The 57671-nt window shown below is 60.4% G+C and carries 49 protein-coding genes and 1 riboswitch (1 of these 50 running past the window's edge); of the genes, 24 read left to right on the forward strand and 25 right to left on the reverse strand.

Translation table 11 applies throughout. The features are described 5' to 3' along the window. Window positions 1-103: 103 nt before the first annotated feature. Together QO005_RS21625 and QO005_RS21630 are read right to left on the reverse strand one after the other, a co-directional pair. Window positions 104-694 (reverse strand): regulatory protein RecX, encoded by a 591-nt coding sequence (locus QO005_RS21625; protein WP_370878133.1) that lies wholly within the window; start codon window positions 692-694, stop codon window positions 104-106. 146 nt (window positions 695-840) lie between these two features. Further along, on the reverse strand, window positions 841-1698 hold the full coding sequence (locus tag QO005_RS21630) for a helix-turn-helix transcriptional regulator (RefSeq protein WP_307160096.1): 858 nt from the start codon (window positions 1696-1698) through the stop codon (window positions 841-843). A gap of 562 nt (window positions 1699-2260) precedes the next feature. Further along, window positions 2261-2369, forward strand: a riboswitch (guanidine-I (ykkC/yxkD leader). Window positions 2370-2438: 69 nt separating this feature from the next. On the opposite strand from QO005_RS21630, the gene QO005_RS21635 reads away from it, so the two are divergent. The 8 genes from QO005_RS21635 (at window position 2439) to QO005_RS21670 (ending at window position 13548) form a co-directional block, all read left to right on the forward strand. Continuing rightward, window positions 2439-3509, forward strand: coding sequence for a putative urea ABC transporter substrate-binding protein (locus QO005_RS21635; protein ID WP_307160097.1), 1071 nt, complete (start codon window positions 2439-2441; stop codon window positions 3507-3509). Between the two features lie 66 nt (window positions 3510-3575). Then, window positions 3576-4391 (forward strand): ABC transporter permease, encoded by an 816-nt coding sequence (locus tag QO005_RS21640; protein ID WP_307160098.1) that lies wholly within the window; start codon window positions 3576-3578, stop codon window positions 4389-4391. Next, the gene (locus QO005_RS21645; RefSeq protein ID WP_307160099.1) at window positions 4391-5206 is read left to right on the forward strand and encodes an ABC transporter ATP-binding protein; all 816 of its coding nucleotides are present in this window, start codon (window positions 4391-4393) and stop codon (window positions 5204-5206) included. The genes QO005_RS21640 and QO005_RS21645 overlap by 1 nt, the downstream gene beginning before the upstream one ends. 9 nt (window positions 5207-5215) lie before the next feature. Then, on the forward strand, window positions 5216-6043 hold the full coding sequence (locus tag QO005_RS21650; RefSeq protein ID WP_307160100.1) for an urea amidolyase associated protein UAAP1: 828 nt from the start codon (window positions 5216-5218) through the stop codon (window positions 6041-6043). A gap of 12 nt (window positions 6044-6055) precedes the next feature. Beyond that, window positions 6056-6706: an urea amidolyase associated protein UAAP2 gene (locus QO005_RS21655; RefSeq protein ID WP_307160101.1), complete on the forward strand. Its 651-nt coding sequence runs from the start codon at window positions 6056-6058 to the stop codon at window positions 6704-6706. Window positions 6707-6709: 3 nt separating this feature from the next. Further along, window positions 6710-10240: an urea carboxylase gene (gene uca / locus QO005_RS21660; RefSeq protein WP_307160102.1), complete on the forward strand. Its 3531-nt coding sequence runs from the start codon at window positions 6710-6712 to the stop codon at window positions 10238-10240. Further along, window positions 10240-12045, forward strand: coding sequence for an allophanate hydrolase (gene atzF, locus QO005_RS21665; protein WP_307160103.1), 1806 nt, complete (start codon window positions 10240-10242; stop codon window positions 12043-12045). Before uca ends, atzF begins: the two co-directional genes overlap by 1 nt. Before the next feature lie 222 nt (window positions 12046-12267). Next, window positions 12268-13548: a polysaccharide pyruvyl transferase family protein gene (locus tag QO005_RS21670; RefSeq protein WP_307160104.1), complete on the forward strand. Its 1281-nt coding sequence runs from the start codon at window positions 12268-12270 to the stop codon at window positions 13546-13548. 100 nt (window positions 13549-13648) lie between these two features. On the opposite strand, the gene QO005_RS21675 is transcribed toward QO005_RS21670, so the two are convergent. The 5 genes from QO005_RS21675 to QO005_RS21695 form a co-directional block, all read right to left on the reverse strand. Continuing rightward, on the reverse strand, window positions 13649-15112 hold the full coding sequence (locus tag QO005_RS21675; RefSeq protein WP_307160105.1) for a lipopolysaccharide biosynthesis protein: 1464 nt from the start codon (window positions 15110-15112) through the stop codon (window positions 13649-13651). After that, window positions 15099-16247: a glycosyltransferase gene (locus tag QO005_RS21680; protein ID WP_307160106.1), complete on the reverse strand. Its 1149-nt coding sequence runs from the start codon at window positions 16245-16247 to the stop codon at window positions 15099-15101. Before QO005_RS21680 ends, QO005_RS21675 begins: the two co-directional genes overlap by 14 nt. A 119-nt stretch (window positions 16248-16366) precedes the next feature. Continuing rightward, on the reverse strand, window positions 16367-17464 hold the full coding sequence (locus QO005_RS21685) for a glycosyltransferase (protein WP_307160107.1): 1098 nt from the start codon (window positions 17462-17464) through the stop codon (window positions 16367-16369). Between the two features lie 173 nt (window positions 17465-17637). Next, the gene (locus tag QO005_RS21690; protein ID WP_307160108.1) at window positions 17638-18969 is read right to left on the reverse strand and encodes a UDP-glucose dehydrogenase family protein; all 1332 of its coding nucleotides are present in this window, start codon (window positions 18967-18969) and stop codon (window positions 17638-17640) included. Window positions 18970-19273: 304 nt separating this feature from the next. Continuing rightward, the gene (locus tag QO005_RS21695; RefSeq protein WP_307160157.1) at window positions 19274-20794 is read right to left on the reverse strand and encodes a gamma-glutamyltransferase family protein; all 1521 of its coding nucleotides are present in this window, start codon (window positions 20792-20794) and stop codon (window positions 19274-19276) included. A gap of 175 nt (window positions 20795-20969) precedes the next feature. On the opposite strand from QO005_RS21695, the gene QO005_RS21700 reads away from it, so the two are divergent. Next, a complete protein-coding gene (locus tag QO005_RS21700) occupies window positions 20970-21680 on the forward strand; it encodes a GntR family transcriptional regulator (protein ID WP_307160109.1) in 711 nt (236 codons plus the stop codon). A gap of 96 nt (window positions 21681-21776) precedes the next feature. Here QO005_RS21700 and QO005_RS21705 read toward each other — a convergent pair whose 3' ends face one another. After that, the gene (locus QO005_RS21705) at window positions 21777-22178 is read right to left on the reverse strand and encodes a nuclear transport factor 2-like protein (RefSeq protein ID WP_307160110.1); all 402 of its coding nucleotides are present in this window, start codon (window positions 22176-22178) and stop codon (window positions 21777-21779) included. 72 nt (window positions 22179-22250) lie between these two features. Here QO005_RS21705 and QO005_RS21710 point away from each other — a divergent pair, with 72 nt between their 5' ends. Beyond that, complete coding sequence (locus QO005_RS21710; protein WP_307160111.1) at window positions 22251-23492, forward strand: amidohydrolase family protein; 1242 nt, start codon at window positions 22251-22253, stop codon at window positions 23490-23492. Between the two features lie 171 nt (window positions 23493-23663). Here QO005_RS21710 and QO005_RS21715 read toward each other — a convergent pair whose 3' ends face one another. Together QO005_RS21715 and QO005_RS21720 are read right to left on the reverse strand one after the other, a co-directional pair. Next, the gene (locus tag QO005_RS21715) at window positions 23664-24938 is read right to left on the reverse strand and encodes an NAD(P)/FAD-dependent oxidoreductase (protein WP_307160112.1); all 1275 of its coding nucleotides are present in this window, start codon (window positions 24936-24938) and stop codon (window positions 23664-23666) included. A gap of 52 nt (window positions 24939-24990) precedes the next feature. Further along, window positions 24991-25659, reverse strand: a complete 669-nt coding sequence (locus QO005_RS21720; RefSeq protein ID WP_307160113.1) for a haloacid dehalogenase type II — start codon at window positions 25657-25659, stop codon at window positions 24991-24993. Between the two features lie 334 nt (window positions 25660-25993). Between QO005_RS21720 and QO005_RS21725 the strand changes: the two genes are divergently transcribed. The 9 genes from QO005_RS21725 (at window position 25994) to QO005_RS21765 (ending at window position 36078) form a co-directional block, all read left to right on the forward strand. After that, the gene (locus QO005_RS21725) at window positions 25994-26827 is read left to right on the forward strand and encodes a GNAT family N-acetyltransferase (RefSeq protein WP_307160114.1); all 834 of its coding nucleotides are present in this window, start codon (window positions 25994-25996) and stop codon (window positions 26825-26827) included. Window positions 26828-27000: 173 nt separating this feature from the next. Next, a complete protein-coding gene (locus tag QO005_RS21730) occupies window positions 27001-28374 on the forward strand; it encodes an aspartate aminotransferase family protein (RefSeq protein WP_307160115.1) in 1374 nt (457 codons plus the stop codon). A 62-nt stretch (window positions 28375-28436) separates the two neighbouring features. Further along, complete coding sequence (locus QO005_RS21735) at window positions 28437-29366, forward strand: ArsR/SmtB family transcription factor (protein WP_307160116.1); 930 nt, start codon at window positions 28437-28439, stop codon at window positions 29364-29366. Window positions 29367-29560: 194 nt separating this feature from the next. After that, the gene (gene arfA, locus QO005_RS21740) at window positions 29561-31072 is read left to right on the forward strand and encodes an arabinosylfuranosidase ArfA (RefSeq protein WP_307160117.1); all 1512 of its coding nucleotides are present in this window, start codon (window positions 29561-29563) and stop codon (window positions 31070-31072) included. 41 nt (window positions 31073-31113) lie between these two features. Then, window positions 31114-32217, forward strand: a complete 1104-nt coding sequence (locus QO005_RS21745; RefSeq protein ID WP_307160119.1) for an ABC transporter ATP-binding protein — start codon at window positions 31114-31116, stop codon at window positions 32215-32217. Then, on the forward strand, window positions 32210-33109 hold the full coding sequence (locus QO005_RS21750; RefSeq protein WP_307160120.1) for a carbohydrate ABC transporter permease: 900 nt from the start codon (window positions 32210-32212) through the stop codon (window positions 33107-33109). The genes QO005_RS21745 and QO005_RS21750 overlap by 8 nt, the downstream gene beginning before the upstream one ends. A gap of 2 nt (window positions 33110-33111) precedes the next feature. Further along, on the forward strand, window positions 33112-33963 hold the full coding sequence (locus QO005_RS21755; RefSeq protein ID WP_307160121.1) for a carbohydrate ABC transporter permease: 852 nt from the start codon (window positions 33112-33114) through the stop codon (window positions 33961-33963). Between the two features lie 56 nt (window positions 33964-34019). Then, the gene (locus tag QO005_RS21760; protein WP_307160122.1) at window positions 34020-35345 is read left to right on the forward strand and encodes an extracellular solute-binding protein; all 1326 of its coding nucleotides are present in this window, start codon (window positions 34020-34022) and stop codon (window positions 35343-35345) included. A gap of 217 nt (window positions 35346-35562) precedes the next feature. Beyond that, window positions 35563-36078: a ferritin-like domain-containing protein gene (locus QO005_RS21765; RefSeq protein ID WP_307160123.1), complete on the forward strand. Its 516-nt coding sequence runs from the start codon at window positions 35563-35565 to the stop codon at window positions 36076-36078. Between the two features lie 44 nt (window positions 36079-36122). On the opposite strand, the gene QO005_RS21770 is transcribed toward QO005_RS21765, so the two are convergent. The 12 genes from QO005_RS21770 to QO005_RS21825 all read right to left on the reverse strand — a co-directional run bounded on the left by QO005_RS21770 (window position 36123) and on the right by QO005_RS21825 (window position 48422). Then, the gene (locus tag QO005_RS21770) at window positions 36123-37481 is read right to left on the reverse strand and encodes an amidase (RefSeq protein ID WP_307160124.1); all 1359 of its coding nucleotides are present in this window, start codon (window positions 37479-37481) and stop codon (window positions 36123-36125) included. A 48-nt stretch (window positions 37482-37529) separates the two neighbouring features. Beyond that, a complete protein-coding gene (locus tag QO005_RS21775; RefSeq protein WP_307160125.1) occupies window positions 37530-38750 on the reverse strand; it encodes an ABC transporter substrate-binding protein in 1221 nt (406 codons plus the stop codon). A 36-nt stretch (window positions 38751-38786) separates the two neighbouring features. Continuing rightward, the gene (locus QO005_RS21780; RefSeq protein WP_307160126.1) at window positions 38787-39812 is read right to left on the reverse strand and encodes a CobW family GTP-binding protein; all 1026 of its coding nucleotides are present in this window, start codon (window positions 39810-39812) and stop codon (window positions 38787-38789) included. Then, window positions 39805-40137 carry a hypothetical protein gene (locus tag QO005_RS21785; protein ID WP_307160127.1) on the reverse strand — a complete coding sequence of 111 codons (333 nt, stop codon included), beginning with the start codon at window positions 40135-40137 and terminating at the stop codon, window positions 39805-39807. Before QO005_RS21785 ends, QO005_RS21780 begins: the two co-directional genes overlap by 8 nt. 179 nt (window positions 40138-40316) lie before the next feature. Next, entirely contained in the window at window positions 40317-41198 is an 882-nt protein-coding gene (locus QO005_RS21790) for a polysaccharide deacetylase family protein (protein ID WP_307160128.1), read from the reverse strand. Between the two features lie 113 nt (window positions 41199-41311). Further along, window positions 41312-42397 carry an ABC transporter ATP-binding protein gene (locus QO005_RS21795; protein ID WP_307160129.1) on the reverse strand — a complete coding sequence of 362 codons (1086 nt, stop codon included), beginning with the start codon at window positions 42395-42397 and terminating at the stop codon, window positions 41312-41314. A gap of 208 nt (window positions 42398-42605) precedes the next feature. Then, a complete protein-coding gene (locus QO005_RS21800) occupies window positions 42606-43832 on the reverse strand; it encodes an ABC transporter substrate-binding protein (RefSeq protein ID WP_307160130.1) in 1227 nt (408 codons plus the stop codon). A gap of 216 nt (window positions 43833-44048) precedes the next feature. Continuing rightward, window positions 44049-44813 carry an SDR family NAD(P)-dependent oxidoreductase gene (locus QO005_RS21805; RefSeq protein ID WP_307160131.1) on the reverse strand — a complete coding sequence of 255 codons (765 nt, stop codon included), beginning with the start codon at window positions 44811-44813 and terminating at the stop codon, window positions 44049-44051. Window positions 44814-44824: 11 nt separating this feature from the next. Further along, window positions 44825-45571, reverse strand: a complete 747-nt coding sequence (locus QO005_RS21810) for an SDR family NAD(P)-dependent oxidoreductase (protein ID WP_370878134.1) — start codon at window positions 45569-45571, stop codon at window positions 44825-44827. After that, window positions 45568-46413 carry an ABC transporter permease gene (locus tag QO005_RS21815; protein WP_307160132.1) on the reverse strand — a complete coding sequence of 282 codons (846 nt, stop codon included), beginning with the start codon at window positions 46411-46413 and terminating at the stop codon, window positions 45568-45570. Before QO005_RS21815 ends, QO005_RS21810 begins: the two co-directional genes overlap by 4 nt. 2 nt (window positions 46414-46415) lie before the next feature. Further along, the gene (locus QO005_RS21820) at window positions 46416-47315 is read right to left on the reverse strand and encodes an ABC transporter permease (protein WP_307160133.1); all 900 of its coding nucleotides are present in this window, start codon (window positions 47313-47315) and stop codon (window positions 46416-46418) included. A gap of 33 nt (window positions 47316-47348) precedes the next feature. Further along, window positions 47349-48422, reverse strand: a complete 1074-nt coding sequence (locus QO005_RS21825) for an ABC transporter ATP-binding protein (protein WP_307160134.1) — start codon at window positions 48420-48422, stop codon at window positions 47349-47351. A gap of 492 nt (window positions 48423-48914) precedes the next feature. On the opposite strand from QO005_RS21825, the gene QO005_RS21830 reads away from it, so the two are divergent. After that, the gene (locus QO005_RS21830; RefSeq protein WP_370878135.1) at window positions 48915-49934 is read left to right on the forward strand and encodes a GntR family transcriptional regulator; all 1020 of its coding nucleotides are present in this window, start codon (window positions 48915-48917) and stop codon (window positions 49932-49934) included. A gap of 163 nt (window positions 49935-50097) precedes the next feature. Here the strand turns inward: QO005_RS21830 and QO005_RS21835 are convergent, their stop codons facing one another. Genes QO005_RS21835 through QO005_RS21845 form a run of 3 tightly spaced genes read right to left on the reverse strand, consistent with a single transcriptional unit; the run spans window position 50098 to window position 54241 of the window. Further along, a complete protein-coding gene (locus QO005_RS21835) occupies window positions 50098-51534 on the reverse strand; it encodes an NAD-dependent succinate-semialdehyde dehydrogenase (RefSeq protein WP_307160136.1) in 1437 nt (478 codons plus the stop codon). A 42-nt stretch (window positions 51535-51576) separates the two neighbouring features. Then, window positions 51577-52881, reverse strand: coding sequence for an NAD(P)/FAD-dependent oxidoreductase (locus tag QO005_RS21840; RefSeq protein WP_307160137.1), 1305 nt, complete (start codon window positions 52879-52881; stop codon window positions 51577-51579). A 1-nt stretch (window position 52882) separates the two neighbouring features. Further along, a complete protein-coding gene (locus tag QO005_RS21845; RefSeq protein WP_307160138.1) occupies window positions 52883-54241 on the reverse strand; it encodes a glutamine synthetase family protein in 1359 nt (452 codons plus the stop codon). A 93-nt stretch (window positions 54242-54334) separates the two neighbouring features. Here QO005_RS21845 and QO005_RS21850 point away from each other — a divergent pair, with 93 nt between their 5' ends. The 4 genes from QO005_RS21850 to QO005_RS21865 form a co-directional block, all read left to right on the forward strand. Continuing rightward, the gene (locus tag QO005_RS21850; RefSeq protein WP_307160139.1) at window positions 54335-54490 is read left to right on the forward strand and encodes a hypothetical protein; all 156 of its coding nucleotides are present in this window, start codon (window positions 54335-54337) and stop codon (window positions 54488-54490) included. A 158-nt stretch (window positions 54491-54648) separates the two neighbouring features. Further along, window positions 54649-55611, forward strand: a complete 963-nt coding sequence (gene ytfQ / locus QO005_RS21855) for a galactofuranose ABC transporter, galactofuranose-binding protein YtfQ (protein WP_307160140.1) — start codon at window positions 54649-54651, stop codon at window positions 55609-55611. 170 nt (window positions 55612-55781) lie between these two features. Then, on the forward strand, window positions 55782-57302 hold the full coding sequence (locus QO005_RS21860) for a sugar ABC transporter ATP-binding protein (RefSeq protein WP_307160141.1): 1521 nt from the start codon (window positions 55782-55784) through the stop codon (window positions 57300-57302). Beyond that, window positions 57299-57671, forward strand: the 5' portion of a protein-coding gene (locus tag QO005_RS21865) for an ABC transporter permease (RefSeq protein ID WP_307160142.1). Its footprint extends 653 nt past the window's final position; 373 of the gene's 1026 nt are visible here — the first part of the coding sequence; the start codon lies at window positions 57299-57301; its stop codon lies off the right edge, out of view. Before QO005_RS21860 ends, QO005_RS21865 begins: the two co-directional genes overlap by 4 nt.

The following is a 57671-nucleotide window of genomic DNA, read 5'->3' on the forward strand; positions in this document are numbered from 1 at the left end:
GCATGTCGCGCAAAAGTGTGCAGCGGTTTTGCGAGAACGACATGCGTTAAAACAAGAATGTAAAGCACGTTGCATGAGGCTGATAAGCCGCAACGGGCTTTAGTCAGGAAAAAGCTGAAAAGCCCTTGTCGGCCAGAAGCTCTTCAGCCTCTTCCAGTGTCATCGACACAACGCGCCGGGCCAGATCATAGCCGAAGCCATTTCGGGCAAAGGCGGCCATATGCCTGGCTCGTTGGTCCTCCTCCAGACCATGACGCCCGAAGGGGCCATAACCGCGCTTGCGGGCGAGTATCACCGCCGCGCGCAGGTCATCGGCCTCTTCCAGGGCCTGATCGGCAATGGCCGCCTCCACCCCCTTGGCCCGCAGGGCATGAGCAATCGCCCGGCGGGACTTTCCCTGCCGCCCCGCGGATCGTGTCCGCGCTTCGGCATAGGCAACATCGTCAAGCGCGCCCATATCGCGCCCGAAGGCAATGGCTGCATCGGCAAGGGCCTCGCATTCTTCCGGCGTCACCGCCTCGAATTTCTGCCTGGCCTTGCGAATGATCTGATCTTTCAACTGCTGCTCGCTCAGCATGCGCCGGGACAGCCTGTAGGCTGCGGAATTGCGCGCCCAGGTCAGCATTCTGGCCAGCCTCTCGGCGCCCTCGGCCTGATCTGGAGAGGTCTCGTCCTGATGCGTTTCTTTCGGCATGCTCGCTTTCCCTTCACCGCATCACGCGGTGTACACCGTCCGCCGCCCGGGAGAAAGGCGGCAGAAGGTGATGGAAAAGCGGCCCGCAAGAATGCCCTCGCCACTACAGATGTAGGCAAGACCAAACCCTGCTTGCAGGAGCCGTATCAGGTGGGCGCGGCTACCATGCCGGACATGCGCAGGCCCGACGAACGTGCCGACGCCTTGGAGCGGACGGCGGGCAGAGGATTTTCCCCATCGATCAGCCCAAGCAGGATGGCCTTGACCACGGCCTGCGTGCGATTGACCGCTTCCAGCTTCTTCTTCACGGATTCCATGTAGAATTCTACGGATTTTTCCGAGATGCCGAGGATCTGCGCGATTTCCCAGGAGGATTTGCCGCGTGAAACCCACAGCGTCGTTTCCCGCTCGCGGGCCGACAGGAACGACCGGCGGCGACCGAAATTCCCGACAAGATGCTCTTCCATGACGATACGCAGGGCATGAACATGGAAGAATTGCGCCAGAATGTGCAGAAGATGGTCTTCCCGCCGGCTGCGGCGTGGCTCCGGTGCGCCCTTGTGCGGGATCACCGTCAGCATGGCCACTTCCCCATGCTTGGACATCAGCGGAATGGTCAAACCATCGCGAACGCCCGCATCCGCCGCTTCCTTCATGACCTGCTGCTGCTTGGCCGGAAGGTTCTCGATATCGATGGCATGAGACCAGCGGAACGGCGTCTTGCGGCCCAGGCCATATTCCACGACCGGGTCATGGTTGACATAATTGCGGGACGCATAATGCGACACCCACTGTTCCGGATAGCCGAAGATCCCATACATCTGCCGCGCCGAACCACCCTCGTACAGCGCGGAATGCTGGATAATATGATAGGCAAAATACCGATAGCCGAGATTTTGCACCGTTTCTTCCAGGAGCGCTTTCAGCTCCGCGACGGTTTTCGAGTTGCTGATACGCTGGGTAAATTGATCAAAAACATCGTTAGAATGAACATCAATATACATAAAGGCACTCCGTTTTAAAAAGCGAATGGAATGCAACGCGTCTCTTAGCGATACAGATGACTAAATAACAGTTATAATTATCACTAACAAGAAGGGCATTTAAAATTCTAGCAGAGATTGTAATTTCAATAAAACCAAATGTTCAGAAATACTAAAAACAGTGAGACAGTATTTTTCGTCCCTGCGAACCCTCATACTGTCTGCGATATGTTGCATAGCACAAGCCCAAGTCGTACCCAAGCCCTAATCCGCATCCGGGGGCAAGGCCGTTAATGGGCCGTTAAATGCACCAGCGTAAGCCGCAAAACGCGACACCACCGGCGAAAATGATACGCAACCACACGATTTCATTCATGATTTAGCCGCTATACATTAACGCTTCGACCCCAGACACAAAGAACGCCGCAGCCTGAATACGGATTGCTGCACCGCCAGAGAAGCGCCGCATAAGATTTAGGCGCAAACGCATAAAAACCCGGCAGACATGATTGGAAACAATAAAGAGCCACCTCGAAACAATGGAATTCTCCATCTGGCACGGGCCTTGCTTTCCTTGATTGTCGAGTTTGGCCGCTAGGGTTCCGGCGCAGCAATGCGCGGCTGGTCCGAGAGCAGCCACCGGCGTGGGAGACATCGCGCCGGATGCACGGCGGGACAAAAGCCCGGGAGACCTCGTTAGCCAAGGGATTGGCGGCGTTGGTCTTTGCCGATCCCTTTTTGAAAAGCAAAAGGGGAAATGCATGCGCCTTCTATCTCAACTTCTTTCCGTCTCCGCCCTTTCCGCAGCACTTGCGCTTGGCGGCCTCACCACGGCTGAAGCCGCGCCGAAGAAGGACTTCAAGGTCGCCTGGTCGATCTATGCGGGCTGGATGCCCTGGGGCTATGCGAGCGATCACGGCATCGTCAAGAAATGGGCCGATAAATACGGGCTCAAGATCGAGGTCACCCAGTTCAACGACTATGTGGAATCCATGAACCAGTACACCGCTGGCGCCTATGATGCGGTGACGCTGACCAATATGGACGGGCTTTCCATCCCCGCCGCCGGGGGTGTCGATACGACAGCCGTGATCGTCGGTGACTTCTCCAACGGCAATGACGCCGTCATCCTGAAGGACAAGGACAAGCTTGCCGATATCAAGGGCCAGAAGGTCAATCTCGTCCAGTTTTCCGTATCGCATTATCTGCTGGCACGCGCGCTGGACAGTGTGAAGATGACGGAAAAAGACGTCACCGTCGTCAACACGTCGGATGCCGACATGGTTGCCGCCTACAAGACCGATGACGTGACATCCGTCGTCACCTGGAACCCGCTCGTCTCGACCATTCTGGAGGAGCCGAGCGCCAAAAAGGTGTTCGACAGTTCGCAAATTCCCGGCGAAATCATCGACCTGATGGTGGCCAATACCGCCGTGCTGAAGGACAATCCCGATTTCGGCAAGGCACTCGCCGGGATCTGGTACGAGACCACGGCGCTGATGATGAAGGACACGGCGGAAGGCAAGGCTGCCCGCGAGGAGATGGGCAAGGCCTCCGGCACCGATCTCAAGGGCTTCGACAGCCAGCTTGCGGTGACCAAATTGTTCGACAAGCCTGCTGACGCCAGTGCCTTCACGGCTTCTGCCAATCTCCCGAAAACCATGGATCTGGTGCGCAACTTCCTGTTCGAGAAAGGCCTGCTCGGCAATGGCGCGCCGTCTGCCGACGTGATCGGCATCGAAATGCCGGATGGCAAGGTGCTGGGCGACAAGGGCAATGTGAAGTTCCGCTTCACCACCACCTATATGGACGCCACCGCCAAGGGCCTCTGATCGCCACCGCTCCGGAAGGGAGTACCTCCCGGTGCCTTCCATCAGATGCAAACAACGGAGATTGCCATGCGGTTGATCAACCGGAAACCCGGCAATGGCGCCCGGCTGGCGCTGGCCTTCCTGCCCTTTGCAGCAGTCCTCGTCGCCTATGCGGCGGGGTCGGCGGCGCGGCTTGCGGACAATGCCAATGACAAATTGCTGCCGGGCTTTGCCTCCTTCGCCGATGCCATCAATCGCATGGCCTTCATCGCCGATCCGCGCACCGGCGATTACATTCTCTGGGCCGACACCTGGGCCAGCCTGATCCGGCTGTTTTCAGGCCTTGGAATCTCCACCGCCATCGCCCTTTTGCTTGGCCTGGTGATTGGCCTCTTTCCCTATGTGCGGGCGCTGCTCGCACCCTTTATTGCCGCCATTTCCATGGTGCCGCCGCTGGCGCTCTTGCCCATTCTCTTCATCGTCATGGGGCTGGGCGAGGCCTCGAAGATCACGCTGATCGTCATCGGCGTCGCCCCGATCATGATCCGCGATCTGGCGCTGAAAGCCATGGAACTGCCGCGCGAGCAGATCATCAAGGCCGAGACATTGGGCGGCTCCTCGTGGCAGATTGCGCTTCGGGTGGTGCTGCCGCAAATCCTGCCGCGCCTGATAACGGCCCTTCGCCTGCAGCTTGGCCCGGCCTTCCTGTTCCTGATCGCGGCGGAGGCGATTTCGTCCGATAGCGGTCTCGGCTACCGCATCTTTCTGGTGCGCCGCTATCTCTCCATGGACGTGATCTTTCCCTATGTCGCTTGGATCACGCTGATTGCCGTGCTGACCGATACTCTGCTCGACCGGCTGCGGATTGCGCTGTTTCCCTGGTCCAATCTGGAGGCGCATTGATGAGCGGCATCGTCATCGACAAGGTCTGGAAGGAATATGGCGACCAGATCGTGCTGGAAAACGTCTCGCTGACCATCGAGCCGCGCGGTTTCGTCGCCCTGGTCGGCCCCTCCGGCTGCGGCAAGAGCACGTTTTTGCGCATGTTGCTCGGGCAGGAGCAGCCAACGCGGGGAGTAATCCTCCTTGACGGACAGCCACTGCCACCCGAACCCGGGCCGGATCGCGGCGTGGTCTTCCAGCGCTACTCCGTGTTCCCGCATTTGACCGTGCTCGGCAATGTGCTGCTGGGCAAGGAACTGACAGAGGCGCGCATTTCCGCAAAACTCTTCGGGGCCGCACGCAGGCAGGCGCGGGAAGAGGCCGAGGCGATGATTGCCGCCGTCGGCCTTTCGGGCTCGGAGGGCAAATATCCCGCCCAGCTTTCCGGCGGCATGCAGCAGCGCCTGGCGCTGGCGCAGGCACTGATGATGAAGCCGAAAGTGCTGCTGCTGGATGAGCCGTTCGGGGCGCTTGATCCCGGCATCCGCGCTGAGATCCACCAGTTGATGAAAAAGCTCTGGCATGAAAACCCGATGACCGTGGTGATGGTGACGCATGACATGCGGGAAGCCTTCACGCTGGCCACCCGCGTCGTCGCGTTTGAGCGGCCGCGTGACCGGCCGGAGGAAAAGCTGCGCTACGGCGCCACCATTACCAAGGACATTTCCATCTGGCCGCCACGGCAGGCCGGAACCGCTTCCATTTTTCGCCCAGACCGGGACGGCCCGGTCAATCCAGACGGGCTTCACCGGGACGACCCGGCACATCGTCGATAGGAGAGAGACATGCATATCCGACGCTCTGCCGAAGAAATCGCCGCCAACAGGGCGCGCTATGAGGAACATCAGAAAAACGGGCTCAATTTCGCGCCCAAGGCGCTTCCGGGCCAAAGCGCCCTGCCCGCGCCCGATCTCGACGAAAAGACCGTGGTTCATCAGGAGGTCATCCCCGGTGGCTGGTATTGGTCAACGCGGGTCAAGGCGCTGGAAACGCTGCGCGTTCACCTCACCCACGGTTTCTCCACGGTCTCGCTGATCGCCTGGAATGCTGCTGATCCCGTCGAGCGGCTGAACCTGCCGGATACGGTAAAAATGCAGTGGACCACCGGCCTTGGCAAAGGCCGGGTCATCTTTTCCGACATGGGCAAAGTCATGTTCTCGATCACCGAAGACAGCAGCGGCGCGCATGATTGCCTGATGGGCGGCTCCACCGCTGCCTCCAATGCCCGCAAATATGCAGGCTCCAACAGCGCCGCCACCCGCAACAGCCGCGATAATTTCGTGCTGATGGCGACGAAGGCAGGGCTTTCCAAGCGCGATATTCCGGCAGCGCTCGCTCTGTTTGCCCCCGTCAGGGTCGATGCCGAAGGCCGCTTCCAGTGGAGGCGAGAGCTTTTGAATGACGGCGATTACGTCGATCTGCGTGCCGAGATGGACATGATCGTCGGCTTTTCCAACTGCCCGCATCCGCTCGACCCCAATACCTCCTATGCGCCCCATCCGGTGACGATCACACGCATCGCGGCGAGCGAACCCGCAACGGACGACCTCTGCCGCACCGCCACCGCCGAAGCCGTTCGTGGCTTTGAAAACAACGCCTTCGCAGCGCTCTGAGGGAGAAAAGCAATGACCGAATTCAAAGCCACCTCCCCCACACGCTCGCTGGACAATGCCGTGCAGGACCATTTCATCCCGGCGGAAGCGCCCTTCTCCACCGTCGTGAAAAAGGGCCAGATCCTGCGCATTGAAGACAGCTATGGCCAGCAGGCCATCGATACGCTCTTCTACAATGCCGAGGATTTTTCAGAGCGCTATTCAAACCAGGATACGATGCGTGAACAGGGTGCCGCTTACATCTCCACCGGCACGAAGATCATCTCCAACGAAGGCCGGGTCATGCTGACCATGACCGCCGATAGCTGCGGCCGCCACGATACCGCGGCAGGCGCCTGCTCCTGCGAGAGCAACACGGTGCGGTTCGGCCATGGCACAAAATATCTGCATGCCTGCCGGGAAAACTTCGTCATCGAGGTTTCTAAACACGGCATGAGCAAGCGCGATGTGGTGCCGAACATCAATTTCTTCATGAATGTGCCGATCGAACCCTCAGGCGAAATGACCATTGTCGACGGCATTTCCGCGCCCGGCGATTTCGTCGAGTTGAAGGCCGAGATGGATGTGCTGCTGGTGATTTCCAATTGCCCGCAGATCAACAATCCCTGCAACGGGTTCGACCCGACGCCGGTGCGCGTCATGGTCTGGGATGATGAGGCCTGAGCGATGTTCAAGAAGGTTCTGATTGCCAACCGGGGCGAAATCGCCGTCCGGATCATCCGTACGCTTGCCAAGATGGGCATTGCCTCCGTTGCCGTCCATTCCGATGCCGACCGCTTTGCCAAGGCCGTGCAACTGGCCGATGAGGCGGTGCGGCTGGGGCCTGCCCCGGCGGCTGAAAGCTATCTCAATATCGAGGCCGTCATTGCCGCCTGCAAGGCGACCGGGGCTGAGGCCGTGCATCCGGGCTATGGTTTTCTCTCGGAAAATATCGGTTTTGCCGAACGGCTGGAACAGGAAGGCATTGCCTTCATTGGCCCGACGCCTGCCAATATTGCGGCTTTTGGGTTGAAGCACACGGCCCGGGAGCTGGCGGAAAAAAGCGGCGTGCCGCTTCTGCCCGGCAGCGCCTTGCTGGACAGCGCCGAGGAGGCCTTGAGCGAGGCCGAACGGATCGGCTATCCCGTGATGCTGAAATCCACTGCCGGAGGCGGCGGCATCGGCATGCAACTCTGCGCCGATCCTGCGGCACTCAAGGCCGCCTTCGACAGCGTACAGCGCACCGCCAAGGCCAGTTTTGGCGATGCGCGCGTCTATCTCGAACGTTTCGTCGCCAAGGCGCGCCATGTGGAGGTGCAGATCTTCGGCGATGGCAAGGGCCGGGTGATCGCGCTTGGCGAACGGGATTGTTCTCTGCAACGGCGCAATCAGAAGGTCATCGAGGAAACCCCGGCACCGGGCCTCAGCGACGACGTGCGCCAGCGTCTGCATGCGGCGGCGATATCGCTGGGGCAATCGGTCAACTACCGATCTGCGGGCACGGTGGAATTCATCTACGATCCGGCCCGGCAGGAATTCTATTTCCTGGAGGTCAACACACGGCTTCAGGTCGAGCACCCCGTGACGGAAGAGGTGTTCGGCATCGATCTCGTCGAATGGATGATCCGGCAGGCGGCAGGCGAGGATGTGCTGACTGGCAAGGAGACGCTGACGCCAAGGGGGGCTGCCATCGAGGCCCGTATCTATGCGGAAATGCCACATGCGGATTTCCGCCCCAGCGCCGGGCTGCTGACGGAGGTTGCCTTCCCGGAAGGCGTGCGCGTCGATGGCTGGATCGAGACCGGCACTGAGGTCACCCCCTTCTATGATCCGATGCTGGCCAAGGTCATCGTGTCCGGCGGAAGCCGGGAAACGGCCATCGAGGCCATGCAGCAGGCGCTGGAAGGGTCTTCCATCTCAGGCATCGAAACCAATCTCGATTATCTGAAAGCCATTGCCGCTTCCGATCTGTTCCGGAGTGCAGATGTCGCCACCACGGCGCTCAAGGAGTTCAGCTTCGTGCCCGACGTGGTCGAGGTGATTGCTCCGGGTGCGCAATCCAGCCTGCAGGAACTGCCGGGACGGCTTGGTCTCTGGCATGTCGGCGTGCCGCCGAGCGGGCCGATGGATGAGCGCTCCTTCCGCCACGCCAACCGGCTGGTGGGCAATGCCGATGAGACGGCGGCGCTGGAACTGACGGTCGCCGGGCCGATCCTGAAATTCTTGTCGGATGTCACCGTGGCGCTGGCGGGCGCGGTCATGCCGATGACACTGGATGGCATGGCCATTGCCCATGACACCGCCATTGCGGTCAAGGCCGGGCAAACGCTTGCCATCGGCACGATCGAGGGGGCGGGCCAGCGCGCCTATCTGGCGGTCTCCGGCGGCTTTGCCGCCCCCGTCGTGCTCGGCTCCCGCGCCACTTTCGGGCTTGGCCAGTTCGGCGGCCATGCCACCGGCACGCTGAAGGCCGGTCACGTGCTGCGGCTGGCGCGTCAGCCACAGCGCGCGCCGAAACCGGCCAGCGAACCCGCCGCCCTCACCCGCCACTGGCAGGTGGGCGTGATCTACGGCCCGCATGGGGCACCGGATTTCTTTCAGGACGAGGACATCGAAACCCTGTTCTCCACCGATTACGAGGTGCATTTCAACAGCGCCCGCACCGGCGTGCGGCTGATCGGCCCCGCGCCGAAATGGGCGCGCAGCGATGGCGGCGAGGCAGGGCTTCACCCCTCCAACCTGCATGACAATGCCTATGCCATCGGCGCCATCGACTTTACCGGCGATATGCCGATCATTCTCGGCCCCGATGGCCCCAGCCTCGGCGGCTTCGTCTGCCCGGCGGTGATCGCGGCGGATGAGCAGTGGAAGATGGGACAATTCAAGCCGGGGGATAAAATCCGCTTTCATCCCGTGGCGCGGGATGGGGATCTGCTCGCCGGTCCGGTCGTCAAACGCCTTCCGGCTGAAACCGGCTCACCGATCATTGGAGCGGACCATTCCGGCCCCGTCTCCGTCACCTACCGCCGCCAGGGCGATAATAATCTGCTGGTCGAATATGGCGATATGCAGCTGGATATAGGCTTGCGGCTGCGCATCCACCTGTTGATGCAGGCTGTTCAGGCGGCAAAGCTGCCCGGCCTGATCGACCTGACCCCCGGCATCCGCTCGCTGCAGATCCATTATGACGGGGCAAGCCTGCCGCGCCAGCGTCTCATCGGCCAGTTGCGGGAGATCGAGGCAAGCCTGCCGGATATGCGCGATGTGACCGTGCCGAGCCGCACCGTCTATCTGCCGCTCTCCTGGAACGATCCGCAGGCAGAGCTTGCCATGCGCAAATACCAGGAACTTGTGCGGCCAAACGCGCCCTGGTGCCCGTCGAATATCGAATTCATCCGCCGCATCAACGGTCTTGCCGATGAAGAGGCGGTGAAGCAGACGATTTTCGATGCCAGCTATCTGGTTATGGGTCTGGGGGATGTCTATCTCGGCGCGCCGGTTGCCACCCCGCTCGATCCGCGCCACCGGCTGGTGACGACGAAATACAACCCCGCCCGCACCTGGACGCCGGAAAATGCCGTCGGCATCGGCGGCGCCTATATGTGCATCTATGGCATGGAGGGACCGGGCGGTTATCAATTGTTCGGGCGCACCATCCAGGTGTGGAACAGCTGGCGCAGAACGCCGGTCTTCACCCGGCCGTGGCTTCTGGATTTCTTCGACCGCATCCGTTTCTTCCCCGTCAGCCATGCGGAACTAACCGAGGCGCGCGAGGCCTTTCCGCACGGCGCCTATCCCATCCGCATCGAAGACGGCACGCTGTCCTATGCCGCCTATGAAGCGGAGCTTGCCGCCAATGCCAGTGGCATTGCCGCCTTCAAGCGCCAGCAGCAGGCCTCCTTCGAGGCTGAACGCCAACGCTGGAAGGATCAGGGGCTCGATACGTTCCAGGTGGATGAGAGCGCAGGCCCAGGCCTTGCTGGCGATGTGCCGCCCGGCTGCTTCGGCGTCGAAAGTGCGGTGCCCGGCAATATGTGGAAATTGCTGGCGGAAGACGGCCAGACGGTTGAGCCGGGAGACCCGATTGCCATCGTCGAATCCATGAAGATGGAGGTGACCATCCACGCCCACGCCAAAGGCCGCTTGCGCGAATGGCGCGCCAGCCCCGGCCGTACCGTAAAAGCAGGCGATGTCGTCGCCATTCTGGAGAATATCTGATGTTTCCCGCCTTTCTAGACTTTACCGCCCTACGCTCGGCCTATTCCAGGGGAGCAACACCGCTTGACCTTGCGGAAGAGATCATCGCCCGCCGCAAGGCATCCAGCGATCCGGCGATTTTCATCACGCCGGTGGCCGATGACGACCTCAGCGCCAGCGCCCGTGCACTGATGGAGCGGGCACCGCAGCCGAACAGCCTGCCGCTCTGGGGCATACCCTTTGCGGTCAAGGACAATATCGACGTGGCGGGCCTGCCGACCACGGCAGCCTGCCCCGCTTTTGCCTATCAGCCGGAAGAAGACGCAACCGTCGTGGCGCGGCTGAAGGCGGCAGGCGCGCTGGTGATCGGCAAGACCAATCTCGACCAGTTCGCGACCGGGCTGAACGGCACCCGCTCGCCCTATGGCGCGCCGCGTTCGGTTTTCGATGCGGATTATGTATCCGGCGGCTCCAGCTCCGGTTCGGCGGTGGCCGTCGCGGCGGGGCTTGCCAGCTTTGCGCTCGGCACCGATACCGCCGGGTCTGGCCGGGTGCCTGCGGCCTTCAACAATCTCGTCGGCATCAAGCCGACACCGGGGCTGGTGCCGAATGTCGGCGTGGTTCCGGCCTGCCGCAGCGTCGATGTCGTGACTGTCTTTGCGGGCACCGTCTGCGATGGCATTGCCGTGCGCAAGGTCATGGAGGGCTATGATGGGCGCGATCCCTTCTCGCGCCCGGCCAAACCCGTCTCCCTGCCGCTGGAGGGGTTGCGGATCGGCGTTCTCGAGCCGCAGGAGCGCGAATTTTTCGGTAATAGCGGGTATGAAGCGCTCTATGACCAGGCCATCGCCCGGGCGGAAGCGCTGGGAGCCATCATCACACCCTTCGATTACGCGCCGTTCCGGGAAGCGGCGGAGCTTCTCTATAACGGTCCCTGGGTCGCGGAACGACTGGCCGCCGTAAAGGATTTCCTGTCAGGCCATGCCGGGGATTTCGACCCCACCGTTCGCAGCATTATCGAGGGCGCCAGGGCCTATAGCGCTGTCGATGCCTTCGAGGGGCTTTACCGGCTGGAAGCTCTGCGCCAGAAAACCCAGGCGGCATGGCAGGGTATGGATGTCATGTTGCTGCCCACAGCGCCCACCACCTATCGGGTGGATGAGATGCTGGCCGACCCGATTGTGAAAAACAGCCATTTCGGACGCTATACCAATTTCGCCAATCTCTTCGGCCTTGCGGCGATTGCCGTGCCCGCAGGCTTCACATCCGATACCGCCCTGCCCGGCGGCGTCACCCTGATCGGCCCCGGCTTCAGCGACGATGCCCTGGCGGTCTTTGCCGATGCCCTGCACCGCAAGGCTGAAAGCGGCATGGGCAAGGACAAGGCTGCTGCCCTTCCCGAAGACGCGAAGGTGAACCCGCCGGACGACGGTCTGGTGCCGATCATGGTGGTCGGCGCGCATCTCACCGGCATGCCGCTCAACCACGAACTAACCGGCCCCGGCGGCAGGCTGGTGAAAACCTGTCGGACGGCGAAAGACTACCGCCTCTTCGTGCTGCCCAACACCACGCCGCCAAAGCCGGGCCTGATTCGCGAGCCGGGCTTTGCCGGTGAAGGCTTGCTGGTGGAAGTGTGGAAGGTGACGCCGGAGGCCTTCGGGCGCTTCGTGCAGAACATTCCCGCACCGCTTGGCATCGGCAAGGTGACGCTGGATGACGGCAGCCAGGTTTCCGGCTTCCTGTGCGAAGCCCATGCCATCGAGGGGGCGCAGGAAATCACCCATCTCGGCGGCTGGCGGGCTTATATCCAAAGCCGTGCCGCCTGAATGAACGCACCATCGCAGCGCAAAAGGAGAAATTTTGCGCTGCATCATTCAGTTGATCATCCGAACGCGCCTTGATAAGTTTCCCAAAACGTCAAGGTCTGGTCATCTATGCCGGTCTTGCGGCTGGCCTGCCTGCTGGAGCGGCGGAACCGGTGCGTGAAACCGCTCCAGCATCGGGACGGGCGGTCTGCCGCTATCCCCTCACTCTTGGAGAGCTGCCACGTGAAGGTTGTTGTCGAAAATACCGTTTGCCTGAATACCGGCGATGCCGCCATTCTTCTGGCCATTCGCCACATCCTTAAGACGGCCTTTGGCGAAAACCTGCATTTCTATATTTTCGACAGCCAGCCCGAAGTTGCCGCCCGGCTCTATAGCCGCCAAGCCTATCCCGATCTCAGCTTCCGGCGGCTGCTGTCGGAAACGATGTTCAAGTACAGCCATGCCGAGAAGAGCGTCAAGGATGCGATCAAGCCGGTCTATAATCGGGTGATTTTCGAACTGCTGAAGCGCGGTGGCAGCAAGGCGCCGCTCTTGGGACACCTGCTTTCGGCCAGCGAGAAGGAAGGCCTGCGAAACTATGAGGAGGCCGATCTGGTGGTGACCACCGGCGGCACCTATCTTGTGGAAACCTACAATATCGAAAAGCGGCTGAACCAGTTTGAGCTGGACGAGATCCTCGGCAAGCCGCCGGTCTTCTTCACCCAGTCGCTCGGCCCTTTCAAGAAAGAAGAAAACCGCCGCCGTCTGAAGACCAGCTTCGACAAGAGCCCCCTCATCCTCCTGCGCGATGCCTATTCCCGCGACAATATCGTCGATTTCGTCAACGATCCCTCGAAATGCCATGTGGTGGCGGATTCGGTCTTTGCGCTGGCGGATCAACCTCGTATCGAAAGCCTGCTTGCAAGCGGCCCAAAGGCACCCACGGGGCGGGTAGCGGTTTCCGTCCGCCACTGGGATTTCGTCAAGGGTGGCGGCAACGGCATGAACCGCTATATCGAATCCATCCGCCGCATCGTCACGGATCTGGTGCGCCAGCACGGCAAGCAAGTGGTCTTTCTCTCCACCTGCCAGGGCGTGCCGGAATATGGTCATGACGATTCCAAGACGGCCAAGGCAATCGTTGCCGGGCTTGAGGCCGATGTCGCAGCCGAGGTCAGCGTCGATGACGGCTTCCACACGCCGGAGCAGTTGATGGCCAAGGTCAAGGATCTCGATTTCGTGGTGGCGACCCGCATGCACATGATGATCATGTCGCTTTGCGTCGGCACGCCGGTCTTGCCCATCGCCTATGAGTTCAAGACCAAGGAATTGTCAAAGCGCATCGGCATCGACAACCTGCTCTTGGAAATCGATACCGTTACGCCGGAACAGGCCGCAGCGAGCCTCGAAACCTTTATCAACGACTTCGATCATTACCGCCCGCTCAGCCTGAAAGCCGTGCTGGAAGAGCACGCTTCCGCAATGTCGGCAGCGGCGCTGCTCAAGCAGGCCATCAGGATTTAGGCTTAGATATTATGTTGTTTTTAAAAGGTATCCCGCAAAACCGAAGGGTCTTGCGGGATATTTTTTACACTTCAGATAAGAATTGCGGTTCGCTGTTTCGTCAGGCCCTTGCCCGCGCCATGCCCTTGAGCATGCCGAGCGACGAGATCAGCACCTTTCGGCTGGAGGGCAGAAGCAGCATCAGCACCAGTCCAAGGCCGTAATTGAGAAGCACGGCGGCGGCGATGGCGGCGAGATCGTTCTGCAATAGACCCATCGCCATCAGCCGGTCATAGGCAATCCAGGCAAGACCGGCGGAGACCAGAAACAATCCCTGAATGCTGAGGAAATCCATGCCGGTGACCGGCCCGACCCGCTGCAGCAGCCAGGCCAGAACCGGGATGCGCAGCACATAGCCGCTGATCGCGTAGGCGGCGGCAACGCCGATGGCGCCCCATTTCAAACCGATCACGAAGGACAGGACCGTTGTCAGCGAGGAATAGACGCCCCAGCGGAACATGGCCTGCGTCTTGCCCTGGCAGATGAAGATCCAGCCGGTGGTGCTGCCGATGGACTGCACCAGCCCCGCCAGCCCCAGCCAGGCAAAAATCGGTGCGACCGGCAGCCATTGCGGGCCAAACAACAGGCCGACCACGGGCTTCGCCGTGCAGGTAAGGGCCGCGATACCCGGAATGGTGAAGGCCGCCAGCAACCAGTTGCTCTGCATATAGACTTCGCGGAAACGCGGCTTGTCATCCTGAATACGGCTCATCAGCGGGATCATCACCCGTGTCAGCGGCTGGGTGATGTTTTGCAGTGGAAAGAGCAGCAGCTTATAGGCGCGGTCATAATAGCCCAGTTCGATGGCGCCGGAATATTTGCCGATCAGGATGTTATCGAGATTGCGCGAGAAGAAGTTGACGATGTTGAAGCCGGTGAGATTGGCGCCGAAGGTAAAAATATCGCGCTCGACCCTCAGAACCGGCTTGCCCGGCATCCAGCCGGTGACCTTCCAGGCGGCCAGCAGCACAATGGCCGCCGTAAAGGCCGGACCAATGGCCAGCGACCAGTAACCAAAGCCAAGCCAGGCGGCGAGCGCGGTGATAAGAAAGCCGCCGGCGGCTGAAATCACGTCATTGATCGCCAACTGCCCGAATTGCAGACGCCGGTTCATCAGCGCCAGCGGCAAGGCCGCCAGACTGCCGAGAAAGAGCGGCAGGGCCGTGGCAACGGTGATCAGCGTCATGCGGTTATCACCATAAAACAGCGCCACCAGCGGCGCCAGCACGGTCATCACCACCGTGCAGGCAATGCCCACCAGCGTACTGAGCCAGAAGACCTGGTTGAGATGCGCCTCGGTAATATCCTTGCGCTGGATGACGGCCTGTTGCAGGCCGAGATTCTGAAACAGGCCGACGAAAGCGGCAATCGGGCCAACGGCGGCCATCAGGCCGAAATCTTCCGGCACCAGCAGCCGGGCCAGCACCACCACCGACAGGAACTGGATCACCATGCGGATGACCTGGGCTGCTGCCGTTACAGCGCCGCCTCTGAGGGCGACCTTGCCGAAACTATTTTTTTCCATGGACTCTTTTACGGCTCCCTGATGACGCGATCGCTTCCAGCCTCGCGGCAAGCTGATCGTTGAGCACGGTATCGTTGAAATCTGTTTCGATCTTGCGGCGGGCGGCCACCGCAATCTGCCGGCATTCGCCGGGATGTTCGATGATCCAGGCAAGATTGGCGGCCAGCGCCTCGACATCCCGCTCTGGCGAGAGAAAGCCGCCAACGCCATGCTCGATCAGCTCCGGAATTCCGGAATGGCGGGTGCTGACCACGGTCAACCCTGCCGCCATGGCTTCCATCAGCGCCACCGGAATGCCTTCGACATCACCGTTTTGCGCCGTCACGCTAGGCAGGACGAAGACATGCGCCCGCGCCAGCCAGTTCTTTACCACCTTGTGCGGCTGGCTGCCGAGAAACTGCACCCTCTCGGCAATGCCGAGATCGGCACTCAGTTTCTCCAGCTCACCGCGCAGGGGACCATCGCCGATAATCGTGTAGCGCCAGTCCAGCTCCGGCCGCGCCGTTGTCAATTGCCCGAGCGCGCGCAGCGAAAATTCGATGCCTTTCTTTTCCGCCAGCCGGCAAACGGAGATCAGTTGCAGAATATCGCCCTGGCGATCACGCCAGCGGAAGGGGATCTGCTCGACATCGATGCCCATATGATGAACCTCGACCTTGTCCGGTGAAGCTCCGGCCCCGATCAGCACCTCGCGGAAATGGCCGTTGACCGGCAGGTTGAGCGCCCCCAGCCGAAAGAGATCGCGATAATCGCCAAGCCGGTTTTCCTTGCGCGGCACGCCGACATCGGCTCCGTGAAAGATCGTCACCAGCGGCGGATGCACCAGCCCGCGTTTCTTGTGGCGGCAGACGCGAATGCCGTTATCGCCGAAATGCGCCAGCAGCACGTCGAAACTGTTGAGCGTGGAGGCAGCCGCCGTTTCCATCAGCGTCGAGGCCTTGTCACGTAGCGAATAGGGCAACCTTGTCAGATGCGGCCTGAGCGAGGCAAACCCACCCCACCAGTCGCGCGCCGAGTGCAAAAGCGTTGCCATCGGCTCCGCGGTGGCGTCGATATGGTCAAGCGAGGCCAGCCCGTTGCAGATCACGCCCACCTCGGCGCCCCGCTGCAACAGCCCTTCCATTTGATGGATCACGAAGGTCTCGGACAGAAGAGGAAATTTACCAACGACAAAGCCGACACGCATCGTTTGCACCACGTCATAGTCTAGAACATTTGCACAGGGAAAACCGAAACCGGGTTCTCTTCCGGATATCAGACGGCCACGGGCTCCAGCGATGGCGCCCGGCTCGTCTTGCCAGCGGCTTTTTCCAGAACGCCCATGAACAGCTCGAACTGCCGTTCCGGCTGCAATAGAGGCCTGCGGGAGAAATCATGCGCGGCCTTCGACATGGAGGCATAATAGTCGCCATCCTTCCACAGCCGTTGAAGGGCCTTCGCCCAGTCTTCCACCGGCTGATCGTAATCGAGGATCACGCCACCCTCGCCAATGGCTTCCGGCAGGCCGCCACGGCGCGACCCCAGCACGGGAATACCGCTGCAATGGGCCTCGGAGGCGACACGCCCCCAGGCCTCTTCCCATTTACTGGGAGCGAGCAGCACCTTGGTGCGGCCGTAAATCGTCTTCATGTCGTTGGTGCGCCCTTCCAGCCGCACATTCGGCAACCCCGAGAGCGCCTTTTCCAGCGCCGAGCGCTGGCTATCGCTCATCTTCCAGCTTTCGACGAAGAGGAACGGGATGTCCGGGCAGGCAGCAGCAAGCTTCAAGGCAAGTTCAACCCCCTTTTCATCGAAGGGGTTGATGAAGGTTACATAGTCGCCGGTGGTCGGCGTTGCATATTTCTTCGGGTCTATGGTCGGGGGAATGACGATGGACTCAATGCCGAACTTGTCGTGAAAGGCACCGGCGGTAAACTCGGAATTGGCGATGTAAAGCGCAGAAGGAATTTCACGCAGATCGCCCGCAAGATCCAGAAACTCGACATTTCGCAGATAGACCACGGTCGGCACGTTGTGCGCCTGCAATGCCTTGGCGATGGGTACGGATTTATGCGCCTGCACCACCGCCACATCCGGCTTCATCTTCTGGGCTGCAAAACCCGCAGCCTCCCAGGGAAACCAGGCGCGCATGACCGGATAGCCGGGATAGGTATCCATGACGGCGGGCTGGCGCAGCAGCTTCAGCTTGGCACGGGCCTTAAAGCCGAAGAAACCATCTCCGAAAAGGCAGGCCAGAACCGAGGCCTCATGCCCCCGTGCCCGAAGCTGCTCGACAAGATGATGCGTGCTGGATTCAACCCCGCCATTGATTTCGGGGAAATAGCCATGTCCGCCGGCAAACAGAACCTTCATTGCTTGCGCTCCTTGCTCCGGCTTTCCAAAGCAGGATCAGCCGAAATCGCCCTCATGCCGTTGAAGCCTTGCTGCCCACGACTCATCAAAACCAGAAAGACGATCCCGGCTGAAAAGCCGGGAGCCTATCGTTTACAACCCTGCAAGCTTTGACAAGGCAAAGCCTGAACGGATCAGGCGGCCATGCGGCCAATGCTGTAATATTCCAGCCCGTGGCGCGCCACGACCTTCGGATTATAAAGGTTACGGCCGTCGAAGATCACCGGGTTCTTCAAAGACTGGCGGATCGTATCGAAGGACGGCGCCTTGAAGTTCTTCCACTCGGTCACGATCATCAGCGCATCTGCATCGCGAAGTGCTGCTTCCTTGGTGCCGCACAGCATCAGATCATTACGCTGACCGTAAATGGCCTGGCATTCCTGCATGGCTTCCGGATCGTAGGCACTGACGGACGCACCCTCACGCCACAGCGATTCCATGAGAATGCGGGCAGGCGCCTCGCGCATATCGTCGGTGTTCGGCTTGAAGGCGAGGCCCCAGAGCGCGAAACGCTTGCCCTTGAGATCGCCATTGAAATATTTGTAGGCCTTGTCGAACAGCACGAATTTCTGCTGGTTGTTCCGCTCTTCCACGGCCTTCAGCATCTTGGCGTCGAACTGAACACCCTCTGCCGTCTTGATCAGGGCGCGCACATCCTTCGGGAAGCACGAACCGCCATAGCCCGCGCCGGGGTAGATGAAATGATAACCGATGCGCGGATCACTGCCGATGCCCTTGCGCACTTCCTCGATATCGACGCCCAATTGCTCGGCCAGGCTCGCCATCTCGTTGATGAAGCTGATCTTGGTGGCCAGCATGCAGTTGGCGGCATATTTGGTGAATTCGGCGCTGCGGATATCCATGACGATGATTTTTTCATGGTTCCGGTTGAAGGGCGCGTAAAGCTCGCGCATCACCTGCTCGGACTGTTCGGACTGGGTGCCGATAATGATGCGATCGGGGCGCATGCAGTCGGCGACGGCAGAGCCTTCCTTCAGGAATTCCGGGTTGGACACCACATCGAAGGTCAGGTCTTCACGGCCACGCATCTTGAGAATGTCACCGACGCGCTTGCGCACCATGTCGCAGGTGCCGACCGGCACCGTGGACTTGCTGACGATGATCTTGTGCTCTTCCATTTCCTTGGCGATGGTTTCCGCCACGGAAATCACATATTTCAGGTCGGCCGAGCCATCTTCGCCCGGCGGCGTGCCGACGGCGCTGATGATGATCTGGCCGTGACGAACCGCAGCGCTTGCATCGGTGGTAAAAACGATGAGGCCAGCGGCGTGATTTTCCTTCACCAGATCTTCAAGACCCGGCTCGTAAATCGGGATGATGCCCTGGTTCAGGCGCTGAACCTTCTCGGCATCCACATCGACGCACATCACATTGTGCCCGACATCAGCCAGAACGGCAGCCTGTACCAGACCAACGTAACCAATACCAAATACGGTGATATCCATCAGGGCTCCGCCTTCACTTCATCAAATCGGTTCATATTCATAAACGCGAGACGCGACGATTTATTTACTGTCGGTTAAGAAGCTAGCATGACCAATGCTGCGGCACAACATGGTTTCCCATCATCGTAAGGTTAGAAAACAACCCTATGATTAATATTGCAATTTCTGCAAAGAGTGAAAATGCTGCAGTGCAATTACGGCAAAGGCGCGCACGTTTCGGCTGTAGAAAAACCACATTTTCCCAAGCGTCTGGTTGTCAGGCGCGGAAGGAAAACGGCCCCGAGTCGCAAAACGCCTCACCCCATCACAAGCGAAGCGCGATCCCCTCGCCGCGAGGATCATGCGCGCCTTCGGCACCGTGACCTGGCCTCAACCGGATCACACCCGCCTGACCGAAAATCGGCGAGAGGCGGGACAGAAAGGTGACGTCGTGGCCGAGAGCCCGCCAAAGGCTTTCATGACCTTCTCCTTCCAGCTTCAGGCTGTCGCGCGCGTCGGAAAAGGTGCGCCCCAGCAGGAAGCGTGGCTGAGCCAGCGCCTCCTCCGGCGTCAGCCCGTAATCGATCAAGCCGTTCAGCACCACGGAGAGGGTTTGCGGCTGGCCGTCGGCACCCTGGGTGCCATAGACCAGATGCGGCCTGCCCTGCTTTAGCGCAATGCCGGGATTGAGTGTGAAGAAAGGCCGCTTGCCGGGGCGGATCTGGTTGGGATGACCGGCCTCGACCGAGAAGGAGGCGGCGCGATTGTGCCAGAGAATCCCCGTATCACCGACCGGCACGCCGCTTCCCCAATCGAAGAAGGTGCTTTGCAACACGCTGGCGGCCCGGCCCTGCTGATCGACAACGCCAAAGAAAACAGTCTCGCCATGCCGGAAGGGCTGCGGCCAGAGGAGTGCCTGCCGGGGATCGATGGCCTTGGCCTTTGCGGCCAGACGTTGCGGATCGAGGAAGAAAGAGGCGTCCAGAGCGGTAAAATCCGGATCGCCAATGCGCAACCGATCAAGAAACGCCTGTTTCACCGCCTCGACCAGCAGATGCATCCGTTCCGCACTCTCCAGCGGGAGCGCGCTGAAGTCGAAATGCGAGAGGATGCCCATGATCGCCAGCGTCGTGAGCCCCTGGGTGGGCGGGGGTGGCGCAAGCAAGGTCAGGCCGCGATAGTCCAGCCTTTCGGGTGCCGCTTCCCGCGTTTTGGTGTTCTGGAGATCGGAGGCCGTCAGGGGTGAGCCGACCTCGGCGAAGCCCTTGGCAAGACGGGCAGCGAGCGCGCCGTGATAAAAACTCTCCAGCCCCTCCGCCGCAAGGGTTTTAAGACTGGCCGCCAATTGCGGCTGGCGCAGAAGACCGTTGTCCTCGACAAAGATTTCCTTGAAACCCGGCCAGCGGGCCAACTCTTCCCGGCGGAAATCCTCCCAGAACCGTTGCGAGGCTGCGGGCTCATAGCCCTCCTCGGCGTAGAGGATGGCGGCTTCCAAAAGGCTGGCCGGGGATTGCCGGCCACCCCAATGGCGGGCTGAAAAATCAAGCGCCGTCTTCCAGCTTTCGACCGCTGACGCGCTTGTGAGCATCACGCCCGGCCCCCTCAGCGGGATTGGCGCGGAAAAATCCGGCAGCGTCCGGGCTGCCTGTCCCAGGCCGAGAAGACAACGGCTTTCACCCTTTTCATCGGCCAGCACCCACACGGCATCCCCGCCAATGCCGCAGAAATGCGGCATGACCACCGAGAGAACAGCCCCGATCGCAACAGCCGCCTCAATGGCAGTGCCGCCTTGCCGCAGCACCTCGGCACCGGCTTCAGAGGCCAGGGGATGGGGCGATGTGACCATGGCGGTCTGAGACGGCGTGGCTGGGGAGGAGGTCAGCATTGTCATGGCCCTGATAAATTCTGTATGCAGTGATTGTATGCAGAAAAGCGTGCCTTGAACAAGCGGCATGATATCCTGCTTCACAAGCCGCTGCAGATGTTACAGTAAAGAATTACATCTTCACCATGGACGGATCATGCCTGAAAAAAGCCCGAGCCTGAAAGCCGGAACCAGCAAGGTCTCCTTCATCTGCACTGCGCTGAGACGGGCGATCATCGAGCGCGCGCTGCTGCCGGGCGACCGGCTGCCGGAAGATGCGCTGGGCGAACGCTTCGGCGTGAGCCGCACCATTGCCCGAAACGCACTGGCGCAACTGGCGGCGGAGGGGCTTGTGGAACAGCGGCGCAACCGCATTGCCGTGGTGGCTCTGCCCTCGCTGGAAGAGGCACGCGATATTTTCGATATCCGCATCATGCTGGAAAAGCTGGTCGTGCGGCATCTGGCCGGGCACCTCACCCAGGCGCAGGCGCATCAGTTGCAACAGCTTGTGGAGGAGGAGCATGCCGCACGGCATGGCGCCGACGGCACCGCCATCCGGCTGGCCACCGAATTTCATGTGCAACTGGCCGAAATGACCGGCAAGCCCGCCCTGATCCGCTATGTAACCGAAATCTGCTACCGCGCCGGGCTGTCGCTCTCGGCCTTCAGCCGTCCGCATTCCTCCGATTGCGCGGTGAGCGAACATACGGCCCTGATCGACGCCATCCGCACCGGCCCGGCGGAAAAGGCCGAGGCGCTGATGGAGGAGCATCTGGAAGCCGTGGCAACGCGGGCGCTGATCAACCCGCAAGGCAGCGCGGGACGGGATCTGATGACAATCCTCGCGCCCTACTGCACAATTCCTTAAATCGGCATCGATTTAAGCTGCAATATGCAGCAGATGGAAAGCGCTACAGCGAAGCCTTGTGCGCCATATATGGCGCACAAGGCTTCGCTGTATGCCTCACGCCCGTGATATGCTGGGGTCCAGCAACCATTCGGCGCTGTCGTTCCACACATCGGTTTCGATGATCAGGCCATCCCGCACCACGAAGCGATCCACATAGCGGTTGTGGTCGAAGGGGCGGCCATCCGGCCAGGCGCCATAGAGATAGCCAAGGCTGTAAATGATGGTTTCTTCCTCGCCTTCCACCACATCATAGCGCTCGATTCGCTTCTTCACCCATTGATAGCGCTGGGCGTTGAAGCCCGTCGGACCGGAGGGCGTGTCGAAAACGCGGTTGCCGGTGAAACGGCAGAGAAATTTCTGCGACACATAAGTTGCGGCCCGCACCGGGTCCGGCGCCATGGATGCCTCCAGATAGGCCTTGACCGCCTCCAGATCTTTCCGTGCCCGCTCCTGCATGTTCAGCTCCTTCTTGCCGCGCTGGAATTTACTGCATACACTTAGTTTATACAGTTTAAGACAGAGCACAACATGTCCACGGTTCACGATCTTCTGCTGACGAATATCCGCCTGCCGCGCCACGATGCCTCCATGTCACTCGCCATCACGGCGGGCCGCATTGCGGCCGTCGGTTCGGATGTCACGGCGCGGGAGGTGATCGATCTCGGCGGCAAACTGGTGCTGCCGGGCTTTGCGGACAGCCATATCCATCTCGACAAGGCCTGCCTGCTCTGCCGCTGCCAGGCGGTCACCGGCGGTTTGAAGGGGGCAATTGCCGCCGTCTCCCGCCTGAAAAGCGACTTTACCGTGGAGGACGTTTATGCCCGTGGGGAAGCGGTGCTCCGCCGCGCCATCAGCCAGGGTACGATGTTTCTGCGCGCCCATGTGGAAGTGGACCCGCGCGCCGGGCTCAGAAGCTTTGAGGCGATGAAAGCCCTGAAACAGGATTTTGCCTGGGCGATTGATATGCAGATCTGCGCCTTTCCACAGGAGGGGCTAACCAATGATCCCGGCACGGAAGCCCTGCTGGAACAGGCGCTGGCCGACGGCGCCGACCTTCTGGGCGGCTGCCCCTATACCGATGGCGATCCGGAGGCGCAGATGGATCGGCTGTTTGCGATGGCCAAGGCCCATGATGTCGATCTCGATTTTCATCTCGATTTCGATCTGGATGCGTCCTGGTCGCATCTCGAACCGCTTTGCCGCCGAACGGTCGCCATGGGTTGGCAGGGCCGGGTTGCGGCAGGCCATGTCACCAAACTGGCCGCCATGGATGAGGCCGGGTTCGAGCGCCATGCGGCACTGCTTTCGGCCTCAGGCGTTGCCGTCACCGCCCTTCCCTCCACCGATCTCTATCTGAACGCCCGGACAGAGGGGGTACGCGGCGCACGCGGCGTTGCCCCCATTCACCTTCTGGCGGAAAAGGGTGTGACGGTCTCCATCGCCACCAACAATGTGCTGAACCCGTTCACGCCCTTCGGCGATTGCTCGCTCCTGCGCATGGCCAATCTCTATGCCAATGTCGCGCAACTTGGCCCGGAGACGTTTTCCACCTGCCTGGATTTCATCACCCATCATCCGGCAAGGCTGATGGGCCTTGAGGCCTACGGCATCGCAGTCGGCGCTCAGGCCGATCTCATCGTGCTGGATGCGGAGGATGATATCCATGCTCTTGGCGGCCTTGCCCAGCCGCTGATGGGCTTCAAGCGGGGGCGCAAGAGTTTCGAGCGCCCGGCGGCGAAATTGCTACCCCCTGCTGCTTTCGTTTTTTAAGCAATTCCGGACGCAAAACCGTGTTACACTTTTGCTGGAATTGCTCTAACTTTTTGTTTTGACGCAATTCCGGACGCAAAACCGCGTTACACTTTTGCTGGAATTGCTCTAACTTTTTGTTTTGACGCAATTCCGGACGCAAAACCGCGTTACACTTTTGCTGGAATTGCTCTATTTAATCCTGTCAAGAAATTGGTAGTAAAGCCCCACCAGCGGCAGAAACCAGGGTTTGCCGAAATGCCCCGGCACCGCAGGCCAGTCCAGCCCCTTCAGCGGATTGCGGTCCGGCCTTCCCAGAATGGTGTCGGCCAGGATCATTCCCATATGGGTGGAAAGCTGCGCACCATGGCCGGAATAGCCCATGGCATACCATAGCCCATCCTGATAGCCCGCGCGCGGATAGCGGTCCTTGGTCATATCCACCAGACCGCCCCAGCAATAATCGATCTCGACCTTTGCCAGTTGCGGAAAAATGCGGGCAAGGCTTGCCTTGAGAATCTCGCCCCCTTTGGCATCGGAACGATGATCCGATGTCGCGGAAAAGCGCGCCCGGCCACCGAACAGCAGACGGTTATCCGGTGCGAGCCGGAAATAATTGCCGATATTCATGGAGTTCACGCAGGTCCGGTTGCCCGGCATGGTGGCCGCCACCTCATCCGGCGTCAAGGGCCGGGTGGCAATGAGAAAGCTGCCGACCGCGATGATGCGCCGGCGAAAATAGCTGAAATTGCTGCTGGTATAGGCACCGGTCGCCATGATCACCTCGCGGGCGGTGATGCTGCCTTTCGCGGTTGCGATCCGCTTTACCGGCCCCTTGGCGTCCACGGCGGTGACCGGGCATTTTTCAAAGATCATCGCACCGTGACGCGCGGCGGCCTCGGCCAGCCCCACCACGTACCGGCCCATATGCATCATCGCGCTTTTTTTCGACAGCATGGCGCCATGAAAAGGTGAGCCAACCTCACTTTTCAAATCCGCCGCCGAAAGCAGCGCCGTGTCAGGATCGCATTCGGCATGCAAGGCCTCGAAATTGCGGGCAATACCGGCCATATGCTCAGGCTTGGAAGCAAGCTTCAGCTTGCCTGCGCGGCGAAAATTGCAATCAATCCCTTCTTCGGCAATCAGCGCCTCCAGCGTATCGATACTGTCATCGAGCGCCTTGTAGAGCGCAATGGCCCGCTCCTTGCCCAGTTCCGCCTTTGCCGCAAGATAGCTATGGGCAAGGCCGTTATTGAGATGGCCGCCATTGCGGCCCGAAGCGCCCCAGCCAATGGTTTCCGCCTCCAGCAGCACCACCCGCGCGCCCGCCTTGGCCAGCTGCCGGGCAGCGCCGAGGCCGGTGAAGCCACCGCCGATGATCGCCACGTCGTAATGGCCCTCCAGCGGCGCGGTCGCGCCACCCTTGAACGCCCCGGCTGTGTCATGCCAATAGGAGAGGAGTTTCATCTGCGGCGGCTTTCCTGCTCGATCTGTCAAGGGGGTAACTTGCTGCCGGGTCTTACAACCCGACAACGCCCGGCAGGCCGGAAATATCGGCAATTTCCACATAGCCGTAATAGGGATTGGCCGGTTCATGGCCGCGATTGACCCAAACCTTGTTCTTGATGCCGAGATCATGCGCCGACATCAGGTCATAGCGGAAGGAGGAGGACACATGCAGCATGTCTTCCGGTCCGCAGCCCAGCATATCGAACATATATTCAAAGGCCTTGAAGCGCGGCTTGTAGGCATTGGCCTGTTCCGCCGTATAGACGGCATGGAAGGGCGCGCCCAGCTTTTCGACATTCGACATGATCTGCGCATTCATGGCGTTGGAAAGAATGACCAGCGGAATTTCCCTGGCCACCTTGGCAAGCCCTGCCGGGACATCGGCATGCGGCCCCCAGGTGGGCACGCGCTCATAGACCATCCTCGCGTCTTCGGGCTTGAAGGCAACCCCGTTTTTCCGGCAGGTGCGCTCAATGGCGTTGTGCACCACCTCGGCATAGGGCTTCCAGTCGCCCATGATCTCATCCAGCCGATAGGCGGAAAAATTGCGGATGAAAGCCTGCATGCGCGGTTCATCGAGCAGATGGCCATAGAGATCGCGGGCCGCTTCCGCCATCTGGAAATTGATGAGGGTGCCGTAGCAGTCGAAACTGATGAATTTCGGGCGGAAAGTGGTCATGGGGCCGTTCCTGCAAAGGGGTGGTTCGATGGTCCAAGCATAATCGGCCTTTCCAACGCCCATGAACCGCAAACGATCACGATCGAAGCAGATTCTTGCGTATGCGGCGGCGGCTTTGGCAGCATGTTGTGCGGCAACGGATGTCGCATGCCCTGAACAGGTCCCCACCGCGGGCTTTCCACCGAGTCGCGCGGCATAAGATGCGGCAGGCCCGATGCGCAACGGCGAAAGATACCGAACTCGCCGCATCCTCAGGACGATCTTCTCGTCCGCGAGAGCTATCACAGAAAGGAGAGTAAACAGCCTTTCGCAAACAAGCCCGGACGGATTGCCCATGCAGACCCTTCAAACCGACATCATGCCCATGGCTTCGGATCATCTGCCCGGCGCGCTGCACCTGTCGCAACAGGCCGGCTGGCCGCACCGGCTGGAGGACTGGGCGCTGACACTCTCACTGAGCCGAGGCTTCGTGGCCGTTGAGGGAAGCCGCGTCTTCGGAACGGCGCTGGCCACACTTTATGGCACCCATGCCGCCACCATCAATATGGTGATCGTTGATGAAAGCATGCGCGGCCAGGGCCTTGGCCGCAAGCTGATGGAGCAGGCGCTGGCCGCAGCCGAAGACCGCGAATGCCGATTGGTCGCCACAGCCGATGGCCTGCCGCTCTATGAAAAGCTGGGGTTCCGCGTTTCAGGTGAGATCGTCCAGCACCAAGGCCCGGTCGGCGCGATTGCAGCGCGTGAGGATGTCCGCTGGGAAGACCGGCCAGATCTTGCCGCTTTCGCCACCATGGATGCCGATGCCTGCGGCATGGACCGGCGAGCGCTTTACGATGCCTTGGCAACAAGAGGCCGATTTGCCGTTCTGGAACGCGGCGGTCTCATGAAAGGCTTTGCCGTTCTGCGCCCCTTTGGCCGTGGCGAGGTTGCAGGCCCTGTTGTGGCGGAGAATGCCGAGGATGCGAAGGCGCTCCTCTCCTTCCTGTTTGCCGGACGCGGCGGGGCTTTCATGCGGGTGGATACGCCGAAAGACAGCGGCCTTGCCCCCTGGCTGACCACCCTTGGACTTCTTCACGTCGGCGGCGGTCTGCCGATGATCCGCAACAGCGCCCCCCGCCCTGCCGCGACGGTGAAAACCTTTGGCCTCGCCAGCCAGGCCCTTGGCTGATCTACCGCTTTATCAAGGCACTCGCACGACGCATGTCCTGAACATGCTCTTACTAGAGCATTTCCGGTAAAAACGGGATCACCTGAAATGCTCTGTCTATTTGTTTTTACGCAGTCCGGACGCAAAACCGCTAACGCACTTTTGCTGGACATACTCTAGGATTGGATTGCCCCATGCTCAGCAACTCCCTGATCGAACTGGACCGCGCTCATCTGGTGCATCCCGTCGCCTCCTACCGCTCCCATGAAAAGGCGGGCGTGCGGGTGCTGACCAGCGCCAAGGGTGCAACCGTTACCGATGCAACAGGACGGCAACTGGTGGATGGTTTTGCCGGTCTCTGGTGCGTCAATGCCGGTTACGGCCAAGAGAGCATCATCGAGGCGGCGACCAGACAATTGCAGGAATTGCCCTATGCCACCGGCTATTTCGGCCTGGGGTCGGAACCGGCGATCCGGCTGGCGGCAGAGCTTGCGGAACGAGCGCCGGGCGATCTCAACCATGTCTATTTCACCCTCGGCGGCTCGGATGCCGTCGACAGCACCATCCGCTTCATCCGCTATTATTACAACGCCCAGGGACGTCCGCAGAAGGACCAGTTCATTTCCGTCGAACAGGGCTATCACGGCTCCTCGGTGGTGGGCGCGGGGTTGACCGCGCTCCCCGCCTTTCATGCCGGCTTTGGCGTGCCCTATGACTGGCAGCATAAAATTCCGTCCCACTACGCCTATCGCAATCCGGCGGGAGAGACCTCCGAGGCGATCATCGCGGCCTCGGTGGCGGCGCTCCGCGCCAAGGTCGAGGCATTGGGACAGGAACGCGTCGCCGCCTTCTACGTGGAGCCTATCCAGGGATCGGGCGGCGTTCTGGTGCCGCCGAAGGGCTGGATGAAAGCCATGCGAGCGCTGTGTGCCGAGCTTGATATTCTCTTCATTGCCGATGAGGTCATTACCGGTTTCGGCCGCACCGGGCCGCTCTTTGCCTGTCTGGACGACGATGTCGTGCCGGATTTCATGACGGTCGCCAAGGGTTTGACCTCCGGCTATGTACCGATGGGCGCCGTGTTCATGTCCGACCGGATCTATGACACCATTGCCGATGGCGCAGGTGCTGCGGCAGTCGGCCATGGCTACACCTATTCCGCCCATCCGGTCAGTGCCGCTGTCGGCCTTGCCTGCCTGAAGCTTTATGAAGACAGCCTGCTGGAAAATGGCAGAAAGGCGGGGGCGCGGCTCATGGCCGGGCTCGAAAGCCTGAAAAGCCATCCGCTGGTGGGCGATGTGCGCGGGCGCGGCATGCTGGCCGCCATCGAACTGGTGGTGGACAAGGAGCGCAAGACCCCGCTTCCCGCCAGCGCCGAACCCTCGCGCAAAATCTTTGACCGGGCGTGGGAAAACGGCCTCGTCATCCGCGCCTTCTATAACGGCGTACTCGGCTATGCCCCGCCGCTCTGCTGCACCGATGCGGAGATCGACGCGATCATCGAGCGAACCGCCAGAACTCTGGACCAGACACTGGAAGACCCCGCAGTCCGCGCGCTCTTGGCCTGACATTGATTTAAATCAGAATCGGTGATACGAATCCGGCTTCAACTCGCCGGGATCACCGATGCATGAGCCGCAATTTCCTTCTCGTTGACCCCGAAGAGGACGTGATCGTCCTCAAGGGCCTTGCCTCCCCCATCCGCGTGCAGATCCTCAAGCTGCTGCATCGGCAGGGGCCGATGAATGTCAACGAGATTGCCGACGCGCTCTCCCTGCCGCAATCCACCGTCTCCACCAATATCCAGATTCTGGAAGAGGCAGGGCTGATCCGCACCGAAAGCCAGAAGGCGCGCAAGGGCAGCCAGAAACTCTGTCATGCCACGGTGGAGGAAGTGGTGGTGTTGTTCAAGGACAGCACAAGGACGCTGGAGAAGGACGCCATCGAGGTTTCCATGCCCATCGGCCTCTATACCGGCTTCGAGGTAACCGCCCCGTGCGGCCTCTGTTCGCCCGACGGGATTATCGGGCTTCTGGATGTACCGCATGCCTTTCTCCACCCGGATCGTATGAAAGCCGGGCTTTTATGGTTCACACGCGGCCATGTGGAATATCAGTTCCCCAACAATGCCCGGCTGGCAGGCAAGGCGGTGGAGGAGATGGAACTGGCGCTGGAACTCAGTTCCGAAGTGCCCGGCACCAGTGCCGACTGGCCTTCCGACATCACCGTCAGCATCAATGGCCGGGAGATTGGCAACTGGACTTCACCGGGAGATTTTGGCGATAAACGCGGGGTCTATACCCCGTCCTGGTGGAAGCTGAAGGGCTCCCAATACGGCAAGCTCAAGAACTGGCGCATCGCCGGTGATGGCACCTTCGTGGACGGCATGAAAATTTCCGATGTCAGCCTGGAGGACATCGACCTCCAGGGCCATCATTCCATCCGTATTCGCATCGAGGTCAAGGACAATGCCCGCCATCCCGGCGGTATCAATATCTTTGGACGCGGCTTCGGCAATTACGATCAGGACATCGTGCTTCGGCTTCGCACCAAAAGCTGATCATGAAAACTGATAGAGAAGATCGCAGTCCGTGAATTTTATTTTTTATTATAATTCAGAGATTTAACCGGATTAGTTTTCCAGGCTTTCGCGTCGCAGCATCGTTTTCCCCTTGACGATCCGCTTATTCCGGCAATTAATATCCGAAAAAATGAATTAAATCACATTTCGTGATATGAATAGGGAGAACAGGCATGACGGTTACCGTCACGGCGCATGCCCGCTATGTTATCAGCGATATCGATCCGAGGCTTTACGGCTCCTTCATCGAACATCTTGGCCGAGCCGTTTATACCGGCATTTATGAACCGCAGCATGACAGCGCCGATGAAAATGGCATGCGCCGCGATGTCATCGATCTGGTGCGGGAGCTGGATGTGCCTGTGGTGCGCTATCCCGGCGGCAACTTCGTCTCCGCCTATAATTGGGAAGACGGTATCGGTCCGAAGGATCAGCGCCCTGTGCGGCTGGATCTCGCCTGGCATACCTCCGAGAGCAATGAGGTGGGCCTGCATGAATTTGCCGACTGGTGCAAGGCCGCCGGTACGGAACTGATGCTTGCCGTCAATCTCGGCTCGCGCGGTTTGGATGAGGCGCGCAATTTTCTGGAATATGCCAACCACAAGGGCGGCTCCTACTGGAGCGACCTGCGCATTGCCAACGGCCGCAAGGAGCCCTTTGACGTCAAGCTCTGGTGTCTGGGCAACGAGATGGATGGCCCTTGGCAGATCGGTCACAAGACGGCGGAGGAATATGGCCGCCTTGCCCATGAAACGGCCAAGGCCATGCGCGCCTTCGACAAGTCGCTGGAGCTTGTGGTCTGCGGCTCCTCCAATGCCAAGATGCCGACCTATCCAGCCTGGGAAGCCACCGTTCTCGACCTGACCTATAACGAGGTCGATTACATCTCCCTGCATATGTATTTCGATAACAAGGCCAACAATACCGCCGATTATCTGGCGCAGAACAAGAAGCTGGATGATTACATCGTTTCGGTGGCTGGCGTCATCGATTTCATCAAGGCCAAGAAGCGGTCGTCGAAGCGGGTCTATATTTCCTTCGATGAGTGGAATGTCTGGTATCACTCCAACGAGCAGGACCGGAAGATCCTCGAAGGCAATGACGGCTGGCCCTTCGCCCCGCCGCTGCTGGAAGACATCTACAATTTCGAGGATGTGCTGCAGGTCGGCCTGATCATCAATACCTTCATCCGCCGCTCGGATGTGGTACGCATTGCCTGTCTGGCGCAATTGGTGAACGTGATCGCGCCGATCATGACCGAGCCGGGCGGCAAGGCCTGGCGCCAGACCATCTTCTACCCCTTCCTTTTCGCTTCACGACATGGCCGTGGCAAGGCGCTGGACCTGAAGGTAAGCGGCCCGACCTATCACGCGCCCTCCGTTGGCGAGGTGGATTGCCTGGATGTGGCAGCCGTTCACGATGAGGCGCAGGGCTTCGTGACCTTCTTCGTTGTCAACCGCTCCGAAACCAGCCATCCGATCGAAATCAGCCTGGAAGGCTTCGGCGATGCGGCGACGCTTTCCGATCATCAGGTCATGACCCATGCCGATCTGAAAGCAGTGAACACCGCTGCCCGGCCGGACGCGGTCGTACCCGCGCAGGGTCGCGGCGTGACCGTCACAGGCACCCGCCTCACAGGGGCGATTTCAGCATACTCCTATCACATGATCCGCCTGAAGATTTAGCCGCGACCAACGCTCTGGAACGACTTAGGGAGGAGTGGACAGTGACGGCAGAGATCGAGATCAGCGAGGTCAGCAAGCAGTTCGGGGCACTCACCGTGCTGGACCGGCTTTCGTTGAGCATTCCAGCCCATGAATTCGTGGTGTTTCTCGGCCCCTCCGGCTGCGGAAAATCGACACTGCTCAGGATGATTGCCGGGCTGGAAAGTGTCGATGAAGGCGAAATCCGCATCAATGGCCGCCGCATCGATGATCTGCCGCCGGGAGAGCGGGGTGTGGCCATGGTGTTCCAGTCCTATGCGCTCTACCCGCATATGACGGTCCGGCAGAACATGGCCTTCGGGCTGGAAAATATTGGTGTGGACAAGGCGGCCATTGCCACCCGCATCACCGAAGCGGCGCGCATGCTGGAAATCGGCCATCTGCTGGATCGAAAGCCCGCCCAGCTCTCGGGCGGCCAGCGCCAGCGGGTGGCAATCGGGCGCGCCGTGGTCAAGGAGCCGAAGGCTTTCCTGTTCGATGAGCCGCTGTCCAACCTCGACGCGGCGCTTCGCACCCGCACCCGCATCGAACTGGCGCAACTGCATCAGCGGCTGAAATCCACCATGGTCTTTGTCACCCATGACCAGGTGGAAGCCATGACGCTGGCCGACCGGATCGTGGTGATGAACAATCGCCGGATCGAGCAGATCGGCACGCCGATGGACATTTACGAGCGCCCGGCCACGCGCTTCGTCGCCGGTTTCGTCGGCGCACCGGCGATGAATTTTCTCGATGTCCAGGGCTTTGAGGTGGCAGAGGGCCGCTTCGTGGTGCAGGGGCCGGATCAGCTTCGGCTGACCACGGCCATTGCCGCACAGAACATGCCACACAAGATCGACAGTCTCGGCATCCGGCCGGAATGCGTTTCGGTCTTGGCACCCGGCACCGGCGATATCGATGCGGTCATCGACGTGGTCGAGCGGTTGGGGGATCGGACCTTTCTCTATGCGCGACTTCCGGGCGGTTCGATCATTGCCGCCGCCGCCCCGGGCCAGACCCGGATGAGGACAGGCGAAACCGTTTCCCTTCGCTTCGATGGTGCGCAGGCCCATCTTTTCGACGCCGATGGCCGAGGCTTCCATGCCGGGGAGACGCGCCATGGCTGAGGCGATCCTGCCGAAACGCAAGCCACGCGGCGTTCATGATCCGCAATGGCGAAATGCTGTCTTCGTCGCTCCCTTTCTCCTGGTCTTCTCGTCGTTGCTGGTCCTGCCGCTCTTCTGGGGCCTGTGGCTGAGCTTTCACAAGGCAGATACGTTTTCTTCCGGCCGCTTCGTCGGCTTCGACAATTATGTCCGGCTGTTTCGCGACAAGGTCTTTCTGCAATCGGTCTGGAACAGCTTTTATTTCGTCTTCCTCACCGTTCCCGCCCTCGCCCTGATCGGGCTTTTCCTGGCGCTGGCGCTGAACCGTGCCGGGCGAACGGCTGCCGTGCTCAGAACGCTGTTCTTCTCCTCCTCGGTTCTCTCCGTCACCATCGTCACCCTGATCTGGCGCATCGTCTTCATTCCCGGCTCGGGATTGGTGGCCGCCGTCTGGGGCTGGTTCGGCGCGGAGCCACCGGCTTTTCTGTCCGATCCGGATCTTGCCATGCTGGCGGTCGCCATTGCGACGATCTGGTGGTGCATCGGCCTGCCGATGATGCTGTTTCTTTCCGCGCTCCAGCAAATCCCGCGGGATATCTATGAAGCCGCCGCCCTCGACAGCGCCAGCCGCTGGCGCTGCCTCACCCGGATCACCCTTCCCGCGATCCGCAGAACCTTCGTGCTGGTGGTCATCATCCAGATCGTGCTGCAGTTTCAGCTTTTCGGGCAGGCCTGGCTGTTGACGCGCGGCGGCCCCAACAATCTGACCAAGCCGATCGTTCTCTACATCTACGATACCGCCTTCCGTCGCTGGGATCTCGGCATGGGGGCCGCTGCATCGCAAATTCTGTTCCTGCTCATTCTTCTCGCCGCGATGACGCAATATCTCACGGCCCGGCGCAAGGGAGACTGACGATGAGCAACACCTTCTCCTCGCCTCTTGCAGGACGCAGCACCGGAGACCGGCTGATCCTGGGTCTCGCCATCCTGCTCTCGCTGGTGATGCTGCTGCCGGTGCTCTGGGTGATTGCCATGTCGCTCAAGGATAATGCCGCGCTGATGGCCAATCCCAATTCGGTTTTCTTTCCGCCCTATGAACTGACCAATTATCTCAACATCTTTGCCACTTCCTCGGTGTTTCGCTGGATCGCGAACAGCCTGATCGTCTCGGTCAGCATGACGGTGGGAGTGCTGGTGCTATCCTCGCTAGCCGGATACGGCTTCGCACGGCTGAATTTTCCGGGCCGGGACGTGTTGTTCGTCATCGTTCTCTTCGGACTTGCCGTGCCCGAGCAGGCGGTGGTGGTGGCCCGTCACCAGATTTTCAGCCTGCTAAAATGGCATAACACCTATCAGGGGCTGATCCTGCCGGGGCTTTCCAGCGCCTTCGGCGTCTTTCTGATGACGCAATTCTTTCGCGCCATTCCGAAGGAACTCGATGAGGCTGCTCTCCTCGACAATGCCAGCCGGTTCCGGATTTTCTGGAAGGTGCTGCTGCCGCTCACCCTGCCCGCCCAGGCGACGCTCGGCATTTTCACCTTTCTCAATGCCTGGAACGACTATTTCTGGCCGCTGATCTCGGCCACGCGCAAGGAAATGTACACGCTGACGGTCGGCATGGCCTCGACGCAGACGAATTTCGCGCAATCGGAGGGGCTCGGCTATCTCATGGCGCAGGCGGTGTTCGCGGGGGCGCCCATTCTGATCGTCTATCTGTTTTTCCAGAAATACATCGTCACCGCCGTTTCCGGCGCAGCACAGCGATAATACCAAGGGTCATTTTCAATGACCCTTGGTGTCAGCAATAAAGGGAGGAAGATATCATGGCTTTTCGCAGAACTCTTCGCTGCGGCATTGCCGCCGCAGCGCTTCTCATCAGCACCGGAGCGAGCTTGGCCGCGCCGGTGGAACTGAGCTTGCAACGTTTCTTCGGCGCCTGCGACGCGGATTTCGGCAGCAATACCGATGTCAGCAAATCCGTCGGCGAATGCGGGATCATGACCTCGCTGATCAACAAGTTCAATGCCGACAATCCCGGCATCCATATCTCCGTCACCACCGTGGAATGGCCGGGCTACGACCAGTTGACGGCGCAATTCGCCTCCGGCGACCCGCCGGATATCGTCACCATTCATGAATCGGCGCTGTCGGATTACCAGTCGAAAAATCTGCTGATGCCGCTGGATGATCTGATGGCCTCTGCCGGCATCGACAAGGCGGATTTCACCGATGCTGCCGTGAAGGGCGCCACCAAGGACGGCAAGTTCTATGGCCTGCCCATCGATAGCTGGACCATGCTCTACCATATCAACATGGACCTGTTCAAACAGGCTGGTCTCGTCAACGCCGACGGCACGCCCATTTTGCCGAAAAGCGTCGATGAACTCTATGCCCAGGCCGAGCAATTCCGCCAGAAGACCGGCAAGCCCTATTTCGTGGTGGCAACGGCCAATGAGGTCGCCACCTATATGCGCAATCTCTACACCTATCTGTTCCAGCAGAATTCCGATTTCTTCGCCGATCCCACCCATATCAAGCTGAAAACACCGGAAGCGCACAAGGTGGTCGAGATGTACAAGACCATCTATGAGAAGAACTGGAGCACGCATGATCTGGATTATGCCGCCTCCATCACCGCCTTTCTGGCCGGTCAGGGCGGCGTGCATCTGAACGGCACCTGGGTCGTGGGCGATTACAACACCTCCGCCAAGACCCCCGGCACGGCGCTGAACAAGGGCGGCTATGCCGTCTATCCCTATCCGCAACTCTTTGGCGGCGCAAAGGCGCAATTTGCCGACGGGCATACCTGGGCCGTTCCGGTGAAGGACCGCACACCCGAACAACTGGCAGCCATCGGCAAATTCATGAAATTCTTCATGGACAACGATTTTGAATGGTCCCGCACCGGGCACCTGCCGGTGCTGAAATCGATCATCACCTCGGATAAATTCAAGGCGCTGCCGCATCGCGATACCATCGCTTCGGTGGCGGAGATCGGTCGTCCTCTTCCGCCGGATGTCCAGCGGCAATTTGCCCTCCAGGATATCATCGGCGAAGAAATCGGCGCCGCCGTGACCGGCCACAAGGACATCGACGCCGCCTTGGGCGATGCCGAAAGCCGGATCAACGAGCTTCTGGGGAATCTTTAAGGCGTTTCTACAGCGCCGTGCGCCATACATGGCGCACAAAGGTTCGCTGTAGCGCTTTAAATGTGCTGGATAATTTTATCCTTAAATCGATCCCGATTTAAGGAATTATGCAGTAGGAAAAGTGGAAACCGGTTTTCCCTTGGGAATGGCCGGAAGACAAGGGAACTCCCCCGCCCGCCTAAGGTTAGGCGGGCACACACAGCCGAAAGGGAGCCCCATGGCAGAGACATCCGAAACCCGTTCCATCTTCGTCGTTGGCCTGAGAAATGCCCATGCGATGGAAAATCAGGCGCTTTCCATCATGAAGCCGCAGCTTTCGCGGATCGAGAACTATCCGGAGGTCGCCAACCGTCTGGAACAGCATTACCGTGAAACCGAAGGCCAGATTCGCCGGCTGGAGGACGTGCTGGAGGGACTGGCAGAGGACCACTCGACGCTGAAGGATATGGCCATGTCCTTTACCGGCAGCATGGCCGCCATGGGCCACAGCATTGCCGGCGACGAAATCATCAAGAATTCGCTGGCGAATTTCGCCTTCGAAAACTATGAGATCGCCGCCTATAAGTCGCTGCTGACACTGGCCGAACAAGGCGGTTTTACCGCCTCCGTCTCCGCGCTCAAAGCCAATCTCGAAGAAGAGATCGCCATGGCGAAATGGCTGGATGACAATCTCGCCACCGTCACCATGAAGTTTGCCGGGCTGAGCGAAGCGGGCGTAAGCGCCAAGATTTAGCGATTTTCCGTCCGGAAACGCTCAAGGGCGACGGTCCAAACTCCCTAACCAGCCAGCGCCATTTCCACAGCCATGGCAGCAGACAGCACCGCCGCATCCTGTCCGGCCAGTCCGGACAGGAGCAGCCCGACCGGCATGCCGTGATCGCCTGTGCCACAGGGCAGCGACACGCCGCAGAAATCGAGGAAATTGCCGATCAGCGTGTTGCGCAGCGTCTTGCCATTGGTCTTGACGAAGAGATCGTCATCGCCAAGCAGCGGCTCCACCAGCGCTGCTACATGCGGCAGTGTGGGCTGCACCAGAAGTTCGCCCGGCGCGAGGCTCGCTGCCATGCGGGCGATCAGCACCTCCCGCGCATGCAGGGTCTCGACATAATCGGAAAGCGTGATTTTTTCGCCAAGCAGCGTGCGGGCCACCACGCGGTGGTCCATCTGCTGGGCTTCCGGCCCTTTCAGCCGGTCGCGGTGCAGGACATAGGCTTCCGCCGTAACCAGCGCACCATGACGGGCCATGAGATCGAAGATTTCCGAGAAGACCGGCATGGGCTGGCGGCGGATTTGAACTCCTGCCTCGACTAACCGGGCAAGGCCCGTCTCGAACGCCGCCACCACTGCCGGTTCCGCATCGTCGAAGATCACGCTTTCCGGCACCACAAGGCGAAGCGAGGCAAGATCGGCGCGCTTGACCTCGGGGGCCGTCAATCCGCGCATGGCCGCATCCACCCAGACGGCATCCTGCACGCTGCGCACCAGCGGCCCCAGCGAATCCAGGCTTTTCGAAAGCGGAAAAACGCCCTTCATTGCATAGCGCCCTCGCGTTGCCTTGTAGCCGACAATGCCGTTGAAGGCGGCGGGAATACGCACCGAGCCGCCCGTATCCGTGCCGATGGAAACCGGAACCAGCCCCGCCGCAACCGCCACCGCCGAGCCGGAAGAGGAACCGCCGGGCAGACGATGACCGTCCGTGGCGCGAGGATTGGCGGGCGTACCATAATGCGGATTGATGCCGAGGCCAGAAAAGGCAAATTCGCTCATATTGACGCGCCCGACACTGACCATGCCGGCAGCGGCAAGCGCCTTCACCACATCGGCATCCTCTGCGGCCAGCGGCCCGTCGCGCAGCACTTTTGAGCCTGCCGTGGTCGGCAGACCTTCGATGTCAAACAGGTCCTTCCAGGCAATCGGGATCCCATCCAGCAGGCCGAGGGACCGGCCCTGCCGCAACCGCTGCCGCGCGGCATCCGCCTCCTTCAGCGCCCGCTCCTCCAGAAGCACGGTAAAAATCGTCTGATCCGGATACGCCTTGATGGCAGCCAGAACCTCCTCGGCCAATTGCGCCGGATCGAGCGCTCCACCATGCAGGAGGAGGGACAGTTCGGCGATAGAACGGCTGGAAGAGGTCATGGCATCTCCTGTTTTCTTGAGCGTTTGCGTGGTTCCAAACGAAGACCGCTAGGGGCCAACCAACTGCATCCAGCGGCGAACCAGATAATTATGCTCATCCATGGTGGTATTCCAGACGGCAATGGAATTGGCGCGCTGCCAGTAGGAGCCACCGCTGCGCTGATCGCCCGCATGGATGCGGATGGAGCCATCCGGCCCCGGCAGATCGCAAAGAGCAGGCTTGCCCTCATACCAGTAATCCCATTCCGCCGCGGTCATGTGGGCGCGGGAGCGCTCCGGCGTGGAGATATAATAGCCCTGCCGCCCGACCACCGCGCCCGGCCAGCCGGAAATCCACCAGTTCAGATAGTCATAGGCCACATCCAGCATTCGCCCCGCAAGCGAGCGCGCCAGACACAGGCCACCGTGCCAGGCCCGGTATCCCTCCACGGGAACCGCCTGCTCCACCGGAATGCCACGTGCATTCAGAAGGCCGATCCCGGTGGACCACATGCTCTGGATGTCCGTCTCGTCCTGCTCCATCAGGGTGGCGGCATCCTCGGCGGTTTTCCAGAAACTGCGGAAGAAACCGGCCTTTTTCTTCGCCGCCAGAATATCCATCAGCCGGTCGATTTCCTCGACGGTCATATTGCCGATATTGGCAAATTCCATCAGCCCCGCCGCTTGCGCGGCAAGGGCGGCATCGAAAATGCCGATGGCCGGTTCATCCACCAGCGCCACACGGCCCGTCCAGGCCTCGTCCAGCAGGCTTGCCCAGCTGCCCCCGGCGCGGCGATGACCGATCCGGTCGGTGCGATAGGCAAAACTGTCGAAATTATGCGTGGTCGGCAGCATGGAAATGCGCTCTGTCGGCTTTTCGCTCAGCGCCATGTTCGGCTGTACATAGAGCTTCTTTGCCGGAGCATCGCCAAGGCCAAGGCGCGCATTCGGCCCCAGCCTGCCAGTCTTGGTCAGATCGCTGATTTCGTCCCAGGCGGGAATACGGGCAATCTCGATCGGCTGGATCGCCTGCCAGTACCAGACAATATCGAGATTGTGGAAACACTGGTCGTAGATGTCAAAGCTTTCCGGCTGGCGGGCGGCCTTGTACTGGGTGGTCAGGAAGTCGTTATTGTCGAAGATCACCTCGATGCCGAGATCGGCTTCGGCGCTGAGGCGCAACTCCTCCAGGAGTGAAATTGCCGTTCCCAGCACGCGCAGCTTCGGCCTGCCTTCGCAATGAATGGCAGGCGCGGCAATCGTGGAAACCTTGCTTCGATACCGCGTCATCGGATCTGTTTCTTCATCGCAAGACGCCCGGGGCTTTCATGCAACCGGATTAAGCGATTGTTTGGCCAAGGTGAAGGCCTCGAAGGAGCGTTTCAACAGCGCACAGTCCAGCCCATCGACAATGAAGACGAGATGGGAGCGCCGATCCTCCGCCACCGGGCGCTCCAGATGCACCGGCGGATGGACAAGATGCTGCACCCCATGCACCGCCACCGGGTTCTCCTCCCCCTCCAGATGCAGAATGCCCTTGACCCGCAACACCTTCGCGCCATGCCGGTTGATCAGCATGGTCAGCCAGATGGCAAAGGCCGTCCAGTCCACCCGCTGCTCCACCGTGATGGAAAAGGCGCTGATACGGCGGGTATGGCCCTCGCCCCCATCCGGGATCGGCGCTTCGCAGTAAAAGCCGCTGGGCGATTGCAGCCGGTCGAGGTTAAGGTCCGCGCCCTCGGCGATCAGGCTGTCCGCATCGAGCGACGGCGCGGCGGCGAAGAAAAACCGTCCATCAGGATTGATCGCCGAAAGCCGCGCCATCAGCGGATCGACCGTATCTTCAGTCAGAAGATCGGTCTTGGTGATGACGAGGCAATCGGCAATTGCCGCCTGACGGACGGTTTCCTCGTAAACGTCCAACTGGCCGAGGCCGTTGACGGCATCGATGGTGGTGATGACCCGGCCAGCTTTAAGGTGATGGCGCAGCACGGGATCGGCCTTCAGGGTGGACAGCACCGGAAAGGGATCGGCAAGGCCGGTGCTTTCGATGACGATGCGCCGGAAGGGCGCCACCTCGCCGCGCTCCCGCTTCGACAAAAGATCGCGCAACGCCTCCGACAATTCTCCCCGCACCGTGCAGCAGAGACAGCCCGATTGTAAGAGCACCATATCGCCTTCTACCCGCTCCACCAATTGATGATCGAGGCCGATTTCACCGAATTCATTGATCAGCACTGCGCAGTCGGCCAGCGCGGGATGCGCCAGCAACCGCTTCAAAAGCGTGGTCTTGCCGGAACCGAGAAAGCCGGTGATCAGGGTCACCGGCGTAAAGGCGAGAAAATCATCCATGGCGCAGGCTTTCCATGCGGGAAATCAGCCCCTCGTCCAGCGGATCGCAGGCCCGGCCCGTCAACCGCTCCGCCGCCTGCCAGACATGGCTCAAATCCTCGACGATCTCCGTTTTGCCGGTGCGGCTCGACAACAGAAAAGACGCGCCCTGCCAGTCGCTCAAGGTCAGGCCGAAGGCGCCCAGCAATTCATTGGCCACCCGCACACGGTTCGCCCGCTCCCGCCGCCGCGTCAACGGATCGGCATTGCGGGTGTAGACCCCCGGTCGGGCAAAGGCATCCGCCCAATGATCGGAGCCGCCGAGAACACCGCAGAGCGAACACATGGTCTTTCCTCCCTAGAGCATTTCCAAGAAAAGTGCAGTCGCTGTTTTCTGGCCGGAAATGCTAAAAATCAAAGACTTAGAGCATTGTCCTGAGAAAAGCGGTAACCGGTTTTCCGTCCGGAAACAGTCAAAGATTCGAGTTGATGCCGGGAGGCGGCAGCCGCCTCCCGGCTTGATGTTTACTTCTTGCGCGGAAAGCGCTTGGCAAAATCGTCGGCGATCTCGTTCATCGTCACGAACTTCACGCCGGGATGTTTGATCATATAGGCATAAAGCCGTTCCAGCATCATCAGAACCTGCGGGCGTCCGGCCACATCGGGATGGATGGTGATGGGGAAAACGGCATAATCCATTTCGCGATAGACCCAGTCGAACTGGTCGCGCCAGATCTGCTCGATGTCATGCGGATTGACGAAGCCATGGCTGTTCGGCGACTTCTTGATGAACATCATCGGCGGCAGGTCATCGAGATACCAGGAGGCGGGAATTTCGATGAGATCGGTTTCCTGCCCGCGCTTCAGCGGCACCATCCAGTCGGACGGCTTTTTCGAGTAATCGATCTTTGTCCAGCTATCGCCCACCCGCACATAGTACGGCGTAAAATCGTTATGCATCAGCGAGTGGTCGTATTTGATGCCGCGTTCCAGCAACAACTCGTTGGTGACATTGGAAAACTCCCACCACGGCGCGACATAGCCGGTGGGGCGCTTGCCGGAGAGCTTGGTGACCAGCTCGATACACTTGTCGAGCACTTCGGTTTCCTGCTCCCGCGTCATCGCAATCGGGTTTTCATGGGTATAGCCGTGAATGCCGATTTCATGACCGGCATCGGCCACGGCCTGCATCTGCTCGGGAAAAGTCTCGATCGAGTGGCCGGGAATGAACCATGTGGTCTTGATGCCGAAGCGCTCGAACAGCTTCAACAGGCGCGGACTGCCGACTTCACCGGCAAACAGGCCGCGCGAAATATCATCCGGCGAATCCTCGCCACCATAGGAACCGAGCCAGCCGGCGACGGCATCGACATCGATGCCGAAACTGCAAAAGATTTCCTTGGCCATGGGTGTTTCTCCTTTTTTCTATCCTAAAACTGAAAGGGGGCGTAGGCCCTAGAGCGCTTTGTTTTTCCGCATTTCCGGACGGAAAACCGGTTTCCACTTTTTCTGGAAATGCTCTAAGCTGCCGGAATCACGGTAGCCGCCTCCGGCTTCCAACTGAGCGTCACCGGCGCATCGACGGCAAAGCTGCCGGGGCGGTATTTCTCGACATGGGCCTCCAGCGACACCGAGCGGCCATCCTCCAGCGTGGCGAGAATATGCGAGACATGGCCCACCACATCGAAACGCGCCACCCGGGCGGGCACGGCATTCTCCAGGCCCGAAACGCCGGAGGAGGTAATTTCGATCGCTTCCGCCGGAACGACGAGCTGGACATCGCCGGAAAGAGCGGCAGACGCATTCGCCATGCCGCGCATCAGGCCGTGGCCGGTGTCCACCACGGCGATTTCGCTTTCCAACCCCCGCAGCCTGCCGGGAAACAGGGTGTTGCGGCCAATGAACTGCGCCACGAAGGGCGTGTTGGGCCGGGTATAGAGCTGATGCGGCGGGCTCACCTGCTCGATCCGCCCCTGGCTCATCACCACGATCCGGTCGGACAGCGCAAGCGCCTCGGACTGCGCATGGGTCACGAAGATGAAGGTGACGCCGAGCGTTTTCTGAAGAAGCTTCAACTCGTTCTGGATGGCCTTGCGCAGATTGGCGTCGAGCGCGCCGAGCGGCTCGTCCAGCAGAAGGATATCCGGCTCCACCACCAGCCCGCGGGCCAGCGCGATGCGCTGGCGCTGACCGCCGGAAAGCCGGTCCGGCTTGCGCTCGGCAATATCTTCAAGGCCAAGCGTCGCCAGAATACGATCCACCTTGGCGTCACGTTCGGCCTTGGGCATGCCCTTCACCTCCAGACCGTAACCAACATTGCGGCGCACGGTCATATGGGGAAAGAGGGCGTAATTCTGAAAGATCATCGAAGTCGGGCGGTGCTGCGGCGGCAGGTCGTTCATCCGCACGCCCTTGATCATCATGTCACCCGAGGAAATGCTCTCAAAGCCCGCAATCATCCTGAGCGTCGTGGTCTTGCCGCAGCCGGAAGGGCCGAGAAAGGCGATGAACTCACCCTTGTTGACGGCCAGGTTGAAATCGATGACGGCGGGCGTGCCATTGTCATAGACCTTGCCGACATGCAGGAGTTCGAGGTCGAAGATCATATCCGGCTCCATTCTCCGGGTTAGGGTGCCGCCGAAACGGTCTAACCATTTGTTTTTACGTGTTCCCAGACGGAAAACCGGTTCCCGCTTTTCCTGAAAACACGATTGAAAAAACTGCCCCTCCAAGGGGGGATTGGGTCAAGGTTTGGAGGGGCAGAGACCTTCCGCCGCCCAAGATGTGCGGGTCCTGAGCGGCTCGAGGCAAAGATCAGGCGTTCAGGAATTCGTCCCACTTCTGGATGAGGTGGTCGTATTCATCCGGCCACTGATGCCAATAGGCGACGTTCTTGGCGCGCTCTTCCAGCGAGCCGCCATCGCGCAGGTCGCCTTCCTTGATGCCGCGCTCCGGCGCGCCCTTCCACGGCTTGCCCTCGTACCAGAAGGCATATTTGTCCGGGTTCATAACGCTTTTGATATTGGTGGAGGGCGAGTAGTAGCCCTGCTCCGAAACGGTGATGCCCGGCTGGCCCGAGAGCCAGTAATCGGCATAGGCAATCACCGCATCCTTGTTGGTGGTGCCGGCGATCATCGAGGGGCCAATGGCCCAGCCGCGATAGCCTTCCTTCGGCACGGCATATTTGCAGGCCTTGCCCTGCGCCTTGACCGCCATGACGGCAGGTTGCCAGGCATCGCAGACCACCATTTCGCCGGAAGCCATGAGGTTGACCAGTTCGCCGAAATCGCCCCAGAGCGCGCGGAACTGACCCTCCTTCTTCTTGGAAATCAGGAAGGCTGCGGCTTCGTCGATTTCCTTGGCGCTCGGATTGCCGGGGTTCTTCACATTGAGAAGGCCGAGTGTGTTCATGGCCATGATGGCCTGACCGATGGCGATCAGCGGATCGGTGTTGAGGCCGGATTTGCCCTTCCACTTCTTGTCGAAGATCGCCGTCCAGCTATTGGCTTCTTCGGCGGAGAGCACATCCGGGTTATAGCCGATGGAATCGTAGTTATAGACGGCTGGCACCATGTTCAGCACCGTCTTGCCTTCATCGGCCCAGATCTGCCCGACGATCTGCGCCTTCAGGTCCCATTTGTCGGAGGGCTTGATGAAGGTTTCGCGGATATTGGCCCAGTTCTTCAGGCCAGACGCCGGAATCGGATCGACATTGTTGGTCATGACGATCGACGGCAGACGCTCGGCGATGATTTCCCAGCAATCGTAATCCTTGGAGCCCGAGAGAATCTTGGTCTGGGCATCTGGGAAAGTTGCCGCCGTGCCGGAGGTCGATCCGACGCCGGAAGCCTTCTTGAAGTCATCGAGAATACGCTCCTGCACCGTCACGGACAGGCCGATGGTGCGCAGTTGCTGGCTGGCGAGCGAGGCGGCATAAGCCTTTTTCGAGCCGAGGAAGGGCGTACCGCCCCCCATTGCCAGCGCCATGGCACCTGCCGATGCCTTGAGCACGGAGCGGCGATTGATTTCCATTTTCGACATGGTCCTTCTCCAGTTCTTGTTCCCCTGAAACCCCGGCCCCCATGAGCTGACGTTTCGACCAAAATGCTTCGGGGCTTCGCCCTCTTGTCTTGCCTGTCCTTGAAAACAGGGGGGTAAGAGCGCTTTTCGATCTGATTGCTTCAGATCAGCGCTCTAACTCTTTGTTTCTACGCATTTCCGGACGGAAAACCGGATTCCACTTTTCCTGGAAATGCTCTAGTACCGCCCCACCAGCAGGCCACCATCGACCACCACGACCTGACCGGTCATGTAGCGGGCGGCTTGGGAGGCGAGAAAGGTGATGACATCGGCGATATCGGAGGGGTCGCCGAGACGGCCCATGGGAATGAAGGCGGCGGCCTTTTCGGCCTCCACCGGACCCAGCGAATTTTCCTCGGAGAGAAGCTGGGCGGTGCGGATATAGCCGGGGGCAACGCCGTTGACGCGCACGCCATCGCGCGCCATCTCCACCGCCAGCGCCCGCACCAGACCGATCACCCCGGCCTTGGCGGCGGAATAATGCACATGCTCATCCCAGCCATAGGCAATGCCCATGATCGAGGAGAGCGCGACGACGCTGCCGGACTTGCGCGCCCGCATGGCGGGGGCTGCGGCGCGAACCAGCCGGAACATGGCCTTGAGATCGATGTCGAAGGTCAGGTCCCACTTCTCGTCGGTCAATTCGTAGAGCGGTGTACGGTGGGCGATCCCGGCATTGGCGACAATCACGTCGAGCGGCCCGAGCCGGGCCTCGACATCGGCGACAATCTCATCGGCACGGGTTGGCGAGCGCACGTCATAGGGCAGAAATTCCGCCGATCCGCCGTCTGCGCGGATAGCCGCCGCCGTTGCCTCGCCTTCCTGTTCCAGAATATCGGTGACGATCACATGGTCGCCCAGCGCCGCAAACGCCCGGGCCGCAGCCTGACCGATGCCGATCCCGGCCCCCGTGATGAGAACATTGCGCTTTTGTGCTGACATCGACTTTTCCTTCACAACATCACATCGCCGGAATTCGGCCCCAGCGTCTGGCCGACGAATAGCGCGGCCTCATCGGAGGCGAGGAAAGACACCGTGGCCGCCACCTCCTCCGGCTCGCCAAAGCGGCCAAGCGGCAGTTCCGCCCGTTTGGCGGCGCGCCAGTCCTCGGAAAGCTCCATGACCAGCGGCGTATTGATCGGCCCCGGCGCAACCGCATTGACACGCACGCCACGCGCCGAAACCTCGCGCGCCAGCGCCTTGGTCATGCCGATGATCGCCGCCTTGGCGCCGGAATAATGCACGAGCTGAACGCCGCCGATCTGCCCGAGCTGCGAGGCGACGTTGACGATGACGCCCTGCCCGGCGGACAGCATGGAAGGCAGCACCGCCTGCATCATCAGAAACGTGCCGCGCACATGCACCGCAAACATCCGGTCGAAATGCTTGACGCTCAAATCCTCGAAAAAGGCCTGATGGGCGATGCCTGCATTGTTGACCAGCAGCGTGACCGGCCCGAAAGCCGCAACCGCCGCTTGATGAATGGCCGTGACATCCGCCTCGCTGGACACATCCCCGGCAAAGCCCTTAGCCCTGCCCGAGGCGGCGCGAATCTCATCCGCCACCGCTTCAGCCCGCTCCTGTTTCAGATCGTTGACCAGCACGGCATAGCCATCCGCGGCCAGCCTGATCGCAATCGCCCGGCCAATACCGGACCCTGCGCCGGTGACGATGGCGCTCTTCTGAAGCTCTGCCATCATGCTTCCTCCTGAATGGCGATGCGTTTGGCGCGGCGCACGGAGAGCACCATCAGTGCGGCATAGGTGCCGAGCAGCGCGAAGGAAAAAAGCGTAGTCAGCACGCCGAAGGCAAAGACATTGGGATGCACTTCCACCGAGAAGGTGCCGTAAATGGCAAGCGGCAGCGTCAGATCGCGTCCCGAGGCAAAAAGCGTGCGGGAAAACTCGTCATAGGAGAGCGTGAAGGCAAACAGCATGGCCGACAGCACGCCCGGAAAGATCAGCGGAAAGGTGATCTTGCGAAAGGTGCGCAAGGGGCTGACGCCGAGCGACCATGCCGCCTCCTCGACGCTCGGATCGAAGCGGTTGAAGATGGCCAGCATCACCAGAAAGGCAAAGGGGAAGGTATAGACCACATGCAGCACGAAGGCCGTGCCCCACCAGTGCCTGTCGATGCCGAGCGTGTTGGCGACCAGCGCCATGCCCAGTCCCACCAGAACCCCCGGCACCATCATGCCCAGTACGATCAGGTAGAAGACGATGCCGGAGCCGCGAAATTTCCGCCGGAAGGCTTGAGCGGAGGCAACGCCGAGCACGGTGGAGACGATCATCGTCATGCCCGCCAGCAACAGCGACCGCACCAGCGCATCATTGATCGGCAGCGGCGAGACGCGCGAGGGCGGCGTCAGGCCGAAGAGATGCCGATACCAATAGGTCGACCATTCGATGATCGGGAATTGCGGGCCGCCCTCCGGCCCGGTCTGGAAGGAGAGGATGGCAAGAACCGCCAGCGGTCCATAGAGGAAGACCAGAAAGAGCGCGGTATAGGCCCCGAGCCCGAGCTTGATGGCGCCATTGTTCATGATCACAGCTCCTTCCTGAGATCGACCACCCGGAGCAGCGCCGCAACGACCGCGCCCATAAGAATGGTGAGCACCACGCCCGCCACAGCGGCAAAGGCCCATTTCAGCGATCCGACCTGGGTGACGATGATATTGCCGAGCAGATTGACCTTGCGACCCGACAGCGCTGCCGAGGTTGCGAACTCCCCCAGCACCATGACAGAGACGAAAATGGCTCCGACCACCACACCCGGCATGGAGAGCGGCAGAATGATGGTGCGGAAGATGCGCCAGAAGCCCGCCCCGAGATCCTGCGCGGCTTCCAGCACCGACTGGTCGATGCGGCCCATCATGAAGGCGATGGGGCCGACCATGAATACGCAGTAGATCTGCGTCATGCCGATAATGACCGACAGTTCCGAAAACAGCAGCACCTCGATGGGATGATCGATGATGCCGAAATGGGTGAGGATCAGATTGATCGCCCCTTCCTTGCCCAGCATTGGCCGCCAGGCCAGAACGCGAATGAGAAAGGAGGTCCAGAAGGGAATGACGCAGAGGACGAGCAGCACCGTCTGGACGGTCTTGTTCTTCACGAACAGCCCGACATAAAGGGCTGCCGGATAGCCCACCACCAGGGTTGCGGCGAGCACGATCAGCCAGAGCCGCACCGTGGTCCACAACGCGCCGAGATAGGTATCGCTGGTGAAGAAGGTCACCCAGCTTTGCAGCGTCAGCACCGGCTCGATCTTGAAGGTGGTCTGCGTCCAGAAGGACACATAGACCATCATCAGAATGGGCAGCACCAGAAACAGGCTCATCCAGACAATGCCGGGCAGAAGCAGCCAGAGCGAGCGGTTGACGCGGCGCGGCGCTTCCGCCTCAGCCACCACCGCCTGTTGCGAGGAAACGACCGCCGTCATTGAGCGCCCTCCCTGAAGCTGTTTGTCAGTTTATCAAGCGAAAACAAGCGCATCCTCCCTTTTCCAGACGAGGGCGTAGCGGCCATGCTCCTGATAGGTTTCAGGTTGCTTCCGGCTGAGATGCGCCTCGACCTCGAACACCTGGCCGTCATCGAGATTGAAGAAGGAATTGACGGCAGAGCCCGAATATTCGGAGGCGAGGAAGGTGCCCTCGAAGCGGGCCTCATCCTCGGCAATGGGTGCCCCGAGCGGGCGGACATCGATCCGGTCATAGCGGATGGCATAGGCGGCCTCGGCAGCGGGCCTGAGGTGCGAGCCGAGCGGCAACCGCCCGGCGGCGGTGTGGAACACACCCTTTTCCGGCCTGCCGGTGAGCACATTGTAGCAATTGAGAAAGCGCGCCACCGCCGGAGATGCGGGATTGCTGTAAAGCTCGCCGGAGGGCGAGGCCTGGGCGATACGGCCACGATCCAGCACCAGAACCTGATCGCCCATGGCGAGCGCTTCGGTCTCGCTGCCCGTCACATGCAGGAAGGTGACGCCGCAGCGTTCGCGAATGCTGCGCAACTCGCCGCGCATGCGTGCCCTGAGATTGGCATCCAGCGCCCCGAGCGGCTCGTCCAGCAGCACCATGTTCGGCTCTGTCACCAGCGTCCGGGCCAGCGCCACGCGCTGCCGCTGCCCCCCGGAAATCTGGATGACGGCGCGATCCTCCAGCCCGGAGAGGCCGACAAGGGCGATCATCTCCCGCACCCGCGCCTTGACCTTGGCCGGATCGGTCACCGGATCCTTTTCCCGCTGCTCCAGCCCGAAGGCGATATTGCCCGCCACCGAAAGATGCGGGAAAAGTGCGAAATTCTGAAATACGAAGCCAATGCCGCGCTGGTGGGGCGCAAGCCCGTCGATGCGCCGCCCGCCGAACAACACCCGGCCACGATCCGGAGCCTCGAACCCGGCGATGACGCGTAGCAAGGTGGTCTTGCCGGACCCGCTCGGCCCCAGAAGCGAAATATAGGCATTTTCCGGTAGCGCCATGTCGACGCCATCCAGCGCCCGCTGGTCTCCGTAGGCCTTGACGATGCCGGACAGTTCTATCGCCGCACTCATGCTCTCGATCCCGGTTTGATGACAGCACCTGATCGAAGACAAGGCTTCGCCGTCGCCGGCATGACCTTCACGCCCACGTTTCAAGCCTCGGTCAGGCGCGCAATAGTGCGAACCGACACCTTCGAATTGTCTGTAGTGACTGTCGTCTGTTCCACTCCGCGCTTCTGCGAGCGCTTATGAAGCAACCATGACATAATTGATTTTTGTATTCAATGATCTTTTTTCAGAAAATGAACACAAAGAGAAGGCGCGACAAAGAAGACCTTGACACCCGGCAAAATGCCTTAAAATCCAGAGCAACAAGGCGGTTACGTCCGGAAACTCCACTCCCACTTCAGGACAATGCCTTGCTGGCGCTGTTTGGGCTTGATAAAAATCAGAAAGAAGAGATTTTATTCGGTATTCAAAGTTCATTTTTACCGCACTCAAAACGGCTGTTTGTGTGCAGGAATTCGATAGGCAGGCACGGGAGATGCGATATAAATGCTGATCATGAGCACGCCCACCGACGACCCTGCGATCAGCACCAGCCGCAAGCGATATGAAATCGCTGAGACCGTGCTGCGGCAAAATATTACCGACGGCACTTTACCGCCCGGTCTCGTGCTGCTTGAGGGGCCGATTGCCGACATTCTGCAGATTTCGCGCGTGCCGGTGAGCCGGGCGCTGCAACGGCTGGAAAGCGAAAACCTGGTGCACCGCTTTGCCGGGCGCGGTTTTCTGGTGGGGCCTGCGGGTAAGAACATCGAACCGATCCGCGCCGATATCCGCACTTTCGGCCTTGCCATTCCCGCCCATGCCGATGAGGCACTGCAGAGCCGCTCGTCCTGGGAGCGTATCTACAATATCGTTGAAGCCGATGTCGCGGGCTGCGTGGTCTTCGGCCAGTACCGCATCGTGGAAACCGAACTTGCCAGCCATTTCAACGTCAGCCGCACTGTGGTGCGCGATGTGCTGGCGCGATTGATGGAACGCGGTCTGGTGCGCAAGAACCAAAGCTCCCACTGGATTGCCGGTCCGTTGACGGCCCAGACCGTCAAGGACCATTTCGTGCTGCGGCGGATCGTTGAACCGCAGGCAATTGCCGCCAATGCCTCCGGCATCGGACGCCCTGCCCTGATGGCGCTGCTTGCCCGGCTCGGCGAACTGGAGCGTCTGGACCCGGTCCACCATGCCGGCTCCATCGAGGAGGTGCAGGGGCTTTTTCTGGAAACCTGCGTGCTCAGCGGCGCCAATGAACGGCTGAGCGACATGGCACGCAACAATCTCCTGCCTGTGCACGCGGCGGAACGGCTACTGCGCCGCCTTGGCCTGCCGAGCGATCCGGCAGTCGTCACCGAATTGCGACTGATCGTCGAGCTCTTGCTGCGCGGTGCCGTCACCGCCGCTGCCGCCATGATGGAAACCCATCTCGAATCCGCCGCCAATCGAATGATCGCGCAGATGAAGATCGTCGCGATCATCCCCGGCCCGAGCCAGACCGCCGCCTATCTGACACGGGTGCAGGAATAGGCTTTGCGCATTTCCGGACGGAAATGCGCAAAGCCTACTGCATAATTCCTTAAATCGGAATCGATTTAAGGATAAAATTATGCAGCAGATGTAAAGCGTTACAGCGAACCTTTGTGCGCCATATATGGCGCACGGCGCTGTAAAAGTTGCGGTCTTTCAGCCTTCAAATCAGCTTCTTCGTCACGAATTTCGGCTGGAGATAGGCTTCGATACCCTCAGCGCCACCTTCGCTGCCATAGCCCGAATCCTTCACGCCGCCAAAGGGCGTTTCCGGCAGGGCGAGACCGTGCTGGTTGATGCTCAACATGCCGGTTTCCACATCCTCGGACAGGCCGTTCATCGTCTTGGCCGAACGGGTGAAGGCGTAGGCCGCAAGGCCATAAGGCAGCCGGTTTGCTTCCGTCACCGCCTCGTCATAGGTCTTGAAGCGGCTGATCAACGCCACGGGGCCAAAGGGCTCATCGATCTGAATTTTTGCGGACCGATCGGTTTCAAGCAGGATGGTTGGCGCGAAGAAATTGCCGCGATTGCCAATGCGCTCGCCACCCACCAGCAGCTTGCCGCCGTGCTTCACGGCATCTTCGGTCAGTTCGGCCATGGCCGAGAGGCGCCGTTCATTGGCCAGCGGCCCCATGGTGACATCCGGCTCCAGACCGTCGCCGACCTTCACCTTGCTGACCTCGTTTTCGAAATCGGCCACGAAATTGTCAAAGGCCTTGTCCTGCACCATGAAGCGGGTGGGCGCGATGCAGATCTGGCCAGAATTGTAATATTTCACCCGCGCCATGGTCTTGACCGCGCTTTGCAGGTCAGCGTCGTCAAAAACCAGCACGGGCGCATGCCCGCCAAGCTCCATGGTAATCCGCTTCATGTGCTTGCCGGCCATCTCCGCCAGCAACTTGCCGACAGCCGTCGAGCCGGTGAAGGACACTTTGCGAATGACGGGATGGGCGATGAGATAGGAGGAAATTTCCGAGGGCACGCCATAGACGAGGTTGAGAACGCCCTCAGGCAGACCCGCATCCACGAAGGCCTTGATCAGGGCAGCGCAACTGGCCGGGGTTTCCTCCGGGCCTTTGACGATCATCGAGCACCCGGCCGCCACCGCCGCCGAAATCTTGAGCACGGCCTGATTGATCGGGAAATTCCACGGCGTAAAGGCCGCCACCGGCCCCACCGGCTCCTTGATGACATTCTGCACGATATCAGGACCCCGCGCCGGGATGATCCGCCCATAGGTGCGGGTTGCCTCCTCGGCAAACCAGCAGATGGCTTCGACAGCGGAATTGACTTCGTTACGAGCCTGCTGGAGCGGCTTGCCCTGCTCCATGGTCAGCACCGGCGCAATTTCTTCCACCCGCGATTTCAGGATGTCCGCCGCCTTGCGCATGACGTTCGCGCGGTCGAAGGCGCTCGTCTTGCGCCACACGGCAAAACCGGCGGCGGCAGCCTCCAGCGCATCATCCAGATCCTTGCGATCCGCCTTGGCCAGCTTGCCGATCACCTCGCCGGTGGCGGGGTTGACGACATCGATCGCACCGCCACCGCCGGAACGCCAGCTGCCACGGATGAGAAGATCGGTATCGGGATACTGTGCCATCGTCTATTCTCTTTCTTCAAAAAAATTCAACCCAAAGCGGTATCAAAGACCCAGGCGGTCACGCAAGCCGTACCACCAGGCTCCCAGCACCGTCAGCGGCACCCGGAAGGTCTTGCCGCCCGGGAAGGGATAGGCCTTCAAGGACGACCAGACGTCAAACCGGCCCATCTGGCCGCTCACTGCCTCACCCAGGATCTTCCCCAGAAGATGGGTCGTGGTGACGCCATGTCCACTGTCGCCATGCGAGAAAAACACAGTGTCCGAAAGCCGGCCCATATGCGGAATGCGCGTCAAGGTGAGGGCAAAATTGCCGCTCCAGGCAAAATCGATCTTAACAGATTGCAATTGTGGGAATGTTTTCAACATATTGGGCCGGATCACGCCTGTGAGGTCCGCCGGGTCCTGCCCGCCATAGCCGATGCCGCCGCCATAAAGCAGGCGGTTGTCGGCGGTGCGTCGATAATAATCCAGCACATAATTGGCGTCTTCCACGCAGTAATTGGCGGGCAGCAGGCTTTCGATCAGCGCCTTGTCCAAGGGCTCGGTCGCCATGACCTGCGAGGAGACCGGCATCATCTTTTCGGTGATTGCCGGCAGCAGACTGCCGAGATAGGCATTGCCGCACACCAGCACGAACCGCGCCTTGACCCGGCCCGCCGCCGTCTTGACCACAGGTTGTGCGCCTGTCTCGACATCGATGACGCGGCTTTTTTCAAAAATCTGCCCGCCCAGCGCCTCTACCGCCCGCGCCTCGCCCAGCACCAGATTGAGCGGATGGATATGGCCGCCGAACCTGTCGATCATGCCCCCGGCATAGCGGTCGCTCTTCACATAGCGCCCGACCTCGGCCCGGGATACCATTTCCAGCCCGGAATGGCCGTGCTTTTCCCAGTGCGCCCGTACCGCGTCCATTTCACGGATCTGCTTTTCCGTAAAGGCGGCAAAGAAACCGCCATCCACCAGATCGCATTGAATATCGTATCGCGCCACCCGTTCGCGAATGATCTGGCCGCCTTCCAGCGACATTTCCCCAAGCTTGACCGCCTTGTCGGCCCCATAACGCTTGGCGATGGTTTCGAGGTCGCGGCTATAGCCGTTGACAATCTGCCCGCCATTGCGGCCCGATGCGCCGAAGCCGATGCGCTCGCCTTCGAGAACCACGACCTTGTAGCCGTTTTCCGCCAGTTGCAGCGCCGCCGAAATGCCGGTGAAGCCTGCACCGATGACGCAAACATCCGCCTCGATCTCGCCCTGCAAGGCTGGACGCAGCAGCTTGTCATTGGCGCTGTGGGCATACCAGGTGTTGGCATGGCCGGGATTGGCAGGAGAAGTGCTGCTGGTCTTCATCTCACACGGTCCGGATATAGGCGTCATATTCCACATCGGTGACGCGCAGGGAAAATTCGGAAAGCTCCTGCTGCTTGCAGGCGGTGTAGAGGCCGCGATATTTCGGCCCCAGCGCCGCATAGGCAAAGCTGGAGCGGGCAAAGCGCTGCAGCGCATAATCCCAATTGGTCGGTAGAGGCTCGTGATTGATGGCATGATCGTCGCCGGTGATCGCGCCGCCCGGCGAAAGCTTTTCCTTCATGCCTGCCAGGGCGGCGGACAGGATCATCGCCAGCACCAGATAGGGATTGGTATCGGCTCCCGCCACGCGATGCTCGATCCGCGTTGCGGGCTTCGAGGCGGTGATCACCCTGACCGCCGCCGAGCGGTTATCGAAGCCCCAGGAGGCATAGGTCGGCGCATGTTCGGAAGGGCGCAGCCGGCGATAGCTGTTCTGGTGCGGCGCAAAGATCGCCATGCTCTCGCCCATGTTTTCCAGAAGCCCGCCCACGGAATGCATCAGCCTTTCCGATGGGCCCTCCTCACCCACATAGATATTACGGCCCGCCTGATCGAGCACCGAAAAATGCACATGCATGCCGCTGCCCGCCTGCATGCCATAGGGCTTGGCCATGAAGGTGGCATCGAGTTCATTGGCGCGGGCAACGCTTTTGACGATGCGCTTCAAGAGCACGGCATAATCTGCCGCCGCCAGCGCATCCGGCACGTGATTGAGGTTGATTTCATACTGGCCGGGGCCATTTTCGCGCAGCGTCGTATCGGCGGGCACGTTCTGGGCGCGGGCGGCGGTAGAGATGCCATAGAAGACCTCCTCGAAATCCTGAAGCTCGGAAATCGAGAGCACCTGCGTCTGGCCGGTATGCCAGCGGCCTTCACGCGTATTGGGCGGACGCACCGGATCGAGCGCTGACCGCACGGGGTCGATCAGGTAGAATTCCAGCTCCGTCGCCACCACCGGCGTCAGGCCCGCCGCTTTATACCGCTCCAGCACATTGGCCAGCACGCGGCGCGGATCGGCATAGAAGGGCTCGCCATTCACCTGCATCTGCAGCAATACCTGCGCGGTGGGCCGTGAAAGCCACGTCACCCGCGACAGCGTGCCTGGCACGGGAAAGCACAAGCCATCCGGATCGCCAGTGCCTTCCGCCAGCCCCGCAGCGTTAACGTCGCGGCCCCAGACATCGAGCGCATAGACGGAGCGCGGCATGGCCATGCCCTTGGTCAACACGTCGAGCGCGCGTTCCCGCGGGATCCATTTTCCGCGCGGCACGCCATTCACATCGATGACAAAAGCTTCAAGAACCTCAATGTCTGGGTTCTTCTCGAAAAATTGCAGCGCCTCTTCAGCGTTGAGCATCATGCACCCGGCAGGACGGTGCGGATCGATCCGCCACCGTGGAGAGAGATGGACCAGCCGCACAAAATCACCCGAAGTCGAAGGCAGGCGGCCAGGATGGAACAGAAGCTTAGACCGTTCGCCAGCATTTTGGAAGGCCGTGGCTGCGGGGTTCAGGCAGAGGTGCTTGGCAAGGGAAAAAGCCGTGTTACTCTTTGCATGCCAGATCACTTAAATATCGGCAGGCGAATTGCTGCAATGCAGCATAAATAATCATATTATTCAGCTTTACACTTTCTTCATTCTGGACTAATTCAAGAATGCGCTGTGGAGGCAGCGCCTGGAGGAAGAGGAAACTTCAGATTTTCATGCATAGACCAGCGAAACTCAAGTTTTCGCGGCGCTCTTCTATGCCTTTGGGGAGGAAATCCATGTCTATACTTCGTAAGCTTGCGCTTGGCGCAGGCATGTTGGCGCTCGCCTCGACGTCGGCCCTGGCGGCAGGCATGACGGTCGGCTTCTCGCAGATCGGCTCGGAATCCGGCTGGCGCGCGGCTGAAACCTCGGTGACGCGAATGGAAGCCGAAAAGCGCGGCATCACGCTCAAATTCGCCGATGCGCAGCAGAAGCAGGAAAACCAGATCAAGGCCATTCGCGGCTTCATCGCCCAGGGTGTCGATGCCATTCTCGTGGCGCCCGTGGTGGCGACCGGCTGGGAAGACGTGCTGACCGAAGCCAAGGAAGCCAAAATCCCTGTCATCCTGCTCGACCGCGGCGTCGATGCGCCGAAGGATCTCTACCTCACCTCCGTGGCCTCCGATCAGGTCAAGGAAGGCAAGGTCGCTGGCGACTGGCTGGTGAAGACCGTGGGTTCCAAGCCCTGCAAGGTGGTAGAGCTTCAGGGCACCGTTGGCTCCACCCCGGCCATCAACCGCAAGAAGGGCTTCGAGCAAGCCATTGCCGGGCACTCCAACATCACCATCGCCCGCAGCCAGACGGGTGACTTTACCCGCGCCAAGGGCAAGGAAGTGATGGAAGGCTTCCTGAAGGCCGAAAACGGCGGCAAGGATATCTGCGCCATGTATGCCCATAACGACGACATGGCTGTCGGCGGCATTCAGGCCATCAAGGATGCCGGGTTGAAGCCGGGCAAGGATATTCTGGTGGTCTCCATCGACGCTGTGCCGGATATCTTCGCGGCCATGGCGGCAGGCGAAGCCAATGCCACCGTGGAGCTGACGCCGAACATGGCAGGCCCGGCCTTCGATGCGCTGGACGCCTACAAGAAGACCGGCAAGGAGCCGGAAAAGTTCATCATCACCGAATCCAAGCTCTATACGCCCGCCGAGAATCCCAAGGGCGAATATGAAAAGCGCAAGGGTCTGGGATACTAGAGCCTTTCCAGGAAAAGTGGGAACCGGCTTTCCGCCCGGAAATGCGTAAAAACAAAGAGTTAGAGCATTTCATTGTTTCCGTGAAACACCGAAATGCTCTAATGGATTGGCCGGGCGGGCACTTAAGGCCGCCCGGCCCTCTTCAACCGCCTTGCAGGATTGCCAAGACGATGAACGAACCTTATGAACCGGTCCTTTCGGCCAGTGGCATCACCAAGATCTTCGGCGCTCACCGGGCGCTGGACGGGGTGGATTTTGCGTTGCGCCGCGGCGAAATTCACGCGCTGCTGGGGGAAAACGGCGCTGGAAAATCCACCCTGATCAAGATTCTCACCGGCGCCTATTCACCGGATGGCGGCGAGATTCGCGTCGATGGCGAGGTGATGCAGTTTTCCGCGCCGCTTCAGGCGCAAAAGGCGGGTATCGGAACGGTCTATCAGGAGGTCAATCTGCTGCCGAACATGACGGTGGCGGACAATCTCTATATCGGCCGCCAGCCGCGCCGCTTCGGCCTTGTCGACCAGAGGCGCATGGCCCTGGACGCGACCGAAACGCTCTCGACCTATGGCCTCGACATCGATGTTCGCGCAGAGCTTTCCACCTTTTCCGTTGCCGTCCAGCAGATCGTTGCAATTGCCCGCGCCGTCGATCTTTCCGGCAAGGTGCTGATCCTTGATGAACCGACGGCGAGCCTCGACCGCTCGGAGGTCGAGAAACTCTTCGAAATCCTGCTGATCCTGAAGAAACGTGGGCTGGCCATCGTCTTCATCACCCATTTTCTCGATCAGGTGTTTGAAATCTGTGATCGGGTGACGGTGCTGCGCAATGGCCGTCTGGTCGGCAGCGAGCCGATTTCCGGACTGGAACGCACCGCGCTGGTACGGATGATGCTGGGCAAGGATCTGGCCTTCGCGCAGGCCGAGGTCGGTGATGACAACGGTGCACCCGGCGAAGCGCTGATGCGGTTTGAAAATGTCGGCCTCACCGGCAAGGTCCACCCCTTCGATCTCACCATTCATCGCGGCGAGGTGGTCGGGGTGGCAGGGCTGCTGGGTTCCGGGCGCACGGAAATGGTGCGACTGATGTTTGGCGTCGATGCCGCCGATAGCGGTGTTCTCCACCTCGACGGCAGGCAGATCAAGGTCAGTTCTCCGCAACAGGCGGCAAGCCTGGGCTTCGGCTTTTGCCCGGAAGACCGCAAGGTGGACGGGATTTTCGGGGATCTTTCGGTGCGCGAGAACATCGTGATCGCCCTTCAGGCCAAGCTCGGCTGGTTCAAGGCGCTGAACCGCGACGAGCAGATGGAAATTGCCGGAAACTTCATTGAAGCGCTGGATATCCGCACGGCGTCCGCCGATCTGCCGATCAAGCTTTTGTCCGGCGGCAACCAGCAAAAGGTCATTCTGGCCCGCTGGCTTGCCACCGATCCGCGCTTCCTCATTCTTGACGAGCCGACACGCGGTATCGATGTCGGCGCCCATGCCGAAATCGTGCGCATGATCAGCCGCCTCAGGGAAGACGGGCTGGCGCTGGTGGTCATTTCGTCCGAACTCGATGAAATCGTCAGCTATTCCTCCCGCGTCGTGGTCATGCGGGATCGGGCCATGGTGGCGGAACTGGATGGCGCGGATATCAATCCCGGCGCCATCGTGCAGGCCATTGCCGCCGAAGCCACGGAGACTGCCGCATGAAAATTCTCTCTCCACGCCGCTATGTCACGCCGCAGCTTCTGGCGCTCATCGGCGTTCTGGTCTTCAACTGGCTGGTCTTTCCCGGCTTCTTCGCCATCACCTGGCAGGATGGCCGCTTTTTCGGCAGCCTGATCGACGTGATCAATCGCGGCGCGCCGGTGGCCATTCTCGCCATCGGCATGACGGCGATCATCGCCACCAAGGGGGTGGATCTCTCGGTCGGCGCGGTCATGGCCGTGGCCGGTGCCGCTGCCGCCCTTTGCGCCACGAGCGGCCAGCCACTGATCGTCACCCTTGCTGCGACGCTGGCGCTTGGGCTTTTGTGCGGCGTCTGGAACGGCGCGCTGGTGGCTTTTCTCGGCATCCAGC

Origin of the sequence: Allorhizobium paknamense, assembly GCF_030815125.1 — a bacterium.
GTDB lineage: Bacteria > Pseudomonadota > Alphaproteobacteria > Rhizobiales > Rhizobiaceae > Allorhizobium > Allorhizobium paknamense.

Coding starts and splice junctions, on each gene's coding strand:
- QO005_RS21625 (WP_370878133.1), bottom strand. CDS start 694: ATGCCGAAAGAAACGCATCAGGACGAGACCTCTCCAGATCAGGCCGAG.
- QO005_RS21630 (WP_307160096.1), bottom strand. CDS start 1,698: ATGTATATTGATGTTCATTCTAACGATGTTTTTGATCAATTTACCCAG.
- QO005_RS21635 (WP_307160097.1), top strand. CDS start 2,439: ATGCGCCTTCTATCTCAACTTCTTTCCGTCTCCGCCCTTTCCGCAGCA.
- QO005_RS21640 (WP_307160098.1), top strand. CDS start 3,576: ATGCGGTTGATCAACCGGAAACCCGGCAATGGCGCCCGGCTGGCGCTG.
- QO005_RS21645 (WP_307160099.1), top strand. CDS start 4,391: ATGAGCGGCATCGTCATCGACAAGGTCTGGAAGGAATATGGCGACCAG.
- QO005_RS21650 (WP_307160100.1), top strand. CDS start 5,216: ATGCATATCCGACGCTCTGCCGAAGAAATCGCCGCCAACAGGGCGCGC.
- QO005_RS21655 (WP_307160101.1), top strand. CDS start 6,056: ATGACCGAATTCAAAGCCACCTCCCCCACACGCTCGCTGGACAATGCC.
- uca (WP_307160102.1), top strand. CDS start 6,710: ATGTTCAAGAAGGTTCTGATTGCCAACCGGGGCGAAATCGCCGTCCGG.
- atzF (WP_307160103.1), top strand. CDS start 10,240: ATGTTTCCCGCCTTTCTAGACTTTACCGCCCTACGCTCGGCCTATTCC.
- QO005_RS21675 (WP_307160105.1), bottom strand. CDS start 15,112: ATGGAAAAAAATAGTTTCGGCAAGGTCGCCCTCAGAGGCGGCGCTGTA.
- QO005_RS21685 (WP_307160107.1), bottom strand. CDS start 17,464: ATGAAGGTTCTGTTTGCCGGCGGACATGGCTATTTCCCCGAAATCAAT.
- QO005_RS21690 (WP_307160108.1), bottom strand. CDS start 18,969: ATGGATATCACCGTATTTGGTATTGGTTACGTTGGTCTGGTACAGGCT.
- QO005_RS21695 (WP_307160157.1), bottom strand. CDS start 20,794: ATGGTCACATCGCCCCATCCCCTGGCCTCTGAAGCCGGTGCCGAGGTG.
- QO005_RS21700 (WP_307160109.1), top strand. CDS start 20,970: ATGCCTGAAAAAAGCCCGAGCCTGAAAGCCGGAACCAGCAAGGTCTCC.
- QO005_RS21705 (WP_307160110.1), bottom strand. CDS start 22,178: ATGCAGGAGCGGGCACGGAAAGATCTGGAGGCGGTCAAGGCCTATCTG.
- QO005_RS21710 (WP_307160111.1), top strand. CDS start 22,251: ATGTCCACGGTTCACGATCTTCTGCTGACGAATATCCGCCTGCCGCGC.
- QO005_RS21715 (WP_307160112.1), bottom strand. CDS start 24,938: ATGAAACTCCTCTCCTATTGGCATGACACAGCCGGGGCGTTCAAGGGT.
- QO005_RS21720 (WP_307160113.1), bottom strand. CDS start 25,659: ATGACCACTTTCCGCCCGAAATTCATCAGTTTCGACTGCTACGGCACC.
- QO005_RS21725 (WP_307160114.1), top strand. CDS start 25,994: ATGCAGACCCTTCAAACCGACATCATGCCCATGGCTTCGGATCATCTG.
- QO005_RS21730 (WP_307160115.1), top strand. CDS start 27,001: ATGCTCAGCAACTCCCTGATCGAACTGGACCGCGCTCATCTGGTGCAT.
- QO005_RS21735 (WP_307160116.1), top strand. CDS start 28,437: ATGAGCCGCAATTTCCTTCTCGTTGACCCCGAAGAGGACGTGATCGTC.
- arfA (WP_307160117.1), top strand. CDS start 29,561: ATGACGGTTACCGTCACGGCGCATGCCCGCTATGTTATCAGCGATATC.
- QO005_RS21750 (WP_307160120.1), top strand. CDS start 32,210: ATGGCTGAGGCGATCCTGCCGAAACGCAAGCCACGCGGCGTTCATGAT.
- QO005_RS21755 (WP_307160121.1), top strand. CDS start 33,112: ATGAGCAACACCTTCTCCTCGCCTCTTGCAGGACGCAGCACCGGAGAC.
- QO005_RS21760 (WP_307160122.1), top strand. CDS start 34,020: ATGGCTTTTCGCAGAACTCTTCGCTGCGGCATTGCCGCCGCAGCGCTT.
- QO005_RS21765 (WP_307160123.1), top strand. CDS start 35,563: ATGGCAGAGACATCCGAAACCCGTTCCATCTTCGTCGTTGGCCTGAGA.
- QO005_RS21770 (WP_307160124.1), bottom strand. CDS start 37,481: ATGACCTCTTCCAGCCGTTCTATCGCCGAACTGTCCCTCCTCCTGCAT.
- QO005_RS21775 (WP_307160125.1), bottom strand. CDS start 38,750: ATGACGCGGTATCGAAGCAAGGTTTCCACGATTGCCGCGCCTGCCATT.
- QO005_RS21780 (WP_307160126.1), bottom strand. CDS start 39,812: ATGGATGATTTTCTCGCCTTTACGCCGGTGACCCTGATCACCGGCTTT.
- QO005_RS21785 (WP_307160127.1), bottom strand. CDS start 40,137: ATGTGTTCGCTCTGCGGTGTTCTCGGCGGCTCCGATCATTGGGCGGAT.
- QO005_RS21790 (WP_307160128.1), bottom strand. CDS start 41,198: ATGGCCAAGGAAATCTTTTGCAGTTTCGGCATCGATGTCGATGCCGTC.
- QO005_RS21795 (WP_307160129.1), bottom strand. CDS start 42,397: ATGATCTTCGACCTCGAACTCCTGCATGTCGGCAAGGTCTATGACAAT.
- QO005_RS21800 (WP_307160130.1), bottom strand. CDS start 43,832: ATGTCGAAAATGGAAATCAATCGCCGCTCCGTGCTCAAGGCATCGGCA.
- QO005_RS21805 (WP_307160131.1), bottom strand. CDS start 44,813: ATGTCAGCACAAAAGCGCAATGTTCTCATCACGGGGGCCGGGATCGGC.
- QO005_RS21810 (WP_370878134.1), bottom strand. CDS start 45,571: ATGATGGCAGAGCTTCAGAAGAGCGCCATCGTCACCGGCGCAGGGTCC.
- QO005_RS21815 (WP_307160132.1), bottom strand. CDS start 46,413: ATGAACAATGGCGCCATCAAGCTCGGGCTCGGGGCCTATACCGCGCTC.
- QO005_RS21820 (WP_307160133.1), bottom strand. CDS start 47,315: ATGACGGCGGTCGTTTCCTCGCAACAGGCGGTGGTGGCTGAGGCGGAA.
- QO005_RS21825 (WP_307160134.1), bottom strand. CDS start 48,422: ATGAGTGCGGCGATAGAACTGTCCGGCATCGTCAAGGCCTACGGAGAC.
- QO005_RS21830 (WP_370878135.1), top strand. CDS start 48,915: ATGAGCACGCCCACCGACGACCCTGCGATCAGCACCAGCCGCAAGCGA.
- QO005_RS21835 (WP_307160136.1), bottom strand. CDS start 51,534: ATGGCACAGTATCCCGATACCGATCTTCTCATCCGTGGCAGCTGGCGT.
- QO005_RS21840 (WP_307160137.1), bottom strand. CDS start 52,881: ATGAAGACCAGCAGCACTTCTCCTGCCAATCCCGGCCATGCCAACACC.
- QO005_RS21845 (WP_307160138.1), bottom strand. CDS start 54,241: ATGATGCTCAACGCTGAAGAGGCGCTGCAATTTTTCGAGAAGAACCCA.
- QO005_RS21850 (WP_307160139.1), top strand. CDS start 54,335: ATGGAACAGAAGCTTAGACCGTTCGCCAGCATTTTGGAAGGCCGTGGC.
- ytfQ (WP_307160140.1), top strand. CDS start 54,649: ATGTCTATACTTCGTAAGCTTGCGCTTGGCGCAGGCATGTTGGCGCTC.
- QO005_RS21860 (WP_307160141.1), top strand. CDS start 55,782: ATGAACGAACCTTATGAACCGGTCCTTTCGGCCAGTGGCATCACCAAG.